Here is a 40,728-nt window from a genome sequence, read left to right on the forward strand (position 1 = left end):
GATGCTCCGCGTCGGCATGCCTTTCGTGACGCTGCGCGTCACACCGCGGTTCTGCGGTGTCACCCTCTCTGTTAGCGGGTTGCGGCCATCAGGCGGTTCACTTCGCTGCGGACCATGTTGGCGTATTCCGGCGGGCTCATGGTGTCCAGTTCGGATCTTACCCATTCGGACCATTTGCCTTTGCGTTTGGCGCGTTCGCCCATCAGGCGCGCTGCTTCGCCCTTGGCTTTGCCCAGATTGCTCTGCCAAAGATCGAACAGGCGGGACTTTTCGTCTTCTATGGCGGTACGCTCGGGAAGGGGCCGATTGGCCAGATTGAAACTCATGACAGTCACCTACGGCTAAAAACGGCTGCATCTTACACCGGGAATGGACTTCACTTGCAGAGTCTCACGTCGGGTCGTTCAAGCAATTGCAACTTTTTCGAATGTGCCAGACTCCATTGATTACTGTCGCAATCACCTGAAAGGAAAATCACATGGCTCGTAAGACTTCTGCCCAAAATGCTGCCGATCAGATCAAGGATCAGGCATTCAGCGAATTGCAGGCCCTCATCGAAGAATCCGACAAACTGCTCAAAGACAGCGCGGCGCTGGTGGGTGAAGATGCTGAAAGCATTCGCGCGCAACTGAGCCTCAAACTCAAGCAGGCGCTTGACTCGATGGCCAGCGTGCGTGATCGCACCAAGCCGGTGGTCGAGGCGACCGAAACCTACATCGGTGGCCATCCTTGGCAGACCGTAGCCATTTCTGCAGGCTTTGGCCTGGTGGTGGGCTTGTTGCTGGGCCGTCGCTGATCGACGTTCGGTAAGCAGACATGAAGCGGGCCGTCATAGACGGCCCGCTTTTGTGTTCGGCAGAGAACTTTTTGCCGGAATCAGCGCCGGATTCGCCACGGCTGCTTCTTGTACAGCGCCGTTTTAACGGCTGTACTGCACCACCGAAGGTTCCGCAAAACGATGGGACTTGGTGACCTTGGCCTGCAACGCCACGCGTTGTTCTTCAGCCAGGGCCTGGGTTTCGTAGGGCCCGATCAATGTCTGCTGCTTGCCGTCGATGTCGACGATGATCGGCGAGTAGCTGCGTTCCAACAGCCAGGCACTGGTGTCGCTCACCGCTTCCCGCGAATTCATCTGGATATACCATTGCGGCTTCGAGACCGGAGCAGTCGCTGCCACGTCTTGAATCTTGTTCCTGGGTGGCGTGCCCGAGCTGCCTCCGTCACATCCGGCCAGCGCCAGTACCGCTATCATCATTACCGTCTTGCGCACGTGAGTCTGCTCCTTGTCTGAAGTGGCGCGAGTCTAGCATTCCCGCCAGGTCTATCGAGACCGTGTGCCGAGGTGTCGCATGGCAAAGGAATTCACGCAAACGCCCGGCCACGCGGGGCTTCGCGCGAATGACCCAAGTAATTAGTAATAAAGATCGTGTAAACAGATATTTCTTTGCAGATTAAACGCAACAAGAGATGTCAAACCTCCTGCGACCATGTTGATCGATGGCTTGCTGCCATCGGTGCATTAGAACAGGAGTTCATCATGTGCGACCGAGACCCGCTGCATTGTTTCATCCCGCCTTATATGCTGGAACGTATGGCGCAATCGCCCAAGACGCTGGTCAGCGCCAGGGCCATCGCCAACCTGACGAGCAGCTCGGCGTTTCTAGCTTCCCGTCTTTCCGCCAGAACCATGCCCTCGCTACACGCGATCAAGTCGCCTGAAGGCGCGCTGCATCGCATGGTGTACGACGCCAAAGGTACTGACGATCTTCCGGGCACGCTGGCACGTTCAGAGGGCCAGAAATCCACCGGGGACAAGGCCGCAGACGAGGCCTTTGACGGCTCCGGCGATGTCTATGACTTTTACGCAGAGCTTTTCGAGCGCAATTCGCTGGATGACAACGGTATGTCGCTGGTCTCGACGGTGCATGTCGCCGAAGTGGACTTTAACGGCGATCATGTGCCGTTGAGCAACGCGTACTGGAACGGCAGCCAGATGGCTTACGGCGACGGTGACGATCTGGTGTTCAAGCGCTTTACCGGCAGTCTTGAAGTGATCGGCCACGAATTGACCCATGGTGTGCAGAGTTTCACGTCGAATCTGGAGTATCGCGGCCAGTCCGGCGCACTCAACGAGCACTTCGCCGATGTGTTCGGCATGCTGGTACGCCAGTAGAAGCAAGGCACCAGTGCTGCCGAGTCGGACTGGGTGGTGGGCAAGGAGCTGCTGGTGCCTGCGCCGACGCGCCGGGGCATTCGTGACATGGAAAGACCCGGAACAGCGTATGCCAACGATCCGGATCTGGGTGATGACCCGCAGCCAGCGACCATGGCCGACCTGTACAAAGGCGCCAAGGATCGGGGCGGCGTCCACATTAACTCCGGCATTCCGAATCGGGCCTTTGTGCTGGTCGCCAAGGCGCTCGGCGGAAATGCCTGGGAAGTTGCAGGCAGAATCTGGTATGAAACGATGCTGGCGCTGAAATCAGACAGTCAGTTCATCGATTGCGCGCGAACCAGCATCAAAATCGCCGCAGACTCCCGCTTTGGTCCCAAGGCCAAAAAAGCCGTACAGGCGGCCTGGAAAGAGGTCGGGGTCAAGGTGTGAGGCTCAGGGTTTAACCACAAAGGTGTTTGAAATGAAGGTCTGTCTAGTGCAATCAGGCGGTTTTGCAGGCGCGGTAAAACGCTGTGATATCGACACCGAAACACTTGATCAGCCGGAAGCCGAGCAGTTACGGCGGCTGGTGACTGACAGTGGTCTGGATCGCTCGAGCAGTGCCTTCAATGATGCGGCCCGGGATCTCAACCAGTACGAGATCACCATCGAGGACAAGTCCAAGGCCATTTGCCTGACCTTTGACGAGCACAACGTACCGGCTTCCGCCCGCCAGTTGCTGGGCTATCTCAAGCAGCGCGTCAAACCCGGAAAGCCCTGAGGCAGACCTGCATCGACAATAACCTGAACGCGCCAATGCTCCTGGTATTTTCTGCCAGCGGCATTGGCTGCGGATTAATTCGCCATCATTGCTTGCCCGCAGAATAATATCCCGGTTATAAATGAACCAGCCGGTACTGCCAGGGTCAATGGTTGCGCTGATATGTCGCCGCAGGCCGCATAAAAAACACCACGTCATACCATTAACTAGGTATCGTTTCGTGCTTCGAATTATCTATCACCCCTTACCTTTGCATCCATGGCGTCGATGAGCACTGTGCATCCTACTGAACATTCGTCCGGCCTGATCATCTGCGAACATTGCGATTCGCTTTATGAAGCCCAGCCGCTAAAGCCCGGTGAAGCGGCGTTCTGCTTGCGTTGCGACGCGATACTGGGTCGTGGCCGAAGGATGACCATTGAACAGTTGTTGGCCCTGACCATCGCTGCCGCCATGTTTTTCATGTTCGCCAATTTCTTTCCTGTGATCAGCATCAGCATGAAAGGGCTGACCAACGAAGTCACCCTGTGGCAATCAGTCGAAGCGCTCGCCCAGGGAAAAATCACCGTCATCGCGCTGGTTGCAGGGCTGTCGATCATTTTCGCCCCGCTTCTGCAGATCGTTCTGCTTTTCTGGGTATTGGTGCATGCACACAGGGGTGTCATCGCCCCCGGCTTCAAGACCTGCATGCGAGCGCTGGAACACTTGCGCCCCTGGAGCATGCTTGAAGTGTGCATGCTCGGTGTGCTGGTAGCGATCGTCAAGCTGTCCGGGATGCTCAATGTGCATCCCGGCCTGGGCTTGTGGGCAATGGCCATGCTGATGGTGCTGATTCTGCTGATCGCCAACAAGGACATCCGCCGTTTGTGGGATGAACTCGGAGTGCCTGCGCAATGAATGGCATCCCTTTCGCCAACGAGCACAAACTCTGCCTTTGCCACACCTGCGGCTATGCCTGTCAGGCAGATGCCCGGCGCTGCCCGCGCTGTGACTCACCCGTGCATCGACGCAAGCCAGACAGCATCAACCGCACCTGGGCATTTCTGATCGCTGCTCTGATTTTCTATATTCCGGCCAACGTCCTGCCGGTGATGTACACCAATCTGCTCGGCAACCGCAGCGAGAGCACCATCATGAGTGGTGTGATCGAGTTTTTCGAAAGTGGCTCCTGGGACATTGCCGTGCTGATTTTCGTCGCCAGTGTCGTGGTGCCCTGCATCAAGTTTCTGGTGTTGGGCATGCTGCTCATTACCTGCCAGCGGCGCAGCACCTGGGCAATGCGCGAACGGGCGCGCCTGTATCGCTTCATCGAATTGATCGGTTACTGGTCGATGCTCGATGTGCTGGTCGTTGCGCTCGTGGCGTCTCTGGTTCAGTTTCGCGAGCTCAGCACCATCGAGCCGCGTCTCGGTATTCTGTTTTTTGGCTTGGTAGTGGTGATGACGATGTTCGCCGCCATGAGTTTCGATCCCCGGCTTATCTGGGACGCAGAGGTTGAAGATGTCTGACAATACCCTCCCCCCGTCTGCTTCAGTGCCACGCCCTGAAGTCAAACGTCATCGCCTGCGCGTCTCGCTGATCTGGCTGGTGCCCATCATTGCGGCGATCATCGGCATCTCCATGGCCTTTCATGACTGGATGAATGTCGGGCCCCGAATCACCGTGAGCTTTCTCACCGCCGAGGGGCTAGAAGCCAACAAGACCCAGGTCAAATACAAGAACGTGGTCATCGGCATGGTTACGGACATCAGCCTGAGCGATGACCGCACCCACGTGCTGGCGACTATCGACCTGAATACCAGCGCCACGCCGTTCACCCGGATTGACAGCCAGTACTGGGTTGTGCGGCCGCGCATCGGTGCGCATGGCGTGTCGGGTGTAGACACCCTGCTGTCCGGCGCCTTCATCGGCGCTGACGCGGGCAGTTCCGAGGAAACCAAGACCAGCTTTACCGGCCTTGAAACGCCGCCGCCGGTTACATTTGGCGAGAAAGGCAAGCGCTTCATCCTGCACACCGACGATCTCGGCTCGCTGGACATTGGCTCGCCGATCTACTATCGACGCATCCAGGTGGGTCAGGTCGTGGCTTATGACTTGTCCAAGGATGGTCGCGGGGTCGACGTTCAGATCTTCATCAACGCGCCGAACGATCAGTACATCACCACCGATACCCGATTCTGGAATGCCAGCGGCGTGGACATCACCGTGGGAGCGTCAGGGGTGAAGGTCAATACTCAGTCGCTGACCTCGATCATCTCCGGCGGGATTGCGTTCCGCGAGCCTAACTGGAGCCCGGATGCCAAGCTGGCCGACGAGAACGCCGAGTTCAAGATCTTCGACGACCAGACCACGGCGATGGCCCCTCCGGATGGCGAGCCGCGTTACATCCGCATGCGTTTCAATCAGTCGCTGCGCGGCCTGGCGGTCAATGCTGCAGTGGATTTCCTCGGCGTCAATATCGGCAGGGTGGTGTCGGTCGACCTGGATTACGATCCGGCGACCAAGACCTTCCCCGGCATCGTCGGAGCAGTGATCTACCCCAAACGTCTGGGCGCAGCCGAGTCCAAGCTTAAAGAACTCGGCGGCTCGGGTGACGAAGAAGAACAGTCGGCCCGAGTGCTGGGCGCGTTTGTCGCCAATGGCCTGCGTGCTCAGGTGCGTAACGGCAACCTGTTGACCGGCCAGTTGTACATCGCCATGGAATTCGATCCGAAGGCGCCGAAAGTAGCGTTCAACGCCAAGGCGCGACCACTGGAAATCCCGACGGTGCCGGGCAGTTTCGACAAGTTGCAGGAGCAACTGCAAGCGTTCGTCGAGAAGCTCAGCAACCTGCCGATCGACCAACTCGCGGGCAACCTCAATGGCACGTTGAGCGAGCTGCAGAAAACCCTCAAACAGGTCAACAGCAGCGTGCTGCCGCAGATGCGTGGCACCTTGCAACAGGCTGAGAAAACCCTGGGCACTGCCAACGACTCGTTTGCCGAAGATTCACCTGCGCGTCAGCAACTGGGTCAGGCGCTGGATGAAGTGCAGCGCACTGCCCGCTCGGTCCGGGTGCTGACGGACTTCCTCAGCCGTCATCCTGAATCGCTGATCCGCGGCCGTACCGGCGATGCTGCCCCGCGCTCGTTCAACGCCCCGTCGTCGTCCCGTGCAATTGATCTGGAGCCAAAACAATGACCTTGCGTTTGAAACTGCTGGCGTTGGCCGCGACACTGGGCATCAGTGCCTGCACGTCGACGCAGACCCACTATTACACGCTGATCGCACCAATGGGCGCTGCCACCACTGCGGCAGTGAGCCCCATGCCGTTCCAGTTCGAAATGCTGCCGGTATTGATGCCGGTGCAGGTGGACCAGCCGCCGCTGGTGGTTCGTCAGGGCAATGGCAGCCTGGCGATTCTCGACACCGAACGCTGGGGATCGCCCTTGGGTGACGAGTTTCATGACGCACTGACACCGCAACTGGAACACCGCTTCGGCAGCCGGGACATGGCCGGTCTGCCAAAAAACGGCGAGCAACCGGTACTGTCAGTCCGTACCGACGTGCGACGGTTCGAGTCGATGCCGGGCAACTACGCGCTGATCGACGTCGTCTGGACCCTCGGGCTGCGTGAGGCCGGTGCTACCGCCGGCAGCAAACGCCAGAGTCTGACCTGCAGCAGCGTCATCCGCGAGCAGGCCGGGGAAGGCATGGAAAGCCTCATCATCGCGCACCAGAAAGCCGTTTCCCGGCTGGCTGACAAGATCGCCGCCACTGCGCAGCGCTGGGCGCAGCAACCGACGTCGCGCTGCCTGTAAAGCATGCCCCGACAAACCCTGCGCAGGGCCTTGCAGGGCTCTGCGCCGGCTGTGCAGGACTGCACCGAAGCGGTCTTTGAAATCGTACAGTTTCATACAAAACGGTATCACCCCGCCTGATTCATCCGTACACTCTTCGACCCATCAGGTACGTTAGTACCTGAACCACCCTGAACGCCTGTGCTCATGCCGATTCGGAGGCCCTTCTGGTCGTAGACAGAACGCTTGTTAACCCAAATTGTTGCAGTACAGCCAGATTTTATCTGGCAGACAGTTTTTCGAGGACAAACGGATGACAGGGATAGGACCACGATTAAAACGGGAAAGGCTGCGTCTCAAGCTTTCGCAAAGCGCATTGGGTGCCATAGGCGGCGTGGAAACCAATGCTCAAGGCAACTACGAAAATGGTATTCGGTCGCCCCGCGCGGACTACTTGTCACGCATTGCCGAAGCCGGCATTGATATTACTTACCTGGTCACCGGTTTCCACGCCGACCCTTTCGTAGCAGCGCCAGCCCTGCCTGAGAGATCAAACAGCGAGCGCCTGAACGGGGTGATTGCCCGTTTGCACGGCAGCCTGCACGACGTGACCCAGAACCTGTATCAGGTCGCCCGCCTGATGGAATCGAACGTTGAACAAGGCGTCCTGAACAGTGATCAGCTCGATACCATCAAGAGCGATGCGGAAGCCATCACCATCGCAACGGTTCGATTGATTTACATGACATCAAAACTGAAATGACCCGAGTGAAGCCAGTGCTGCTACCGCTCACTGCGCAGGAAATGCCTTGGTCCTGAGTTTCTCCATCACCAGCCCGATAAACGCCGAAACAGCCAATGGCAAATGTTGCCGACTGGGATAAAGCACATGCAGGCCATGGCTGGTGCGCTGATACTGCGCCAGTACCGGCACCAGCAGCCCCTTGCGTAAATCGGCGCGGATCAGGGTGGTCGGCAACAAAGCGATGCCCAATCCGGCAAGCGCCGCCTTACGCAGCGCCTGCGCAGTGTTTGCATTGAATCGGCTGGCAATCTGCACCTCATGCAGCTTTGCCTCCGGATCGAGCAGCCGCCAGGTGTTAAAACTGCCAGGGTGCGCGGCACACACGCAATAGTGAGCCTGCAGACTCTCCAGCGACGCAGGCATACCGTGAGTCGCGAGATAGGCCGGGCTGGCGACCATGCAGTCGCGCTCTTCATCGATCAGTTGACGCCCCACATAACCCGAGTCCTGCAAAGGGCCGCCCCTGAAGGCGATGTCCAGCCGGTCAGCGATCAGATCGGCGCGATCATCGCTGAGGACAAACTCGAGCTGCACGCGCGGGTAACGAGCAAGAAAATCGGCCACCCAGTCCATCGAAAAAAAGTCGAAGAAATCCGCCGTTGCGGCAATTCGCACTCGGCCACTGGGCTCCTCACGCCTCGAAACAAGCTGCTCTGCGGCGTCGACCAATCCATCGACAGCGCCCATGCAACGCTCATAGAAGTCCTGACCGGCCGGGGTCAGCGCCAGCTTGCGCGTTGAACGCTGCAACAGCCGTGTGTCCAGCTGTGCTTCCAGTTGCTGAATTCTGCGGCTGACGGTATTCGATGGCATGCCCAGCTGCCGGGCAGCCTGCGCAAAACTGCCGCTGCGCACCACCTGCACAAACAGCGCGACGTCATTGAGGTCTGGCACCATAGCGCGATTCCTTCTGAATATGGATGAGTGCAAGCCAACTATACCGGCTAATAAGCTAATCCATAGGCCCTTATGCTGGGCACTCAGACATCAAGGTCCAGAGGAAAGCCCTATGAACAGCATCGTCGCCATCCAGCCGCGCGCCATTACCCATCGCACCAGCGGCAGAAACCGCGGGCCGATCACGCGTCTGATGAGCCCGGGCGATCTGGGCCAGTTGCTGAAGCCCTTCGTCTTTCTCGATCAGTTCGCATTCCGGCCCGAGCCGGGAAAAAAGGGCTTTGGCATGCACCCGCACTCCGGGATAGCAACCCTGACCTACATGCTTGAAGGCGAGCTGGCCTACGAAGACACCACCGGTAAATCAGGGCTGCTACCCAGTGGGGGCGTGGAATGGATGAGCGCGGGCAACGGGGTATGGCACGACGCCCAGCCCGTGAGTGATGCGCTGATTACCGGCTTTCAATTGTGGGTGGCACTGCCCGCCGCGCAGGAAAACGGTCCTGCGCAAAGCGTTTATCTGGCCGCCGCGCAGGTTGCGCAGGAAGGTCCGGCGCAGGTGCTGCTGGGGCGTTACGGCAGCGCACACAGCAGCATACCGGCCCCGCAAGGCATGAATTATCTGGCGGTGCACCTGAAAGATGGCGAGCACTGGCGTTATACGCCGCCGGCAGGTCATACCGTGGGCTGGCTGGCCGTCAGCACCGGGCACCTGGATGCCAACGGCCCGATCAGCGCGGGAGAGCTGGCGGTCTTCGAAGCGTCAGACAGGCCCATCGATCTGGTGGCGACAGGCCCGACCTGTTTCGTGCTCGGATCGGCCATCAAGCACCCTCACGACCTGATCACCGGCTATTACTCGGTGCACACCAGCCAGGCCGCGCTCATGCAGGGCGAACAGGAGATCGAGCGGATCGGCGCCCTGTTGCGCGAACAAGGCAGGCTGTAGCCGATCAAAGCTCCGGCTAAATGCGGGTCGAGACGCCAGCCGCTAAACCGTGATCGGCTGGCGATTCGACTGCAAGCGTCTGCGCGGTCAGGTCATTGCAGGGGCCGCGCCCACGGGGTGTCGACGCGGTGCGGCCATGGCGAACAGTTCGTCGACACGGCTGACTTCCTCTGCACTCGGTTTGATCACCACGGCGCACGCCACGAAAATACCTGCGTTGAAGATCAGGCCGATGATGCCGCTGGTCAACGATCCCAGTGCCGGAATGTCGTCAGGGTAGATAGTCGTCAGGACAATCGCGACGATAATCCCGACCAGCATCCCGGCAATCGCTCCTTGTTTATTGCCATGGCGGCTGAACACACCGAAAAACAGCGGCACGGCCAGCTGGATGATGCCCTGGTAAGAAATCTGCGCAAGCAGTTGCAAGCGTGCGTAATCGAAAGTCAGGTAGGCCAGCAGCGACGCCGCAGCAATGAACACCACCATGCCGGCCTTGGCAAGGACGGTCTTCTCGCGGTCACTGCGCGGCTTGTTCCAGGTCGCCAGGTCGTTGGCGAATTGCGTACCGCACACCTGAACACAGCCATCGACATGACCGATACTGGCAGCCAGAACGATCATGATCGCCACCGCCAGCAGCCACGGCCCACCGATGTCGAACAGCGACAGAAACCAGCCGTGCTGCGGATGAGCGGCCACGTTCGGATCCTGGCTGACGGCGACGGCGAACAGCATCAGGATGCCGTAGAAACCGCCCACCAGCAGGATGGTCAGCAGTGTGCCTTTCTTCACTGAGCGCACACCGCTGGCGGTGTAGATACGCTGAAAACTCATGGGCCAGCACATCGAGCCGATCACCCCGGTAAAGATCAGGCTGAACATGTACATCGGGCCATAGGTACTGCCTGCGCCGCCTGGAATCACCAGCATGCTGGCCGGCAGTTGCGACAGGTTCGCGAACGAGGCCTGGGCACCGAACAGCAGAAAAACGCACAACGCAGCGCACAGCACGTAAGCGATCAGGCCTTGATACATGTCCGTCATGATCAACCCGCGCATGCCCATGCTGACCGTCCAGTACTGGCGGATGAGAATGACGGCGACACCGACCAGCAGGCAGGTGGTCACGCCCCAGCGGCCAAAGCTGGCGAACTGAAACAGCGTGGCCAGCGCCTGAATGCCCATCACCACCCAGGGGAACACCGAGATGATGCCGATGATCGACGCAATGCGTTTGACTACCGGGCTGTTGAAGCGCATGCCCAGCAAGTCCGGTTGCGTGGTCAGATTGAAGCGCTTGCCCCAGGTCCAGGCCCGGTTGGCCATCAGGTACATCGCGGTCACGCCGAGCGTGGCGTAGACCATGCCGTAAAAGCCCAGTGCGCCGCCGACCGACAAGGCAAAGAACGCCGTGAAGGTCGCACCGGGCCACCACGAGTTGGTGTAACACATGGCGATGAACCACGGCCCATAGGAACGACCGCCCACGGCGTAGTCGGAGAAACTGTCGCTCTTGCGATTGGTCGCGTACAGCACTGCGATCATGCCCGCGAGAAACAGACCGATCAGGCCGAAGGTGATGTAAAGATCCGAACCACTCGTTGTACTGATCATTGCGCGTCCCCTTCGTCAGGAATTTCGCCAAGCAGGGACTCGACGACATACAGCAACCACAGGCCAAGGCCCATCAACACCGCGATCAGAATCCAGTAGAAGATCGGCAACGGGATACCAAGCACCATGACGGCACTGCCGCTGACCTGCAGGTAGAACGGCGGAAACAGCGCCATCATCAATAGCGCAAAGAAGTAAACGCCGAAGACCAGGCTTTTCAGGCGCCCGGGCGGTGCGGTGGATGGAAGGGTACTCATGGAGGTGCTCCTTGAATTTCAGAATCGGGCGGTGAAGTGACCGGATAAAACTCAAGCAGTGAAAGGAATGTGCGGTGAGCCGCTACGTTTTTCTTATTGAGTGGCGTGCTGTTGTCGTGTCAGGCGTGCCTTAGCCAGGTTTCCCACTGTGAATCGTTGATGATGCTGCGTGCGCGCATGTGCTTCCAGGCACCATATTTGTAGAAATCGAAATCCAGTTGCGAGACTGCGTGCTGAACCATCGCCCAGGTCGACCATTTCAGGTCCGCCAGCGCCTTGTTCAGCTTGATTCGCGCAATGGTCTGCGCACTGACATGGCCGAAATAGTCTTCGATCAGCGCCAGCTCCATCTCATCGCTGAAAAACATCTCGCCGAACCACAGCGCCAGCTCGTAATGGCGGTCGTTGTTGGAGGCATATTCGAAGTCCACGAGGCGGATCTGGCGCTGGGCGTTGAGCATGAAATTGCCCGCCAGCGTGTCGTTCATACACGGCGCCAGATCGATGCCGGACGCCTGCAAGGCCTGCTTCGCGCGCTGATACTGCAAGCACAGCCAGTCATCGTCCTGGGGCTTCAACCCGTTGAGTTCAGCGACCTGACGCTGGTGTTCGGCGATCATGTCGAACACGGTCTTGGTCTGTTTGAGCAACGGTTGATCGTTGAACGCCTTGAGCCCGTGCAGCGCGCCGTGGCGTATGTCGCGCTGCAGGAAATCGTGATTGGACGACGCGCGCCAGCCCTCCATGAACTCGAACACCTCGACCCCGTACGCTTCCAGAAAGGCAAATACCGGCGCGCCGTAGCCGGTTTGCGCGGCTTTCACGCTCGCCTCGTGTGCCGTCTGGCGATCGATGAACATCTCCGTGCCGACGCCCGGCACCTTGAAAAAATACGCCGTGTCGGCGCCCTCCACTTCGACCCGCCAGTTGGTGTTGGAGATGCCGCCACTGACCGGCTCGTAAGCCACCTGGCGACCCTGCCAGCCTTCAATGCTACGCACCGCGGCCTCAAGCTGTCGCTCCTGGCTGCTGACGGATTGTCCTAGCGTTTTCATGACCTGCCCTCCTGAACCTGACGCAACCAGCCTTCCAGCCTGGGGTCCTGAACGCTTTGCCGGCAGCGCAGCAACGTCCATTGCCCGACCTTGGAAAACTCCAGCGGTCGCGCGGACGTACTGCCTGCCCAGAATCCCCACAACGTCCAGTACCAGTCGTTGATCAGCGCGTACAACCGGCACACGGCGTAGTCGACTTCGCGGCATTGCCCGGCCCAGGCGCTGATCCCGTCACGCCACTCGTGTTCGAACGAATACAGCTCGTTGAGGGTGATCGCCACGTCGTACCAAGGGTCCATGCAGCCGCCGTAGTCGAAGTCGATCAGGCGCAGTGCTCCGGCCTCCGACACCATCACATTGCTGGCCACACCATCACCGTGCAGCGGGCGCTTTTGCACAGACCGTGCCTGCACTGCCAGCCAGACCATGTCCACGCAACGATCGATCCAGTGATGCTCATCCGGCAACAGCACGTTGTCCCGCGCGCACGCATCACGAAGACCCTGAATGTCCGCCATCGGCGAACGCACAACGTCAGGGGCCGGCCCGGCATGAACCTGCTTTTTCAGCGCCCACAGTGCTTCAAGCCGGCCCGGCGCGAGCAGATCGTCCAGTCTGGCGACACGCCATTGCGGGCCGAGGTCTTCGAAAATCAGCACGCCGTTGTGCCTGTCATGGCTCAGCAAGCGTGGCGCCGCACCACTGAGACCCGCACACTCGCTGGCCCGCGCCGCAGCATCGATATCGATAACCGCTGCCATGTCGGCCTGCAGCACTTTTGCGTAACAGCGGCGTTCGCCGCAAGACACGCGAAAACCCGCCCATTCAGTCGCCAGACGCGACGGCGATGCAACGCCCTGGGTGACCGGCTCGATGCGCCGATCTGCATCGAATCCGTAAGTTGTCAGCGCGCAATCCAGGCGTGTGGTCAGGCTTTCTGCATATGACATGGTCGGCCCTCAGCGAAGCGCGGCGGATGAGGTGCAGGCGCGATGCAACAGCCCGGTCAACATGCGCAGGCCATTGCGCATGTCATGGTCACTGGTATATTCGGCCTCGTTGTGCGAAACGCCGTTACTGCTGGGAATGAACAGCAGGCACACCGGATAACGGCTGTTCATGCTGATTGCATCGTGCCCGGCGACGGTAGTGCTGTCGGCAGTCGGCAAGCCCAGCTCGCTGCCCACACCGTGCGCCAGCTCGGCAAAGCCCTGATGCAGGCTCGCCGGTGAGCGCAGCACACTGCTTTCAACTTCGAAACCGGTCAGGGTCTGCCCGGCGATATGTTGCAAGGTCGTGTCCAGCCGTTCGCTGGCAGCGCTGAGCAGGTCGATGTCCCGAGAGCGGTATTCGATCAGCAGTGACACTCTGGACGGCACGACGTTGGGCGAATTGGGATAGACCTCGATACGCCCCACCGAACTGTGCATCTGCACGCCATGCCGGTCGGCTTCGGCGCGCACCGCAGTAATTGCGTGCGCGGCGGCCAGCAGTGCATCACGGCGTGCCGCCATGGGCGTCGGGCCGGTGTGATTCTGCTCGCCATCGAAGCGCACCCGGCGTTTCAGCGCAGCCCAGGTTTCACGCACCACGCCAATTGCCATCTGGCTGCTTTCCAATCCCGAGCCCTGCTCGACGTGAATCTCGGCATACCCGGCGATGTTCAGATTGACCCGGTCCTCACCAAGGTAGCCAATGGCCTGCAACGCATCCTTCAGGCGAACGCCATCGCCGTCGCGGCTTTCCCAGGCCTGCTTGAGAGGAAGCGCACCGGTGAAAACCCCACTGCCGATCAGGCTCGGCTGAAAGCGTGCGCCCTCCTCGTTGGTCCAGTTGACCACCGCCAGATTGCAAGCGGGCTTTTCGCCGCGTTCGCGCAACTGTCGCGCCAGGCTGGACACCGCCACGGCACCAGCCAGGACGCCATACACGCCATCGAAACGCCCCGCGTTCGGCTGGCTGTCCAGATGCGAACCGCAGAGCAGCCAAGGTGCGTCCGGATCAAAGGTCATGAGGCCAAACATGTTGCCGATGGCATCGACGCGCACTTCAAAATCATGCGCTTCGAGCCAGTCACGAAACAGGTCGCGAACCCGACCGTCTTCGGTCGATGCCGCCAGTCGATGCAGCCCCCCGCCAGGCGTCGCACCAATGGCCGAGGTGTGTTCGAACAGGCGCTCGAACTCGGCCAGATCCTGCGCCACGGGCTCGATCAATTCAGGCGTAGAGTGTGTCGACATGGTCTTTCTCCAGGCGTGTCGCGAACTCGGCGGATAAGGCTCGATTGGTGACCAGGGTCGTGATTGCGGCGAACGGCAGGGTATTGATGAACGTGCGATGGCCAAACTTGCCATCGTCGGCGAGGATCACGCTGCGTGTGCAATGCCGGACCAGCGTCCTGCGCAACATCGCCTCGGGTTCCTGATAATCCATCAGCCCCAGGTCGAGATCGATGCCGCCAATTCCCATGAAGGCAATGTCATAGTGAAACTGCCTGGCAAACTCCAGCGTATGCGGCCCGATCAAGGCGTTGTCGGTACACCGCACATCGCCCGGAGCGACCAGCACCTGATTGTCACTCTGGTGCGAGATGAGCTGGGCGATGTCCAGTGAGTTGGTAATGATCTTCAACTGACTGAACGTGGTCAGCTGCTGGGCCAGCGCCAGTGTCGAAGTGCCGGTGTCGAGAAAGATCGCCATACCTTCCGTCACCAACCGGGCCGCGCAGGCCGCGATGCCCGCCTTGGCCCTCGGCTTGAGCCGGCTGCGTTCCTGCAAGGGCAATTCCTCACTGGACCTGGGCAGGATTGCACCGCCATGAATCCGCCTTAAACTGCCCTCTTCCTCCAGATACTTGAAATCCCGGCGAATGGTTTCCTCGGACACGAACAGCAGTTGCGCGAGGTCCGACGCTTTGACGCGCTGCTGTTGAACGAGAAGGCGCATGATTGATTCCAGTCGAGGCTGATTGAGCATGCTCGATACATTCCTTTGCGAATTATGGATTCCGGTATCCAGAGCGGCTGCCACCTGCCCGACCGGAGCGAGTTGCATGTCAGCGGCTCAGCATCGGCGGCACGTGCTGATCCCAGGGCGCCATGTCTTCCACGGCGGCACAGAACTGCAACACATGAGCGTCGGCGAAACGAGGCCCGACCACTTGCAGACCGATGGGCAGACCGGCCGAACTGCGTCCGCACGGCAGGCTGGCCGCCGGGTTGCCGGAAAGATTGAAAGGGTAGGTAAACGGCGTCCAGCGCGCCCAGGGCAAGGCGCTGTCCTGGCCGACGTAACCGGCAGGTGCTACCTCATCGGCCGCGAACGGCAGGATCGGCAACGTGGGCATCAGCAGCAGATCGTAATCTTCGAAAAGCGCATGCACCTGATTGGCGAACGCCGCCCGCTGCTGCATCGCTTGCAGGTAATCACTCAAATCGTACTGCGCCGAACGCCTGATCAATTCGGCGAAACCCGGGTCGAGCTGTTCCATATGCTGCGCCAGCCCTTTGCCGTAAGCGATACCGCGCCCCGCGACCCACAGCGTTTCGAACGTCGCCAGCGGGTCCGCCCAGTCGAGCTTGAGGGTATTGAGCGTAACGGGCAGATTCCTCGCGATCTCGCCCACGGCTGCCTCGACCGCCGCTGCGATCTCGGGGTCGACCGGGGTGTCGAACAGGGTCGGGCAATAGCCGATACGCAACGGCTTCAACGGCTGATCGCAGCGGTCCAGAAAAGATTCGCCCGGCGCTGGCAAGGCTTGGTGATCCAGTGGATCGGGGCCCGACAGAATGTCGAACAGCAAGGCACTGTCGCGCACGGTGCGGGTGACAGGCCCGGCGTGACTGAGCATTTCGGTGGCAGACCAAGGCCAGGTCGGAATGCGTCCCAGCGTGCCCTTGAGCGCGAATGCCCCGCAGAACGCCCCCGGTATGCGCACCGAGCCGCCGCCATCGGAGCCCAGGGTCGCTGGCACCATCCGCGCCGCCACGGCAATCGCCGAACCGGAACTGGAGCCGCCACTGGTCAGGGTCGGGTCCCACGGGTTGCGGCCGTTGCCGAATACCCGTGAAGTACCTGCGCCGGTCCAGCCGAACTCGGTGGTCTCGGTCTTGCCGAGAATGATCGCCCCGGCGTCCTTGAGACGGCGAATGATCGGCGCGTCCTTGACCGGAACGTTTTCGAGCCCCGTCAGTGATCCGCGCGTGGTGCGCAAGCCGGCCGTCGAAAACAGATCCTTGATGCCGAACGGTATGCCATGCAATGGGCCGCGTATCTGGCCGCGCTGCAACTCGGCAGTCATGCTCCAGGCCTGCTCCAGCGCCGCTTCGGTGTAAACATCACCAAAGGCATTGAGTGTGGAATTGTGGGCTTTGATGGATTCGAGGCATATTTCGGTCAGACGGATCGGCGTCATGCAGCCTCTGCGCACATGGCCTGCGGCTTCGATCACTGTCGGTACGTTGGTTGGGCTGGGCTCAATCAAAACTGATACCTCTGAAGAAATGTCCGGCACAGACGTGTTCAGCGCATTACATTCAGGCACCGTTGATGCGTCAAGTGGGTTTTGTTGGATATATTGCTTTTGTGGCTTTTAAATTTGTAACAGCACCGCCGTGGTGCCATAAACCCGATCAAACTCCTGTTACGCCCAATTGCAGTGCGCTGCAGCGTCAGCCGAAAACGGGGCCGGGTTCCTGCAGAAAGGGACCGAAACGTTCGTCCGGACACTGATCCGACACCCGAAAGCGCGGCCCTGTAAGGGTTTGCCGGGACAATGCAGACCTGACAATGCAATGCGCCTTGCTGCCGCCTGTAAATCATAGGCATGATACGGCCTTGTACTCATCGTGATACGTACTCATGGCCCATATTCCAGCACCGTTTCCAGCCCACGAGGAGGATCGAATCCTCTCGCTCGAACACCTCAAAGTGCTGGACAGCGCACCCGAACAGGGTTTTGACGATGTAGTCCTGCTCGCCACAACGCTGTGTGATGCACCTATCGCACTGGTGTCGCTGATCGACCGGGAACGTCAGTGGTTCAAGGCGTGCATCGGCCTGGACATCAGCGAAACCCATCGCGACCTGGCCTTTTGCGCCCACGCCATCCTGGAACCTTCCGATGTGCTGGTGGTGGAAGATGCCACCACCGACCCACGCTTCCGGGAAAGCCCGCTGGTGCTGGGGCCTCCCTACATCCGGTTTTATGCGGGCGCACCGATTCGCGACGAGTCGGGCAATGCGCTGGGCACGGTCTGTGTCATCGACATCTGGCCACGCGTCCTCAGCGACCAGCAGCGCGCGGCTTTGCTGGCTCTGGCCCGGCAGACAGCCGCCTTGATGCAATACCGCGTGCTCAATGATCAGCGTGAAAAACACGCCGCCGCGCTTGAACTGGAGCTCGAAAATGCGCAGAACCAGAGCCAGACGCTCGAGCGCAACCTGCGCCATTCGCAACGCGTGTCATCGCTGGGAATGCTGACCGCCAGCATCGCCCATGACTTCAACAATCTGCTCCAGGCGTTGAGTGCCAGCCTGCAACTCATCCATATGCGCTCGCGGCGCCCTATCGACGTCGAAACGTTCAGCAACACCGGCATGCAGGCGGTAGAACACGGCCGACAACTGGTGACGCGCCTGCTGACCAGCGTGCGAAACGACGGTCCGGAGCTGATCTGCATCGATGTCAGCGAGCGGCTCGATGCAGCGCGTGATCTGTTGTTTCGCTCGGTCGGTGACCAACTGACGTTGTCATTCGACCTGAGTGCCCGCGGCTGGGGTGTGCTGTGCGTCGAAGCGCAACTGCATGCCGCCGTATTGAACCTGCTGGCCAACGCACGCGACGCCATGCCGGAGCCCGGCAAGGCGCATATCGCGACGCGCGTCGAGTCGATCCGGAACGACGCGCAACTGCAACAAGGCGACTATGTCGTGCTCAGCGTGACCGACGACGGTCCGGGCATGACCGCTGATCTGAAGGACCAGATACTGGAGCCCTTCTTCACCACCAAACAAGCGGGGCTCGGTACCGGGCTGGGGCTGGCGCAGGTGCAGGAGTTTGCCGTCAACGCTGGCGGTGCGGTGCGCATCGAAACCGCTGAGGGTGCCGGTACCACCTTGCACCTTTACCTGAGAATACTGGGCCGAATCAATTAGACTCAGGGATAACACCCACTTCAGATCCCGGCAACGTTCCCTTTATCGCGAAGCGTTGCCTGCCCCCTCCTTCACTAACTCCCTCTTGAACGGCCCGCCTTTTAAAAACCATTATAATGCGGACGAATAGCGCACTATTTTAATTCTTATTATTCAGCTTATGAATCACCTGCCACTCAGGCACTTAATCTGATTGCAAACAACGATAAAGCCTGATGCCCATCTAATAAAAAGTGTCATAAATAGCAAACTTTCTCTTTCACATGATAATTCAAATCACCGCAACACTTTAACTAACGACTTACTATATTCACTCGGCAGCAAGCGTTTGGTTTGCTCTGTCTTGTCAACATAAGGACGTTTGCTGTTGGGGCGCCGTTTCAATAACCGCGCGCCATACACACAACTTAATCAAGGATTAGATTAAATGGTGAAGTCTCTTAACTGTGCACCACTCAAAATAGTCAGCGGTCTTCTTGGTTCGCTGCTGTTGACCAGTCTGTCTGCTCATGCAGACATTGCCACCGATGTTGCCACCACCGGCTGGGCTACCCAGAATGGCGGCACCAAAGGCGGTTCGCGAGCGGCGGCGAATAATATCTATACGGTCAAGAATGCCGCAGAGCTGAAGACCGCACTGGCCGCTTCGGTGGGTAGCAATGGCCGTATCATCAAGGTCACTGGAGTGATCGATGTCAGCGAAGGCAAGCCGTACACCAAGACCTCCGACATGAAGACCCGAGGCCGTCTGGACATTCCCGGCAAGACGACCATTGTCGGTACTACCAGCGCTGCCGAGATCCGCGAGGGTTTTTTCTACGCCAAGGAGAACGATGTCATTATCCGCAATCTGACTATCGAGAATCCCTGGGACCCGGAACCGGTCTGGGACCCGACAGATGGCAGTTCGGGAAACTGGAACGCTGAATACGACGGGTTGACCGTCGAAGGTGCCAGTAACGTATGGGTTGACCATGTAACCTTTACGGACGGGCGCCGTACCGATGATCAGAATGGCACCGCCAACGGTCGCCCCAAACAGCATCACGACGGTGCACTTGACGTCAAGAACGGCGCCAACTACGTCACCATCTCCTATTCAATTTTCAGGAACCACGAAAAGAACAACCTCATCGGTTCAAGCGACAGCAAAACAACCGATGACGGCAAACTGAAAGTGACTATCCATAACACGCTGTTCGAAAATATCTCGGCACGCGCACCCCGCGTCCGCTTTGGCCAAGTGCATCTTTACAACAACTACCATGTGGGCAGCACCAGTCATAAGGTGTACCCATTCAGTTATGCTCACGGCGTAGGCAAAAGTTCGAAGATCTTTTCCGAACGTAATGCGTTTGATGTAAGCGGTATCAGTGGTTGCAGCAAGGTTGCAGGGGATTACGGCGGCAGCGTTTACCGTGACAGCGGTTCGCTGGTCAACGGCACGGCGATTACCTGCACCTGGAGCACCAGCATTGGCTGGACTCCGCCCTACAGCTACACGCCGCTGGCAGCCGACAAAGTGGCTGCCGATGTCAAGGCCAAGGCAGGTGCAGGTAAAATCTGAACCCTGTCGCTGACCTGCTAAACGAAAGGCCCTCCTGATCGAGGGCCTTTTACTGCGTTGCCAGCAGATCAGCTGACCAATTGATTGATCTCGATAATAGGCAGCAGAACCGCCATCACGATGACCAGCACCACCCCGCCCATGATCACGATCATCAACGGTTCGAGCAGTGCGGTCATGCCCATCGCACGCCGTTCGATGTCTCTGGACAGGGTTTGCGCAGCACGCTCGAGCATTGGCGGCAACGCGCCGGTCTTCTCGCCGCTGGCGATCAGGTGAATCAGCAACGGCGGAAAAACTTTTTCGACACGCAACGCAGCTGCCAGATTGACTCCTTCGCGGACCTTGGCCGTGGCTGCGCTGACACTCTGGCTCAGGCGGTCATTGGAGAGCGTCTGACGCGCCGCTTCCAGCGCCCGCAACAACGGCACCCCGGCACCGCCGAGGATCGCCAGGGTCGAAGCGAAACGTGCCGTGTTGAGGCCCAGCACAAAGCGTCCAACCAGCGGCAGGCGCAGGACGCGACTGTGCCAGGCCAGCCGGGCGAGTGGATTGCGCAGGTAAATACGCCAACCCCATGCCATGGCCACAACGCCCCCCAGGCACATCACCCCCCAGGCGCGGATAAAATCGCTGGCCGCAAGCATCGCCAGCGTCAGGCCCGGCAGATCCTGACGCGCCTGAGAGAACGCGCTGACCACCTGGGGCACCACGTAACTGAGGAGAAAAATCACGATGGCGATCGATACCAGCCCGACCACGCACGGATAGATGAAGGCGGTCAATATCTTGCCGCGCAGCATGTTGCGTTCTTCGATGTAGTCGGCCAGTCGTTCCATGACCTGTGCCAGATCGCCAGACTCTTCACCCGCAGCAATCAAGGCGCGATAGATGTCCGGAAAGTCTCGCGGCCGCGCGGCCAAAGCTTCTGCCAGACGCATACCGCTGCGCACATCGGTGCGTACCTCGCCGAGGGTCTGGATGATGTGCTTGCGCTCGGCCTGCTCGACGGTGGCACTCAGCGCCTCATCGAGTGGCAGCCCGGCGCCCAGCAAGCTGGCCATCTGCCGGGTGACAGACGCCAGGTCGCTGTCCGAGAGCCGTGTACTGAACAGGCTCTGCGACCGACTGCCGCTGGCCGGACCGTCGGGCTGAATGTGCAGCGCGGTCAGGCCGCGACTGCGCAGGCTTGCAAGCGCCGCGCCCTGACTATCGGCCTCGACATGCCCGGTCTCGAGTTTGCCCAGCGCATCTGCGGCTTCGTAGCGGAAACGGATCATCAGGCGTCCCGGGTGACACGGATGATTTCTTCCGGCGCAGTCACACCATCGCGCACCCAGCGCTCACCGTCTTCACGCATGCTGCGCATCCCGCCGCGACGTGCGGCGGCCGTTAACGCCTGCATGTCGGCACCTTGATGAATCAGGCTACGGACCTCGTCGTCGATACAGAACAATTCGTGAATGCCGGTGCGCCCGCTGTACCCGGTCTGGCTGCACGAGGTGCAACCCGCCGGGCGCCAGCAACCGGCTGCGCCCGGGTCCGGCTGTTTGCAATGCGGACACAAACGCCTTACCAGGCGCTGGGCAAGCACGCCAAGCAGTGACGAGGCCAGCAGAAAGGGTTCGACGCCCATGTCGATCAGCCGGTTGACGGCCGACACCGAGTCGTTGGTGTGCAGGGTGGCCAGCACCAGATGCCCGGTCAACGATGCCTACACGGCAATCTGCGCGGTTTCCAGGTCACGAATCTCGCCGATCATGATGATATCCGGGTCCTGACGCAGGATCGCTCGCAGCGCCAGCGCAAAGGTCATGTCGATTTTGGCATTCACCTGAATCTGACTGATACCCGGCAAGTCGTACTCCACCGGGTCCTCGACGGTGAGAATGTTGCTGGTACTGGCATCCAGCCGCGCCAGTGCCGCGTAGAGGCTGGTGGTCTTGCCGCTGCCGGTCGGGCCGGTGACCAGCACGATGCCGTGGGGTTGGCGAATCAGCCCGTCGAGCCTGGCCAGCACCTGCGCGTCCATACCTAGAGTTTCCAGGCGCAGGCGCCCGGCTTTTTTGTCCAGCAGACGCATGACCACGCGCTCGCCATGCCCGGTGGGTACGGTCGAAACGCGAATATCGATCGGTCGACCGGCCACGCGCAGTGCGATCCGGCCATCCTGCGGCAGACGCTTTTCGGCAATGTCCAGTTGCGCCATGATCTTGATCCGCGACACCAGCGAGCCGTGCAACGCCTTGCGCGGCGACACCACATCGCGCAGAGCGCCGTCCACGCGGTAACGCACCACAGAATGGCTCTCGTAGGGCTCGATATGTATATCGCTGGCATCGTCGCGGGCTGCCTGAGTGAGTAGCGCATTGATCATGCGGATCACCGGCGCACCGTCCTGGGCATCCAGCAAATCCGCGATTTCGGGGATGTCCTGCATCAGCCGGTCGAGATCCGCCTCGTTTTCTGCGGCACCGACCACCGCTGCGGCACTGCCGGTATCCGCGTAGGCGGCAGCCAACAGGCCTTCGAGTTGATCACTCTGGACCCGCTCAAGAGGCGCCCCGGTAAATTGCCGTCGCGCCTCATTGATCGCCCAGCCGGGCGTCAGGTCGCAAACAACAAGCACCGCGCCCTCCTCGCTGTGGCGCACGAGGATGCGCTGCGCTCTGGCCCAGACATACGGCAAGGCATTCATGGTGCAGGCACCGCACGAATTGTCGCGCGTGGCATCTGACTCGGCGCCGGGACCAGGTCGGGAATGGCCCTGGCGGCCGAAGGCAACTGGGGCGCCTGGGTGTCCGGCAGCGCCCAGTTGCGTTCCGGCTGAAGGTGGCCCTGCGCACGGCGCATGAAGTCATAACGGTTCAGGGTAATACTGCGCCCGGCGCCGCTGTCACGAATGATGTAAGGGCGCAGAAAGACCATCAGGTTGGTTTTGCTGGTCGAGCGTGCTTCATTGCGAAACAGCACGCCCAGCAACGGGATGTTCGACAGCCAGGGCACCGCGTTGTTGCTCTGGTTGTAGCCGTCCTGAAGCAGGCCGCCCAGCACCATGATCTGCCCGTCGTCGAGCAGAATGCTGGTGTCAATGGCGCGCTTGTTGGTCACCGTGCCAGCTTCCAGCGAGGCGCGTTGATCGACACTGCTGACCTCCTGATAGATATCCAGCTTGACCGTGCCGCCCTCGGAAATCTGCGGCCGCACATTCAGCTTGAGGCCTACTTCTTCGCGCTGCACCGTTTGAAACGGATTGTTGCTGGTGCCGCCGCCTCCGGTCACGTAACTGCCGGTGACAAACGGAATGGTCTGGCCGACGAAAATACTGGCAGCCTCGTTGTCCAGGGTCAGCAGGTTCGGCGTGGACAAGACATTGCTGCCGCCCTTGCTCTTCAGCGCCCGGGCCAGCACCTTGAGGTCGAGTACTTCACCGATCCCGGGAATGGTCACAGCGCCGCGTACCACGCCAACGTTCAAGCCTTGCGGCAACACATCAATGCTGGTGCCGCCGTTGCTGTTCAGGCCGCTGCCGCCGAGATTCACACCACCGAAGCCACCGTTGCCGCTGAGGTTGCCGGTTTGCCACTGCACACCGAACTGGCTGGCATCATCTTCGCTGACTTCGACAATCAGGCTCTCGATCACCACTTGAGCACGACGTTGATCAAGCTGATCGATGACTTCGCGCAAGTTACTGTACAGCGGTTCCGGCGCGGAGATCAGCAAGGTGTTGGTGGTGGCATCGGCCTGAATCGTCACGCCGCCTGCACTGAACGCGGTGTTCTGATCCACCTGCTGGCTACCGGCAGGTGCGGTGGGTGAGGCACCGGCGCTCTGGTTGTATCCGCTGGTGCCACCGCCCATGCCGGAAGTGCCGCCGCTGGTGGCAGCGCCGTTGCCCTGCCCGCTGTTATTGGTGCCCGCAGCGCCCATGCTGCTGAGCGTTGAGCGGGTCGTGTCACTGGCAGCACTGCTGTCATTTTCACCGGTAAGCAGACCGCGCAACGCTTGCGCCAGCTTGCCTGCCTGAGCATTGCGCAGGTACACCACGTGCAGGTTGCTGGGGTTGCTCTGGGCGTTGTCCAGTTTGTAGATCAGGCTGCGCGCCAGCTCGGTACGCTCCGGGCTGCCAGCGCGGATGATGATCGAATTGGAACGCGGATCGCCGATCACGCTGATTTTCTGGGTCGGATCGCCGGCCGGGGTGTCCAGTAATTCAGCGACCATGCTGGCGATGTCCACGGCAATGCCGTTATGCACCGCCACGACATCCGTGTCGATGGCGCTGGGCGTGTCGATGCCGTCGATAATCTGCGCCACGCGCGTCAGGTTCTCGGCGTAATCGGTGACCACGATGGTGTTGTTGCCCGGATAGGCATTGATCGGGTTGTTCGGTGAAACGATGGGCCGCAGCACCGGGATCAGATTGACCGCGTTTTCGTATTGCAGCCGGAAAGTGCGGGTCAGCATGCCGTTGGCCGACGCCTTGTCGGCACTGTAGATCGGCCCGCCCAACAATTTGGCATCGGCTTCGGGCACCACCTGCGCGACACCGCCGACATCGACCACGCTGAAGCCGCGCATGCGTAATGCCGCGAGCAGCATGTCATAGGCCTGAGCAGCAGGCACCTGGCCTTCGCTGACCAGCGTCAGGGTGCCGGTAACGCGCGGGTCGAGCAAAAACTGCTGGCCGGTCGAGCGCGATAACGCCCGCACCACCGCCTGAATGTCGGTGTCGACAAAATTCAGTTGCACCGGTTGATCGCCCAGCACGTTGCGTGGCGGCGCAGCCCGGCGCGAACCTGCCTGGCTGCGATTGCCGGGCGCTGAACGCTGCGCGCCGCGTCTTGGTTCGACAGCAGGTTGTGTGCGCTGACGGTCCAATAGCGGATCACCGTTGCGCGCGGTTCTGGCCAGCGGCTGACCCAGTTCGCTCTCGACCAGCAGAGGAGGCGCGGGTGATGAAGTGCTGCATGCACCCAGTGCCATCAACAACAACGGTGCGGTCCAGCGACACTGCCGCACATGATTGAAAAACGATCCCTTCATCAAGATTCCCTGGCGCTCGGCGCTTTTTCCATGCGAACGACCCCGGACAGACTGCCTGCCGAGTCTTGAGCGTTGGCCGCGCCTGCGCGTTGCAGGCGGGCGTCCATGATGTATAACGAAAACACCTGCGGCTGCTCCAGCAGCCAGTCGATCACCGCATCGGCCGGCGCCTGCTCGAACGCCAGTTGCCAGCCTTGTACCGCCCCCTGCACACTGGCCTCAAGCCGGCAATGTTGCAGCAGCCCGCGCGCATCCAGACTGCGCCGCAATGCCTGCTCTTCATCTTGATCCTCGGCGCGAAGCGGTGGCGTGGAGACCTGTTGCAATACACTGTCGAGCGCTTCGTTCTGCGAGCGCAACCTCGGGATTTCAGCGCTCCAGTAGGCAATCCTGTTCAGCGGCGGCTGAATCAGCAACCACCATACCAACAGCCCGGATAACAGCAGAACGCTGCCGCCCGTCACACGCTTTTCACGCCGCGACAGGTCGCGCCATGCCAGGCGAACCCGTAGGCCAAGCATGTGCCAGCGGGTGTGGGGCTGCCGACCTTGCTCAGTCATCATCGCGCCCCTGAGTCACACTGCCATCGTCCGATGGCGGCTCGATCAGCGGGCTGATGGTCCAGGCGCGCTCGTCGCGGCTGACAGCCAGACCTGCCTGGGCCAGTGCGACCTGCCATGTTCCTTCTCCAGCAGGCAAAGGCATATCGGCGAGCAATTGCACCTGCAACTTACCCTCGGAAAACGTCAGGCTCTGAACGCTGCCGATCAGGAATGGCAGGGCCTTGGCGGCGTGCACCATCAACCCATTGAAGCCCGCTACCGTCCCGGCCTCCCTTGCGCCAGTAAGCGCAGCCACTTGCTGGCGCGCCTGCTGCAAGGGGTTGAGAATGACCGGCAGCTGCGGAAATGCCTGTTGGACCCGTTGGGTCATCCGGGCTTTCAGTTGCTGCCCTTGCTCGGCTTCACGCGCGGCATACAGATTCAGGCCCGCCACCCACACGCCGACCGCCAGCGCACAACAGGCCAGCGCACCAACCCGGTTGCCCTTGCTGCGCGCCGCTGAAGCCATGCCGCCGTGCAGGCTCCAGCCAGGTGACGCGCCACTCAGGCATGAATCGCCCTCGCCCGGCCATACGAGCTCAAGGCTCCGGATCAGAGGCTCATCAAGGTCTGCCGCCAATCGCGGTTGCACGATGGCGGACGCTGCGCTGTAGCGCAGCAGCCAGTGCTCATCCAGCAGGCAGGCGCTGACGTGCCCCGCCGCAGGCACGGGCAACGCGTAAGGCGCCGGAAACAGGCCGTGTAACGAGAAATGCCGCGGGTTCAGCAACTCCATCAGACGCCTCAGCTCAGCCTTGGGCAGCCAGCCAATCTGCACCCGCCCGTCCATCTGACGGGCGCTGCACGCGATATGCACCTGTTCGATATCACCCAGCACCAGCCCCTGTGCGGCAAGAACAGCAGCCGCCTTGGTATGCGACGCCGATAATGGCGCAAGCTCGATGTCAGCCAGCAGGCTGTCAAGTGGGTGCAGGAAAGCTTCGACCGACTGTTTGTCGACCCCCGCGCACAAACACAGCAGCGAACTGCGGCCGGACTCGATCAGGTGATTTCGACGGTCCAGTCGTGCAAACGTCAGCTCGCTGTTCAGGGTCAGCGTGCGCAGTGGCGGCAAGGCAATCCGTAATCGGTTCATACGCCAGTCCGCGACCAGATAACCTGCGGCATGCGCTCTTCGGAACGGTGGATCAACGCTTGCAGACTGACGCGTCGGCGATCCTGCCGCGCCTGACCACGCAAAATGAACCAGTCGCTGGCGACGCCGACATCCAGGCTCTCGATCGACAGCGTCGGCACTTGCAACCGATTGAGGATGTCACCGCGATTGATAAACCACACGCCGCGATTTCTCTCGGCAATCACCGCTTGCGCCTTGGTCAGCGACAGGCCGGGAACCACCGCAGCCAGCACCTCGGCACTGGTGGTGTTGCCATTCAACAATGTGTTGCCCGGCAGAATGCTCACGTAGTGACCGAGGCGCTCCAGCAGCAACTCACTGAGCCCTTGCAGACCGCGCAGGTCGTCCACGCTGCGCAGCATTGGCCGGGTCGCAGGAACGATTGTCTGTGCAGGTGTATCACTGTCGAACAGGCCGGAGGCCGTCTGCATCAGCGGGTAAGAGGCCGTGACACGCTGACTGATGCGTCGCGACAGCCCGATGTCAATGCCGAGGGTCGCACAGAGTCGTTCGAAGCTGCGCAACTGACCGAGGTCCGGGCGATGATTGACGATCAGATTGCGCAGGTTGAACTTGCCCTGCTGGTCCTCCAGCTGCCCCTGAAAATCGCCGCTCAGTTGATCCAGTGCATCATGACCGATAGGGCGCGCCCACGCCTGGTCAGGCAGAGTCAGGCCATCCTGCCAGCGTGATTCCCACAACAGCCTGCGACCGACCTCCAGACCGCCGAGCAATACGGCGCTGCCCTGGCGGTGCGATTGCTCGGCTTCCACCACGCGGGTCAGCACACTCTGGCGGCTCAGCATGCCGGCAGCCATCACCGCAACCAGCGCAGCAATCAGCAACGCACTGATAATCGCCGAGCCGCGCTGGGTCATCGTTGCCGACCTGCAGATTTCCCCCGAGGCGTTCAAAGCTGCCAGGAGCCAATATCGGCATTGACGCCCTCGCCATCGGGCTGACCGTCGGCCCCGAGGGAAAACACATCGACTTCGCCGTTGACGCCAGGATTGAGGTAATTGTAAGGACGCCCCCAAGGGTCGTCGGGTAGCCGTTCCACATAAGCGCGCCAGTTGCTTTTGTTGACGTTCGCGGGTCGTTCCACGAGCACCTTCAGGCCCTGGCTCTGATTCGGGTAAGTACCGTGATCGAGGCGGTAGAGTTTGAGCGCCTGCATCAGACCTGCAACATCTTGCCGCGCAGCCGTGGCACGCGCCTGATCCGGCCGGTCGAGAACCTTGGGCACCACAACCGCCGCCAGAATGCCGAGAATGACGACCACCACCATGATTTCGATGAGGGTGAAACCGCCCTGACCCGGATGACCTGCCGAGCAAGACTTGACGCATACGACATCCATATCCATTTCCTGATAACTATCATCCTATGCGCAGTGTAGCAAAGCCGTTGCGTTGCCCGATCAAACTGCGCAAGCGTTATAGCGGGCCATTCATGAATCCTCAGCTGCTATTCTGCTGATCTGTATCTGCCAGGAGGCGCCCATGCACATGCCGCACAAGGAGCACGGCTTTACCCTGATCGAAGTGCTCGTGGCGCTCGCGATCATCGCCATCGCACTGGCGGCTGCGGCTCGTGTATCAGGGGTCATGACGCACAGCAACGGCCTGTTGCGGGATCGCGCGCTGGCGTTGCTGGCCGCGCAGAACCAGCTCGCCGAGCTGCGCATGGCGGAGCATCTGGCCGCGGGGACCCGCGCATTCGAATGCAATCAGGGAAGACTGTTGCTGCGCTGTGAGCAGTCGCTGAGCGTCAGCGCCGACGGCACGCTGATGCGCGTCAGCCTGAAGGTGTCCCAACGCAATGTTCAGGCCGCGCCGCTGGCACGCCTCGATGCCCTGCTCGGCCGTCCGGCGGCCAACAGACCATGATCATTCAGCGACGCATCAGGCTGGGCAGCTCCGGCCCTTCGGCCAACGGGCTGACAGTGAAGCGCTTGCGCTCCGAGCCCTGTTCGATCACCACCCCGTCGGCTTCGATAGCCACCAGACGCACATCCCTGGCGAGATGCTCCCCCGCCAGGAAACTGCCTGCCGGACCGTCATTGAGGCTGATGATTGCCACCGCGCCGCGCGCCCCGGCCATGACACCGGACACCTTGATCTGCACTTGCGAAGGCTGGTCGGCGAACCAGTGCCGTGCCGGGCTGGCGCTCGCAGGTGCCTGCCCGACCGGCGCACTGCCTGACGATGGCAGCGGGGCCAGCAGGCGTGGCGCCCAGAATGCGACACCCGCCAGCGCCACTATCAGACCAGCCGCCAGCAGCAGCCGAGGGGCAGAAAACGCAAAGGGAACTACCATGACTGAACCTCCTGTTCGTCCGAACGAGCAGTCTACATGAGCGTGCGTCGCTGGCTATCGTCTGTACCCGGAAGTGAACCGACCTCAGCAAGGAGTGCAGCGTCATGAGCATGCCCAGGCAATCAGGCTTCACTCTGATCGAACTGATGGTCGTGGTGGTGATTATCGGCATCGCCAGCGCGACAATCAGCCTGAGCATCACGCCCGACCCTGCAGCGCTGTTGCGCAAGGATGCTGAACGTCTGGCGCAACTGTTTCAGATCGCTCAGGCTGAAGCCAGGGCCGACGGCCGCATTATCAGTTGGCACGCCGATGCAAAAGGTTTTGCCTTCCGGCGGCGCGCCGACACAGGGCCGGGCCACGACACCTTCAACAGCGATCCGCAACTGCGCCCGAGAAACTGGGAGTCGCCGGCCATGCGTGTGCGCGTTCAGCCCGGGCAGCGCGTGATGTTCAACACGGAATGGGTCGACACGCCCCTGCGTATACGGCTTTCCGACGGCCAGCATGCCCTCGATCTGCAACGCAGCGCGCTGGGGCAGTTACAGGTGGTCAGTCCGCCATGAACAGAGCACCAAAGCCCGCGCACCAACACGGTTTTACCTTGCTTGAGGTGATGGTCGCGATCCTGCTCATGACCCTCGTCAGTCTGATCGCCTGGCGCGGCCTCGACAGCGTGACCCGAACCGACCGTCACCTGCGGGATGACACTGAAAAAACCGAGTCCCTGTTGCGCGCACTGAACCAGATGGAACGTGACGTGCTGCTGCGCGCCAGCGTTGAACTGCGCGAACCGGTGATCGGCGAGGATGCTTCTCTGAAACCGGAAACGCCTGCAGCGTTGAGCGTGCGCAGTGCCGATAAAAGGCATTTTCGCCTCGACGTGATTCGCAGCGCGGCCACGCCCGAGGACGGTCTGCAGCGGGTTCGCTGGTGGCTGGATAACAAGACCCTGTATCGCGCCGCAGCCATCGCCAGCGACCGCTATCCGTTACCGGCCCCCGGCGATGGCATTGCAGTGCTTGACGGGATAGTCGATGTGCGGCTGCGGGTCTGGAAGGACGGCAGAGGCTGGCAATCGCCTGACAGCCATAAAGAGGACAACCCGCAAGGCCTGGAAGTTATTCTGACCCGTCAGACTGATCAGGGAGAGGAGCGTTACCGCAAAGTGTTGGGGCCGCTGGAATGAGAGCCTTTCCAAGGTTGCTTGCAGGCCCGTGCGCCCGCTTTTCATGACCAATGGCGTTTTATCACAGCGCTGACAGTTGGGTTGGTATCCACCTGCAACAGCGCTGTATAAAATGCCGGCCGAGCTGAACTCAGGTGCTCCCGCGCCCCGCTCCATCGCGTCACGACGGCTGCCAGTATCTCCACTGCGCCGGGAGCGCCCGGCCGAAAACTGGCAGGAGCGCCGAAAAGCTCAGCGAAGGTTTCCCAGTTTTCATGCAGCCGGGTGCGAGCGCCTTCTTCCAGTGCCGCTTGCTGTGCATCAGCATCACCAGCACCCGGCAGCCAGCGTTCCGGGTAATCGATGATGCCGATCGGCGCGTAACAATTGGTGGCGATGTACACCAGCCCGCGAAGTGCCTGAGCCCGAGCGGACGCTTCTCCGGGCAGCAGGCTGGAGCGGGAATGCTCCAGACCCAGATGAATCAGGATCGCAGCGCTTTCGGTCAGCACCGTGGCATCGGCCAGCACCAGCGTCGGCACTTGCAGCAACGGATTGACACGCCTCAACGCCTCCTTCCCGGGCCCCTCTTCCCATGAGCTGGCCCTGATCAACGTAAACGGGACCGCGCATCGCTCGAGCGCCATCTCGATTGCCGCCGACCCCGACCCTCTACTGCCAAAAAGCGTGTACATGCCAATGCTCCTTCAGGGGCCGCATGCTCAGTCCGCAGAATTGCCTGGAACGGGAGCGAACAGGTGGCTGTGCAAGAAATCGATGAACACCCGCAAGCGCACGGAAAGATGTTTGCTGGACGGCCAGAGCAGCCTGAAACTTCCCGTGTGCACGGTGTAATCATCCAGAATCGAAACAAGTTCGCCGCGTTTGATCGCGGACGCAATCATGAAATCAGGCAGGCAGGCGATACCCAGCCCGGCCCGCGCGACGTCGACCAGAATTTCCGTGGTGTTGCAGATCATCGTCTGCGGCAAATCAAGATCATCGGCACCGTCCTCGCGACGCAGCGGCCAGAGTTCGAATTTGCCGGAGGACGGAAACTTGTGATGCAGGCAGGCGTGCTGAACCAGATCAGCGGGAAAAGCCGGCACCCCGCGCCGTTCAAAATAGTCCGGAGAGCCGACAATACGTAACTGAAAGCCGCCCATCCTTTTCGACAGGAGCCTGGAGTCACTGAGGTCGCCCGTACGCAAGACGACGTCAAAGCCTTCTTCGATGATATCGACCATGCGGTCGGAGAAATCAATATCCAGCTCGATGTCGGGAAAAGCGCGCATGAACTCGATGATGACCGGCATGACCAGTCCGCTGACCAGCGGCACACTGACCCGCAACCGGCCCCTCGGCAAATCCCGGGCATTGCTCAATTCCATTTCTGCCGCTTCCAGTTCTGCCAGGATACGTCGACAGCGCTCCAGAAACAGCGAGCCCTCAAGGGTCAGGGCGATGCTGCGCGTGCTGCGATGAAACAGCCGCGCGCCGAGGTTCTCTTCGAGCCGGCCGATGCTTTTGCCGACGCCCGAGGACGAAATGCCCAGGCGCTTTCCGGCCTGGGTGAAACTTCGTGTTTCCGCGACCAGCACAAACAACGCGATGCTACCTAGCGATTCCACTGCTCACTCCTATTGCGGACAGCCTTGTCCTATGCCTTCGGAACATAAGCCTGTTTTTGTTTGCAGACGCAACCCCTAATCTTCGGCAGGCCAAACGCCGTCGGGTCAACGCGCGACGCGAACCGACATCTGCGCACGCCTTCACAGGGATATCACCATGACTTCAACCAGCCACGTTCAGGCCCCTTTAAGGGCCGGGCGATGGGGACAGCTGTTCGCTGCCTGCCTGACGGGCATCCTGATTCCGCTATGCTTCACCGGCCCGGCGGTCGTGCTGCCCTCTATCCACAAGGCACTGGGCGGATCGGCTGTAGAACTGACGTGGGTCATAAACGCCTACATCCTGACGTATGGCAGCGCCATGATGGCCGCCGGCAGTCTTACCGATATCTACGGCAGAAAGCGCATCTGGCTGATCGGACTGGTGATCTTCGTGGTCGCCACGTTTGCCATTCCTGCGGCGTCGTCGGTGCTGCAGATCGATATCCTGCGTCTTGTTCAGGGCCTGGGCGGTGCGGCGGCGTTCGCTGGCGCAATGTCGTCGCTGGCGCAGACCTTTCACGGCGCCGACCGCACCCGAGTGTTCAGCCTGCTGGGCACCACCTTTGGTATCGGCCTGGCTTTCGGCCCGCTTGCGGCGGGCACACTGGTGGATTCGGCAGGCTGGAAGTGGTCATTTCACGCCACCGCCCTGATCGGCGTAGCCGGCTTTTTTCTGGTGCTGTTCTGCGCCACCGAATCCAGAGATCCACACGCCGCCGGCATGGACTGGCCCGGTGCCGCCAGCTTCACGGCAGCCCTGACGCTCTTCACTTATGGTGTTCTGCTTGCCCCCGAAGAGGGCTGGACGCACCCGTGGGTGCTGGGCAGCATCATCGGTTCGTTACTTCTGTTCCGGGTGTTCATCACGCTGGAACGCAAAGTGGCCAGCCCCATGCTCGACCTGTCGCTGTTCAAAAGCGCACGTTTTGTCGGCGTGCAGATCCTGGCCGCCAGTCCGGCGTTCTTCTTCGTGGTGCTGATCATCATGCTGCCCGCGCGCTTCATCGGCATTGATGGCCTCAGCGCTCTGGAAACCGGGCAGATGATGACGGCTCTGGCTGCGCCGTTGCTGGTTGTGCCCATGCTTGCAGCGCAACTGGCGCGCCGTTTCACAGCCGGTGTGCTGTCAGGCATCGGTCTGCTGCTGGTGGCAGCCGGCTTGTCCTGGCTGGCCTTGGCGCTGGACAGCAGCGTCATCAAGAACGCGCTGCTGCCCATGGCCTTGATCGGCATCGGCATTGGTCTGCCCTGGGGCTTGATGGACGGCATGGCGGTGAGCGTCGTTGAAAAGGAACGCGCCGGCATGGCCACCGGCATCTTCAACGCCGTGCGGGTTTCGGCCGACGGGATTGCCATCGCGTTTGCCGGTGCGCTGCTGGCAACGTTCATTCAGTGGGGGCTTTTCGAATCGGTGAACGGCGTTGCTCCGCACATCGTGACCGAGGCTGCCAACCGCGCAGCGCTGGGCGACTTGCACAGCGCCACTGGCCTGCTGCCCGGCAAGGCAGATTTGCTCCATCAACACTATGCCAGTGCGTTCCGCAGCCTGTTGTTCATCCTCAGCGCGGCCACGGTGCTGACCGCCGCTGCGGTATTCCTGCTATTGGGTCGAGTGCGTGCTCACGACGAGTCGCCGCAACCATCAGCCAGGCCAATTGACCTGGCGGGAGATTCCAAATGATTCGGTCTGAAACATGGGCGCCGGAACGGCATCCTGCTTTTGCACGCGTATTTGCACCCGGTCAACTGACCTTCGGCCTGATTGCGCCACTGGTGGGCTATCCGGACACCGCTGTGCCCGACATGACGAATCATGTGGCACTCGCGGTCCAGGCAGATCAGGCCGGTTTCGCCGCGCTCTGGCTGCGGGACGTGCCCCTTCTGGAACCGGCCTTTGGTGATGCGGGGCAGATTTTCGATCCTTTTGTGTATGCTGCCATGTTGGCCGCAGTGACCCGACGAATCAGCATCGGCACTGCAGGTATCGTGCTGACATTGCGCGATCCATTGATGGTGGCCAAACAGGCCTGCAGCGTAGACGTCCTGCTCAGGGGGCGGTTGCTGCTGGGTTTGTCGACCGGTGATCGTCCCAGCGAGTATCCGGCGTTTGGTCAGGACTTCGACACCCGGGCCGAACGCTTCCGGGAGTGTGTCGAGATTCTGCACACCGTCACCGAACGCCCTTTCCCAGCCTACAGGTCGCGTTATTACGGACAGCTCAACGGCGAACTCGATCTTTTACCGAAACCGCATTTCGGTCGCCTGCCCATGCTGGCCATCGGGCGCTGCAAGCAGGACATCAGTTGGCTGGCCAACCACATGGACGGCTGGATCTGGCATCAGAGCGCTTTCAACACGCTGCCCGATGTCATCGACCACTGGCGAAAATCCGCTGATCAGGCGTCGTTCAGGCCCTACGGCTACGCGACGTTCTTCGACCTGGAAGACGACCCGGATGCACCGCTGAAAGTCGGGCGCGGCATCAGCACCGGACGCAACGCGCTCATCGACCTGTGGCAGCGCCAGCAAGCCGAAGGCGTCTCGCATGTCGCCCTGAACCTCAAGCCACTGCGACGTCCAGCGACGGAGGTGCTGCAGGAGCTTGCCGAATATGTACTTCCACACTTCCCTACCCACGAGAAACCTTATGCCTGAGCGCGTTGGTTGCGCCCGGAATTACCGCCACCTCGTTCGCGCTGTCGCTGGGTACGTCGCTGCTGTCGAGCCTGCTGCTGATCAACAGTCCGCTGGTGGCAGGCAGTATCGCCTTCGCGATGTTCATAGCCGCTTTCCTGGTGCAGGTGGTGTTGTATGGGCAAACCGGCGAGCGACTGTTTTACTTCAGTGCACTTTCGACGTTCGTCGCTATGCTGTGTCTGGTCACCGCAGTCGCACTGACCTCACCGGCTGCCCTGATGGTTGCCACCTTGCCGGCAGGTGCCGGACAAGGGCCGGGCCAGCTTGAGGGGCTGACACTGATCGCGATGAACGTCAGCAATCAGCGTCGTGCACAGGGCAATTCCCTTCTGAATATGGGAGGCTACATCCTCGCAGGGCGTCTGCCGGTGGCAACCGGTTTTCTGATCGATAAGACCCGTCTGGCCGTGGGCGCTTGCTCACTGGCCGGTCTGCTGGCTTGCAGTGCGATTCTTGCCGCGTGGTTTGTGGCAGGGAAACAGGGAGGAACTACACCCAAAATGACCTGGAGGTCACCATGCGCTCTGAAAAAGCTTATTCGATCAAACCCAACCCGATGCGCAGCAGCCGCAACAGATTGCAACTGGGGGTTTTCTCCTCCAATACCGAGGGCGGTTGCACGGTCACCAATGCACCGGAACGCCTGCGTGGCGATGACTGGGCAGGCAATCTGGAAATAGCCCGAATAGCCGACGACGCGGGGTTTGAAGCGTTCATTCCGGTAGGCCGCTGGAAAGGCTTCGGCGGCACCAACAATACGGGCGGTGTCTCTTTTGAAACCTACACCTGGGCGGCCGGCATTGCGGCCCTGACCCATCGGATTGCCGTATTTTCGACATCGCACTTGCCCACCGTACACCCGTTGTTTGCCGCCAAGCAGGCGGCGACCATCGACCATATCAGCGGCGGGCGCTTCGGCCTGAATATACTGTGTGGCTGGTACGGCGCTGAAATGCGCATGTTCAGCGGCCAGATGATGGAACACGACCAACGCTACGACTACGCAGAAGAATGGCTAAAGATCGCGAAAAACGCATGGCAACAGCACACCCCTTTTGATTTCAAAGGCGAGTATTTCAACGTCTGCGATGCCGTCTCGCAACCCAAGCCGCTCAACCCACCTTACCTGATCAACGCCGGTGGCTCGCCGCGTGGTAAACGGTTCTGTGCCGAGCACTGTGACGCGGCGTTTCTGATCATCAAACATCTGGACGGGGAAGCAGCGGTGCGTCAGCAAATTGCTTCTTACAAGGATCTGGCCAGACAGCAATTTGATCGCGACCTGAAGATCTGGTGCTATGGCTACGTGGTGCAAAAGGAAACTCAGGAGGAAGCCGACGCTTATCTGGATTACTACGCCAACCAGCTCGGTGACGACGAAGGCTGCTCGATCATCACTCGCGAACTGGGTATTCAGACCGGCATCTTCACCCCGGAAGACGCCGTCCGTTTTCGCTTTCATTTCAAAGCCGGGTTTGCAGGCGTACCACTGGTAGGCACACCGGAACGAATCGTCGAGCTGTTTGAAAAATACGCGGCCTGGGGGATCGACGGCATCGCGCTGACCTGGCTGGATTACCATCAGGGCATCAAGGAGTTCGTGGCGCAGACACTGCCGCTGATGGAGCGCGCCGGACTGCGCGATTCGAGTGGCGTCGGGGCTGTCAGGTCGAGGGTTGCCGCCGAAGTCGCCTGATCGTCGGGGCTCCCTGCATCCCGGACGGCAGGCCAGGCGCGGGGAGTCCTTCAACAGCGTTTAAATGGCCAGCATCCGTTGTGGATTGAGCAGTGCAATCTCGGCCCGACGCACGTCGCTCAAACCGAATGTGTCAAACCACTGCTCACTCATCGACAGCCATTCAGGGATATCTATCTGACTGGTCTGCCCGAGATCAGAGCTGTACACCACATTAGGCACATTCCTCAACACCTCGCTGAAATCCTGCCTGTCCTGATAGCCAAGCAAGTACGTCAGCGCCGTCTGCTCGATATACACCGAAGGCTCGTTGCCGATCTCCGCCAGCTCCGCCGCCTTCAGGCCGGTCAACGGGTTGGCGGGCTGATTGAGCATCAGCCTCGGCACGCCGATCCTGATGGCCTCATCGATCAGCGCCCGGACTTCGGCGGCATCGGCATGGCCGGTCGAGATGACCAGCGGATAGTCACGCGCCATTTTCAGAATATCCAGCGCCTGAGGCGTAAGGTGTCCGCTGTGCGAGGTCACCCTGGCCGGCTGAATGGGTTTGTCGCGCAACAGCGAGTGGCTCAGGTTGCGGGCTAGCGTGCTGGCGTGTGTCCTGCCGGTGACGGTCGGAAAATGCACGATAAACCTGCCGGGCTCGTCGCCACGCAAACAAAGGCTACGCTCGACCACCCGGTAATCGACGCCCCCGGCAATCTCGTTCAGAACCACCGAGCCGCTCACCGGGAAGCCCTCGCTACGCGCCTCCCATGCCTGTGCGGCGGTGCAGCCCAGATGATTTTTCAACACCACCCGGCCCTTGGCATTCGCATAGCGCCGTCCCGCCTCTATCGCGCCGTGGCGGCGGACAAACGCGTCGGGATTGGCGTGGTAATGAACATCGATAAAGCAGGTCTCATCGATTGACCGGGTCATCTGCCGGTCTCCGCCGCAACGTTCAGGAAGCGGTCGATGTGCTCCAGCACCCGGGGCAGATCATCAGCCAGCGGGCGCATTCCGCCATTGGGGACGCACACCGAGCACTGATTTTCCGTAAACACAGGCGGTACGTGGTGCGCACCGACCAGCTGTGATTTCTCGCCAAACACACTCAGTACGCGGCCCGTGTAGTGCCGCAAACGCTCGCTGATGTCCAGACCGCTCAACAACCGGAACCCTTGCGTCAGACGTTGCCCCTGGATCTCAACAGGTACCTCGCTCTCGCGGGCCGGTTGATCGCTGCGTAAGACGGCCTGACCTTCAGGCAGCACCCGATCGTCGAGCAGGCGCTTTGCCGCCTCGACCTGTCCCGCTTCTGCCAGATCCGCCATACGTCCCAGCCGCGAGTCGAGCAAGGCGTCGGCTTTTGCAGGCGAAGAAAGCAGCAATAATGCGGGTGTCGCGCTCAGGTACGAACAGCCTGCCAGCTCTTGCACCAAGGCCCCGCCGAGCGCAACGCCGACCAGAAGCTGCGGCGTACCCCAGGGCTCAAGCGCCTGCGCCCAGCGGCGGGCGAATTCGCCAAAATTTTCGTCAGGCTCGACTGACAGGGAAAGGGAATCGAACACCGTAATCTGGTGACCCGCCTTGATGAAATGCTCGATCAATGGCTGAGCGAACCCGCCCTCATCCCACACCGGCATGACCGGCGAAAGGATGAACACGCGGGTCTGACCGATGCCGAACGTCTGATGCGTGATGCAATCACTCATGGCTTTTGCTCCTGCAGAAATCCTCGGGCCCGCCTCTGCTGGCGGGTCCGGGCGTTGATCCGTGACGCTCGATTAACGGGCAGCGCGCAGGCGCTCGACGCTGCTGGCGTACCCGGCCATGGTTGAATCGATGATCGACCGGGCGGGCAACACATCACTGATCAGGTCCGCGACTTCGCCAGCCCAGATGGCCCTGATGCTGACATCATCGGCAGCCAGAGCAGCCTCGTAGTCCGCACGCAGCCGATCCGCTGATACAGCGAACGCCTGTTCCTCACCGACCCAGGCATTGGAAAAGTCATTGCCGATCACCCGCCCGCTGTAGCCCTCGGGCCAGTCGATGCCACGCACCTGATCAAAAATCCGGGTGCGCACCGTGTCGCTGGCGACCGCCTGCAACAGACGCTGTTTGACCCGCTCGGAAGGAAGTGCCTCCTGCGACGCCAGAAACCGCGTGCCCATCATCACGCCGTCCATACCCAGCGCGAGTGCTGCCGCCATGCCGCGACCATCGGCAATACCGCCAGCGCCGATCAGCACGACGTCATCGCCCAGCGCATCGCGAACCGCCGGAAACAACGGCATGGAAGAACGGCGCAGGCTGTGACCGCCAGCCTCGGCGCCCTGAACGATCAAGGCATCGGCACCTGCGTCCAGCGCTGCATGCGCCTGATCGACATCGTGTACCTGAACGATGACCTTGGCATTGGCCTGTTGAATGGGCCGGATGAAAGGCCGCGCATCACCAAACGACAATGCGACCACGTCAGGGCCGTACTCCAGCGCCAGCTGAAGCAGTTCAAAGCGTCGCGCCACGGTAAACATCACCAGGCCCACGCCCCAGGGTTGTTTCACGTCGCGCATCAGTGCCAGTTCGCTGGCCATCCATTGCGCATCACCGTAGCTGGCCCCGACCAGCCCCAGGCCTCCCGCGCGGGAAACCGCAGCCGCAAGACGCCCTCCAGACGCGCCGCCCATCGGCGCCAGGACCAGCGGATGTTCAATTCCAAGCAGTGCGGTCAATGCTGTATTGATCGCGACCATAGTGTCATCTCCCGTGCAAAACCGAATGAATGCAACCAGAGAGCAGCGTTCGCCACTGCCCTCTTCTGCCCGTGCTTAATCAGCCGACTTTTTGCAACGCGGTTTCGGGAGTGATGTATTCGGCCACACCGTAAAGGTGATATTCCCAAGTGCCGGCTTCCTCCAGACGCCGGTAGCGGGACAGAAATCCTTCATCCTGGAACAATGACTCGAACTGCTTCTGATCACTCCATTGCGCCTGATTGATGACCGTCTTGCCGTCCGTGCTCTTCATCAAGCGGCTCCACTGAAACGCACTGTACGTGCGAGCCACATAGCTGACGGCGTCCTCGAGTATCTCGATCGCCAGGTCCTGAGCCCCCTCGTTGACCTGTACTACGTTGACCAGATAGATCGCCTTGTCATCGGTGACGGATCGAGCGTCGAACAATTCCATTTTCATAATCGGTTTCCATTGATAAGAAGAAGTAGTTACGCAAACAGTGGTACTGAAATCGCCGGCTTGCCGTCTTGCCAGAGCAGCGGCGAGATCAACTCGGCCACTGTGGTTTTCTCGACCAGACCGATGATGATTTCGTGTGTGCCGTAAGTAATCCGTTGGGCCACGGAACAGAACAGGGTCGCCTGGGCCGTGCGCAGGTACGGCACGCCCTGGTCGTGCTGCCAGTCGCCGCTTGCAAACCGCGCAGGACCATTGACCGCACCGCCGAAAACACTCACCAGCTCTTCCTGACCCGCCTGCAACAGGCTGACGGAAAACTTGCCCTGCTCAACCAGCGGCAGGTAAACGCTGGCGCTGTGATTGATGCACACCAGAATCGACGGCGGGCTGGTGCACACTGAACTGACCGCCGTAGCGGCCATGCCGTAGGGTGTGCCCTCATGCTCGGTTGCAATAAGGGTGACGGTCGAGGTCAGGCGACGCATGGCCTTTTTGAACAGGGCAATGTCCGCATCAGGCATTTGCGTGACAAGCAGTTCATCGAGCGCTGTCGACGTCTCGGCATTCGCTGACCATCCGGGAACCTGATTCATGACGGCACTCCTGCGCGGGCTTTTTCGGCGTCGGTGAGCCAGGGCTGGTCGTAGCGACAGGCTCTGCGGGCATCCTCAAGGGTCGAGCCTGCGGAGATGGCCTCGATGATCCTGCGCTCTGTCTGTTCCACTGCCTGAGCGCGACGAACCACTTCGCCTGCAACGTGTTGTGGAATGACGACACAACCACTGCCATCGCAAACAATAAGATCGCCGGGTTGTATGCTGACGCCATCAATCACGACCGGTACTTGCACCGCCCTGAGTTGAGCGCGGTTCTTTGCCGACTGCATAAAACGGCCACGGCTGAACAACGGGTAGTTGCAACGAACAACAGTGTCGATATCCCGTGCAACGCCATCAATCACAGTTCCCTTGATACCGTTGGCCAGCGCAAAGTGGGTCATGATATCGCCCCAGACCGTACAGTCCTGACGACCATTATTTGAAGAAACAATCACTGCACCAGCGGGAACCTGATCAATATAGTTGGCCGCTCCTTTGAAAACGGCTGACGTATCGTATCCGCGCCACGAACCCCACCTAGAAAAAAATGAGGATCTGATTTAGCGAGGCATCTCTGGCGAGCAAT

40 protein-coding genes and 3 pseudogenes are annotated in these 40,728 nt (G+C 60.5%); 17 read left to right on the forward strand and 26 right to left on the reverse strand.

Annotated features, from left to right (window positions below; genetic code table 11):
- Positions 1-71: 71 nt before the first annotated feature.
- Positions 72-326, reverse strand: a complete 255-nt coding sequence (locus ABJ99_RS06020) for a hypothetical protein (RefSeq protein ID WP_007249306.1) — start codon at positions 324-326, stop codon at positions 72-74.
- Between the two features lie 152 nt (positions 327-478).
- Here ABJ99_RS06020 and ABJ99_RS06025 point away from each other — a divergent pair, with 152 nt between their 5' ends.
- Positions 479-796: an ElaB/YgaM/YqjD family protein gene (locus tag ABJ99_RS06025; protein ID WP_007249305.1), complete on the forward strand. Its 318-nt coding sequence runs from the start codon at positions 479-481 to the stop codon at positions 794-796.
- A 123-nt stretch (positions 797-919) separates the two neighbouring features.
- Here the strand turns inward: ABJ99_RS06025 and ABJ99_RS06030 are convergent, their stop codons facing one another.
- Entirely contained in the window at positions 920-1,270 is a 351-nt protein-coding gene (locus ABJ99_RS06030) for a hypothetical protein (protein ID WP_054085031.1), read from the reverse strand.
- A 267-nt stretch (positions 1,271-1,537) separates the two neighbouring features.
- Between ABJ99_RS06030 and ABJ99_RS06035 the strand changes: the two are divergent.
- The 7 genes and pseudogenes from ABJ99_RS06035 (at position 1,538) to ABJ99_RS06065 (ending at position 7,478) form a co-directional block, all read left to right on the forward strand.
- A pseudogene (locus tag ABJ99_RS06035) lies at positions 1,538-2,605 on the forward strand (M4 family metallopeptidase).
- Between the two features lie 31 nt (positions 2,606-2,636).
- Positions 2,637-2,936, forward strand: coding sequence for a protealysin inhibitor emfourin (locus ABJ99_RS06040; protein WP_007249302.1), 300 nt, complete (start codon positions 2,637-2,639; stop codon positions 2,934-2,936).
- A 267-nt stretch (positions 2,937-3,203) separates the two neighbouring features.
- Positions 3,204-3,833: a paraquat-inducible protein A gene (locus ABJ99_RS06045; RefSeq protein ID WP_054085032.1), complete on the forward strand. Its 630-nt coding sequence runs from the start codon at positions 3,204-3,206 to the stop codon at positions 3,831-3,833.
- The gene (locus ABJ99_RS06050) at positions 3,830-4,444 is read left to right on the forward strand and encodes a paraquat-inducible protein A (RefSeq protein ID WP_054085033.1); all 615 of its coding nucleotides are present in this window, start codon (positions 3,830-3,832) and stop codon (positions 4,442-4,444) included. Before ABJ99_RS06045 ends, ABJ99_RS06050 begins: the two co-directional genes overlap by 4 nt.
- Entirely contained in the window at positions 4,437-6,116 is a 1,680-nt protein-coding gene (locus ABJ99_RS06055; protein ID WP_054085034.1) for a PqiB family protein, read from the forward strand. The genes ABJ99_RS06050 and ABJ99_RS06055 overlap by 8 nt, the downstream gene beginning before the upstream one ends.
- Complete coding sequence (locus ABJ99_RS06060; protein ID WP_054085035.1) at positions 6,113-6,736, forward strand: PqiC family protein; 624 nt, start codon at positions 6,113-6,115, stop codon at positions 6,734-6,736. Before ABJ99_RS06055 ends, ABJ99_RS06060 begins: the two co-directional genes overlap by 4 nt.
- Positions 6,737-7,028: 292 nt before the next feature.
- A complete protein-coding gene (locus ABJ99_RS06065) occupies positions 7,029-7,478 on the forward strand; it encodes a helix-turn-helix domain-containing protein (RefSeq protein WP_054085036.1) in 450 nt (149 codons plus the stop codon).
- 27 nt (positions 7,479-7,505) lie between these two features.
- Here ABJ99_RS06065 and ABJ99_RS06070 read toward each other — a convergent pair whose 3' ends face one another.
- Positions 7,506-8,417, reverse strand: a complete 912-nt coding sequence (locus ABJ99_RS06070) for a LysR family transcriptional regulator (RefSeq protein ID WP_054085037.1) — start codon at positions 8,415-8,417, stop codon at positions 7,506-7,508.
- A gap of 112 nt (positions 8,418-8,529) precedes the next feature.
- Between ABJ99_RS06070 and ABJ99_RS06075 the strand changes: the two genes are divergently transcribed.
- Positions 8,530-9,366 carry a pirin family protein gene (locus tag ABJ99_RS06075; protein ID WP_054085038.1) on the forward strand — a complete coding sequence of 279 codons (837 nt, stop codon included), beginning with the start codon at positions 8,530-8,532 and terminating at the stop codon, positions 9,364-9,366.
- A gap of 87 nt (positions 9,367-9,453) precedes the next feature.
- Here ABJ99_RS06075 and ABJ99_RS06080 read toward each other — a convergent pair whose 3' ends face one another.
- The 7 genes from ABJ99_RS06080 to ABJ99_RS06110 form a co-directional block, all read right to left on the reverse strand.
- Positions 9,454-10,983, reverse strand: coding sequence for a sodium:solute symporter family protein (locus ABJ99_RS06080; protein WP_054085039.1), 1,530 nt, complete (start codon positions 10,981-10,983; stop codon positions 9,454-9,456).
- Positions 10,980-11,240 (reverse strand): hypothetical protein, encoded by a 261-nt coding sequence (locus tag ABJ99_RS06085; RefSeq protein WP_054085040.1) that lies wholly within the window; start codon positions 11,238-11,240, stop codon positions 10,980-10,982. Before ABJ99_RS06085 ends, ABJ99_RS06080 begins: the two co-directional genes overlap by 4 nt.
- A gap of 119 nt (positions 11,241-11,359) precedes the next feature.
- The gene (locus ABJ99_RS06090) at positions 11,360-12,295 is read right to left on the reverse strand and encodes a choline kinase family protein (RefSeq protein ID WP_054085041.1); all 936 of its coding nucleotides are present in this window, start codon (positions 12,293-12,295) and stop codon (positions 11,360-11,362) included.
- Complete coding sequence (locus ABJ99_RS06095) at positions 12,292-13,245, reverse strand: aminoglycoside phosphotransferase family protein (RefSeq protein WP_054085042.1); 954 nt, start codon at positions 13,243-13,245, stop codon at positions 12,292-12,294. The genes ABJ99_RS06090 and ABJ99_RS06095 overlap by 4 nt, the downstream gene beginning before the upstream one ends.
- Before the next feature lie 9 nt (positions 13,246-13,254).
- On the reverse strand, positions 13,255-14,535 hold the full coding sequence (locus tag ABJ99_RS06100; protein ID WP_054085043.1) for a Zn-dependent hydrolase: 1,281 nt from the start codon (positions 14,533-14,535) through the stop codon (positions 13,255-13,257).
- Positions 14,513-15,271, reverse strand: a complete 759-nt coding sequence (locus ABJ99_RS06105) for a DeoR/GlpR family DNA-binding transcription regulator (protein WP_054085044.1) — start codon at positions 15,269-15,271, stop codon at positions 14,513-14,515. The genes ABJ99_RS06100 and ABJ99_RS06105 overlap by 23 nt, the downstream gene beginning before the upstream one ends.
- 79 nt (positions 15,272-15,350) lie before the next feature.
- The gene (locus tag ABJ99_RS06110; RefSeq protein ID WP_054085200.1) at positions 15,351-16,709 is read right to left on the reverse strand and encodes an amidase; all 1,359 of its coding nucleotides are present in this window, start codon (positions 16,707-16,709) and stop codon (positions 15,351-15,353) included.
- 446 nt (positions 16,710-17,155) lie between these two features.
- Here ABJ99_RS06110 and ABJ99_RS06115 point away from each other — a divergent pair, with 446 nt between their 5' ends.
- Both ABJ99_RS06115 and ABJ99_RS06120 read left to right on the forward strand, forming a co-directional pair.
- Positions 17,156-18,451 (forward strand): sensor histidine kinase, encoded by a 1,296-nt coding sequence (locus ABJ99_RS06115; protein ID WP_054085045.1) that lies wholly within the window; start codon positions 17,156-17,158, stop codon positions 18,449-18,451.
- A gap of 427 nt (positions 18,452-18,878) precedes the next feature.
- The gene (locus ABJ99_RS06120; RefSeq protein WP_054085046.1) at positions 18,879-20,018 is read left to right on the forward strand and encodes a pectate lyase family protein; all 1,140 of its coding nucleotides are present in this window, start codon (positions 18,879-18,881) and stop codon (positions 20,016-20,018) included.
- A gap of 68 nt (positions 20,019-20,086) precedes the next feature.
- On the opposite strand, the gene gspF is transcribed toward ABJ99_RS06120, so the two are convergent.
- The 7 genes and pseudogenes from gspF to gspG form a co-directional block, all read right to left on the reverse strand.
- On the reverse strand, positions 20,087-21,298 hold the full coding sequence (gene gspF / locus ABJ99_RS06125) for a type II secretion system inner membrane protein GspF (protein ID WP_054085047.1): 1,212 nt from the start codon (positions 21,296-21,298) through the stop codon (positions 20,087-20,089).
- Positions 21,298-22,716: pseudogene (gene gspE, locus ABJ99_RS06130) on the reverse strand (type II secretion system ATPase GspE). Before gspE ends, gspF begins: the two are co-directional and overlap by 1 nt.
- On the reverse strand, positions 22,713-25,067 hold the full coding sequence (gene gspD, locus ABJ99_RS06135) for a type II secretion system secretin GspD (protein ID WP_054085048.1): 2,355 nt from the start codon (positions 25,065-25,067) through the stop codon (positions 22,713-22,715). The pseudogene gspE and the gene gspD overlap by 4 nt, the downstream one beginning before the upstream one ends.
- On the reverse strand, positions 25,067-25,627 hold the full coding sequence (gene gspM / locus ABJ99_RS06140) for a type II secretion system protein GspM (RefSeq protein ID WP_054085049.1): 561 nt from the start codon (positions 25,625-25,627) through the stop codon (positions 25,067-25,069). The genes gspD and gspM overlap by 1 nt, the downstream gene beginning before the upstream one ends.
- Positions 25,620-26,765 carry a type II secretion system protein GspL gene (gene gspL / locus ABJ99_RS06145; protein WP_054085050.1) on the reverse strand — a complete coding sequence of 382 codons (1,146 nt, stop codon included), beginning with the start codon at positions 26,763-26,765 and terminating at the stop codon, positions 25,620-25,622. The genes gspM and gspL overlap by 8 nt, the downstream gene beginning before the upstream one ends.
- Positions 26,762-27,685 carry a type II secretion system minor pseudopilin GspK gene (gene gspK / locus ABJ99_RS06150; RefSeq protein WP_054085051.1) on the reverse strand — a complete coding sequence of 308 codons (924 nt, stop codon included), beginning with the start codon at positions 27,683-27,685 and terminating at the stop codon, positions 26,762-26,764. The genes gspL and gspK overlap by 4 nt, the downstream gene beginning before the upstream one ends.
- A 32-nt stretch (positions 27,686-27,717) precedes the next feature.
- Entirely contained in the window at positions 27,718-28,167 is a 450-nt protein-coding gene (gene gspG, locus ABJ99_RS06155) for a type II secretion system major pseudopilin GspG (protein WP_054085052.1), read from the reverse strand.
- Positions 28,168-28,309: 142 nt separating this feature from the next.
- On the opposite strand from gspG, the gene gspI reads away from it, so the two are divergent.
- Positions 28,310-28,696 carry a type II secretion system minor pseudopilin GspI gene (gene gspI, locus ABJ99_RS06160; protein ID WP_054085053.1) on the forward strand — a complete coding sequence of 129 codons (387 nt, stop codon included), beginning with the start codon at positions 28,310-28,312 and terminating at the stop codon, positions 28,694-28,696.
- 4 nt (positions 28,697-28,700) lie between these two features.
- Here the strand turns inward: gspI and ABJ99_RS06165 are convergent, their stop codons facing one another.
- Positions 28,701-29,126, reverse strand: coding sequence for a type II secretion system protein N (locus tag ABJ99_RS06165; protein WP_054085054.1), 426 nt, complete (start codon positions 29,124-29,126; stop codon positions 28,701-28,703).
- A gap of 104 nt (positions 29,127-29,230) precedes the next feature.
- Here ABJ99_RS06165 and gspH point away from each other — a divergent pair, with 104 nt between their 5' ends.
- Entirely contained in the window at positions 29,231-29,692 is a 462-nt protein-coding gene (gene gspH, locus ABJ99_RS06170) for a type II secretion system minor pseudopilin GspH (protein ID WP_054085055.1), read from the forward strand.
- The gene (locus tag ABJ99_RS06175; RefSeq protein ID WP_054085056.1) at positions 29,689-30,315 is read left to right on the forward strand and encodes a type II secretion system protein GspJ; all 627 of its coding nucleotides are present in this window, start codon (positions 29,689-29,691) and stop codon (positions 30,313-30,315) included. Before gspH ends, ABJ99_RS06175 begins: the two co-directional genes overlap by 4 nt.
- A gap of 41 nt (positions 30,316-30,356) precedes the next feature.
- On the opposite strand, the gene ABJ99_RS06180 is transcribed toward ABJ99_RS06175, so the two are convergent.
- Entirely contained in the window at positions 30,357-30,989 is a 633-nt protein-coding gene (locus tag ABJ99_RS06180; protein WP_054085057.1) for a glutathione S-transferase N-terminal domain-containing protein, read from the reverse strand.
- A 27-nt stretch (positions 30,990-31,016) separates the two neighbouring features.
- A complete protein-coding gene (locus tag ABJ99_RS06185; RefSeq protein ID WP_054085058.1) occupies positions 31,017-31,925 on the reverse strand; it encodes a LysR family transcriptional regulator in 909 nt (302 codons plus the stop codon).
- Positions 31,926-32,082: 157 nt separating this feature from the next.
- Here ABJ99_RS06185 and ABJ99_RS06190 point away from each other — a divergent pair, with 157 nt between their 5' ends.
- The 3 genes from ABJ99_RS06190 (at position 32,083) to ABJ99_RS06200 (ending at position 36,360) form a co-directional block, all read left to right on the forward strand.
- Positions 32,083-33,648 carry an MFS transporter gene (locus tag ABJ99_RS06190; protein ID WP_054085059.1) on the forward strand — a complete coding sequence of 522 codons (1,566 nt, stop codon included), beginning with the start codon at positions 32,083-32,085 and terminating at the stop codon, positions 33,646-33,648.
- On the forward strand, positions 33,645-34,622 hold the full coding sequence (locus tag ABJ99_RS06195) for an LLM class oxidoreductase (protein ID WP_054085060.1): 978 nt from the start codon (positions 33,645-33,647) through the stop codon (positions 34,620-34,622). The genes ABJ99_RS06190 and ABJ99_RS06195 overlap by 4 nt, the downstream gene beginning before the upstream one ends.
- Positions 34,623-35,181: 559 nt before the next feature.
- Positions 35,182-36,360, forward strand: a complete 1,179-nt coding sequence (locus tag ABJ99_RS06200) for an LLM class flavin-dependent oxidoreductase (RefSeq protein WP_054085061.1) — start codon at positions 35,182-35,184, stop codon at positions 36,358-36,360.
- A gap of 60 nt (positions 36,361-36,420) precedes the next feature.
- Here the strand turns inward: ABJ99_RS06200 and ABJ99_RS06205 are convergent, their stop codons facing one another.
- The 6 genes and pseudogenes from ABJ99_RS06205 to ABJ99_RS06230 all read right to left on the reverse strand — a co-directional run.
- Positions 36,421-37,281, reverse strand: a complete 861-nt coding sequence (locus tag ABJ99_RS06205) for a DUF6282 family protein (RefSeq protein ID WP_054085062.1) — start codon at positions 37,279-37,281, stop codon at positions 36,421-36,423.
- Positions 37,278-38,057: a hypothetical protein gene (locus ABJ99_RS06210; RefSeq protein WP_054085063.1), complete on the reverse strand. Its 780-nt coding sequence runs from the start codon at positions 38,055-38,057 to the stop codon at positions 37,278-37,280. The genes ABJ99_RS06205 and ABJ99_RS06210 overlap by 4 nt, the downstream gene beginning before the upstream one ends.
- 72 nt (positions 38,058-38,129) lie before the next feature.
- Entirely contained in the window at positions 38,130-39,101 is a 972-nt protein-coding gene (locus ABJ99_RS06215) for an NAD(P)H-dependent flavin oxidoreductase (protein WP_054085064.1), read from the reverse strand.
- A 79-nt stretch (positions 39,102-39,180) separates the two neighbouring features.
- Positions 39,181-39,543, reverse strand: coding sequence for an antibiotic biosynthesis monooxygenase (locus tag ABJ99_RS06220; protein WP_054085065.1), 363 nt, complete (start codon positions 39,541-39,543; stop codon positions 39,181-39,183).
- Between the two features lie 29 nt (positions 39,544-39,572).
- Positions 39,573-40,064, reverse strand: a complete 492-nt coding sequence (locus tag ABJ99_RS06225; RefSeq protein WP_054085201.1) for a flavin reductase family protein — start codon at positions 40,062-40,064, stop codon at positions 39,573-39,575.
- A gap of 68 nt (positions 40,065-40,132) precedes the next feature.
- Positions 40,133-40,657: pseudogene (locus tag ABJ99_RS06230) on the reverse strand (RraA family protein); the annotation flags it as partial.
- Positions 40,658-40,728: the final 71 nt, after the last annotated feature.

The sequence above is a fragment of the Pseudomonas syringae pv. cilantro genome, from assembly GCF_001293775.1.
Classification (GTDB): domain Bacteria; phylum Pseudomonadota; class Gammaproteobacteria; order Pseudomonadales; family Pseudomonadaceae; genus Aquipseudomonas; species Aquipseudomonas syringae_P.

What these genes read in the sequence shown, in the direction of transcription:
- ABJ99_RS06165 (WP_054085054.1), bottom strand. Translation starts at nt 29,126, where the DNA reads ATGGTAGTTCCCTTTGCGTTTTCTGCCCCTCGGCTGCTGCTGGCGGCT.
- ABJ99_RS06200 (WP_054085061.1), top strand. Translation starts at nt 35,182, where the DNA reads ATGCGCTCTGAAAAAGCTTATTCGATCAAACCCAACCCGATGCGCAGC.
- ABJ99_RS06215 (WP_054085064.1), bottom strand. Translation starts at nt 39,101, where the DNA reads ATGGTCGCGATCAATACAGCATTGACCGCACTGCTTGGAATTGAACAT.
- ABJ99_RS06025 (WP_007249305.1), top strand. Translation starts at nt 479, where the DNA reads ATGGCTCGTAAGACTTCTGCCCAAAATGCTGCCGATCAGATCAAGGAT.
- gspF (WP_054085047.1), bottom strand. Translation starts at nt 21,298, where the DNA reads ATGATCCGTTTCCGCTACGAAGCCGCAGATGCGCTGGGCAAACTCGAG.
- ABJ99_RS06115 (WP_054085045.1), top strand. Translation starts at nt 17,156, where the DNA reads ATGGCCCATATTCCAGCACCGTTTCCAGCCCACGAGGAGGATCGAATC.
- ABJ99_RS06190 (WP_054085059.1), top strand. Translation starts at nt 32,083, where the DNA reads ATGACTTCAACCAGCCACGTTCAGGCCCCTTTAAGGGCCGGGCGATGG.
- ABJ99_RS06070 (WP_054085037.1), bottom strand. Translation starts at nt 8,417, where the DNA reads ATGGTGCCAGACCTCAATGACGTCGCGCTGTTTGTGCAGGTGGTGCGC.
- ABJ99_RS06110 (WP_054085200.1), bottom strand. Translation starts at nt 16,709, where the DNA reads ATGACGCCGATCCGTCTGACCGAAATATGCCTCGAATCCATCAAAGCC.
- ABJ99_RS06195 (WP_054085060.1), top strand. Translation starts at nt 33,645, where the DNA reads ATGATTCGGTCTGAAACATGGGCGCCGGAACGGCATCCTGCTTTTGCA.
- ABJ99_RS06060 (WP_054085035.1), top strand. Translation starts at nt 6,113, where the DNA reads ATGACCTTGCGTTTGAAACTGCTGGCGTTGGCCGCGACACTGGGCATC.
- ABJ99_RS06055 (WP_054085034.1), top strand. Translation starts at nt 4,437, where the DNA reads ATGTCTGACAATACCCTCCCCCCGTCTGCTTCAGTGCCACGCCCTGAA.
- ABJ99_RS06085 (WP_054085040.1), bottom strand. Translation starts at nt 11,240, where the DNA reads ATGAGTACCCTTCCATCCACCGCACCGCCCGGGCGCCTGAAAAGCCTG.
- ABJ99_RS06080 (WP_054085039.1), bottom strand. Translation starts at nt 10,983, where the DNA reads ATGATCAGTACAACGAGTGGTTCGGATCTTTACATCACCTTCGGCCTG.
- ABJ99_RS06050 (WP_054085033.1), top strand. Translation starts at nt 3,830, where the DNA reads ATGAATGGCATCCCTTTCGCCAACGAGCACAAACTCTGCCTTTGCCAC.
- ABJ99_RS06040 (WP_007249302.1), top strand. Translation starts at nt 2,637, where the DNA reads ATGAAGGTCTGTCTAGTGCAATCAGGCGGTTTTGCAGGCGCGGTAAAA.
- gspG (WP_054085052.1), bottom strand. Translation starts at nt 28,167, where the DNA reads ATGGATGTCGTATGCGTCAAGTCTTGCTCGGCAGGTCATCCGGGTCAG.
- ABJ99_RS06045 (WP_054085032.1), top strand. Translation starts at nt 3,204, where the DNA reads ATGAGCACTGTGCATCCTACTGAACATTCGTCCGGCCTGATCATCTGC.
- gspD (WP_054085048.1), bottom strand. Translation starts at nt 25,067, where the DNA reads ATGAAGGGATCGTTTTTCAATCATGTGCGGCAGTGTCGCTGGACCGCA.
- ABJ99_RS06220 (WP_054085065.1), bottom strand. Translation starts at nt 39,543, where the DNA reads ATGAAAATGGAATTGTTCGACGCTCGATCCGTCACCGATGACAAGGCG.
- ABJ99_RS06095 (WP_054085042.1), bottom strand. Translation starts at nt 13,245, where the DNA reads ATGTCATATGCAGAAAGCCTGACCACACGCCTGGATTGCGCGCTGACA.
- ABJ99_RS06205 (WP_054085062.1), bottom strand. Translation starts at nt 37,281, where the DNA reads ATGACCCGGTCAATCGATGAGACCTGCTTTATCGATGTTCATTACCAC.
- ABJ99_RS06105 (WP_054085044.1), bottom strand. Translation starts at nt 15,271, where the DNA reads ATGCTCAATCAGCCTCGACTGGAATCAATCATGCGCCTTCTCGTTCAA.
- gspK (WP_054085051.1), bottom strand. Translation starts at nt 27,685, where the DNA reads ATGACCCAGCGCGGCTCGGCGATTATCAGTGCGTTGCTGATTGCTGCG.
- gspI (WP_054085053.1), top strand. Translation starts at nt 28,310, where the DNA reads ATGCACATGCCGCACAAGGAGCACGGCTTTACCCTGATCGAAGTGCTC.
- ABJ99_RS06175 (WP_054085056.1), top strand. Translation starts at nt 29,689, where the DNA reads ATGAACAGAGCACCAAAGCCCGCGCACCAACACGGTTTTACCTTGCTT.
- ABJ99_RS06210 (WP_054085063.1), bottom strand. Translation starts at nt 38,057, where the DNA reads ATGAGTGATTGCATCACGCATCAGACGTTCGGCATCGGTCAGACCCGC.
- ABJ99_RS06225 (WP_054085201.1), bottom strand. Translation starts at nt 40,064, where the DNA reads ATGCCTGATGCGGACATTGCCCTGTTCAAAAAGGCCATGCGTCGCCTG.
- gspM (WP_054085049.1), bottom strand. Translation starts at nt 25,627, where the DNA reads ATGACTGAGCAAGGTCGGCAGCCCCACACCCGCTGGCACATGCTTGGC.
- gspH (WP_054085055.1), top strand. Translation starts at nt 29,231, where the DNA reads ATGAGCATGCCCAGGCAATCAGGCTTCACTCTGATCGAACTGATGGTC.
- ABJ99_RS06090 (WP_054085041.1), bottom strand. Translation starts at nt 12,295, where the DNA reads ATGAAAACGCTAGGACAATCCGTCAGCAGCCAGGAGCGACAGCTTGAG.
- ABJ99_RS06100 (WP_054085043.1), bottom strand. Translation starts at nt 14,535, where the DNA reads ATGTCGACACACTCTACGCCTGAATTGATCGAGCCCGTGGCGCAGGAT.
- ABJ99_RS06075 (WP_054085038.1), top strand. Translation starts at nt 8,530, where the DNA reads ATGAACAGCATCGTCGCCATCCAGCCGCGCGCCATTACCCATCGCACC.
- ABJ99_RS06020 (WP_007249306.1), bottom strand. Translation starts at nt 326, where the DNA reads ATGAGTTTCAATCTGGCCAATCGGCCCCTTCCCGAGCGTACCGCCATA.
- ABJ99_RS06120 (WP_054085046.1), top strand. Translation starts at nt 18,879, where the DNA reads ATGGTGAAGTCTCTTAACTGTGCACCACTCAAAATAGTCAGCGGTCTT.
- ABJ99_RS06065 (WP_054085036.1), top strand. Translation starts at nt 7,029, where the DNA reads ATGACAGGGATAGGACCACGATTAAAACGGGAAAGGCTGCGTCTCAAG.
- gspL (WP_054085050.1), bottom strand. Translation starts at nt 26,765, where the DNA reads ATGAACCGATTACGGATTGCCTTGCCGCCACTGCGCACGCTGACCCTG.
- ABJ99_RS06180 (WP_054085057.1), bottom strand. Translation starts at nt 30,989, where the DNA reads ATGTACACGCTTTTTGGCAGTAGAGGGTCGGGGTCGGCGGCAATCGAG.